The sequence below is a fragment of the Paenibacillus silagei genome (assembly GCF_017874735.1).
GTDB lineage: Bacteria > Bacillota > Bacilli > Paenibacillales > Paenibacillaceae > Paenibacillus_AQ > Paenibacillus_AQ silagei.
In genome coordinates this window covers 1-57505 of sequence record NZ_JAGGLV010000029.1, presented here as the reverse complement: position 1 = coordinate 57505, position 57505 = coordinate 1, and the positions used below count along the sequence as shown (strand labels likewise).

The following is a 57505-nucleotide window of genomic DNA, read 5'->3' as shown; positions in this document are numbered from 1 at the left end:
CAATACCGCAAGGCGGTGGAGACCGCAGTGACCGAGCTCAGCGCCATCGGCCGGCTCCAGGTCCTGGAGCGGCAGCATGTGCCGAATTTCATCTTCGGGGCCGAGGATACCGTAGTGGTCCTGGGGCAGGACGGTCTGGTCGCCAATACACTGAAATACCTTCAGGAGCAGCCGCTGATCGGAGTGAATCCTGATCCGCTGCGCTGGGATGGCGTGCTGCTGCCCTTTAGAGTCAAGGAAGTTCGGCAAGTGGTGACGGAGGTGCTGCGCGCCCAGCGCCAGGTCCGTGAGGTTACTCTGGCCAAGGTGGAGCTGAATGACGGGCAGAGCCTGTACGGGGTGAACGATCTGTTCATCGGCCGCCGGACCCATGTCTCAGCCCGGTATCAGCTGGAGCTGAACGGGCAGCTGGAGCAGCAATCCTCCAGCGGCATCATTGTCTCGACCGGCCTGGGCTCCACGGGCTGGCTCAAGAGTGTGCTCGCCGGAGCCGCAGGTATCGTCAGCCGTGCCGCACAAATGCAGGATGCAGCTGCTGAACAGACAGCCCAGGTGTCTGCGGAGATTGCCGCAGTCAGCGCGGGCAGCGGTCTGGCCTGGAATCATCCGGAGCTGTATTTCACTGTGCGGGAGCCTTTTCCAAGCCGGACGACCTCAGCAGAGCTGGTATTCGGGAGAATCAGCAGCAGTCTGCCGCTGCGCATCACTTCGCAGATGCCCGAGGACGGCGTGATCTTCAGCGATGGAGTGGAGAGCGATTATCTGGAGTTCAACTCCGGGGTGGAGGCGACGATTGGGCTCGCGGAGAAGACCGGCAGGCTGGTAGTCTAGACGAGGCGCGGACCGTTCATGGCGTGGCGGGTACGCCAAAAGGGTTCTCTCAGCTTCCGCTGCTGCGGTCTGAGAGAACCCTTTTTCGAAATATAAGAATGATATGCTCCCCGCTCTTCCTACTGGAAGCTTCGTCCCTGGTTCATTGGAGCGTTATAGGAGGAGCCTGCGGACATCGGTGTCTGCATTGGCGTATGCATCGGCTGGTGGTTAATTCCCGCGTTGATCGGGCTATGCAGTGAGTTCACCGGCTGGCTGTTTGAAGTGAAGGATGGGCTAAAGGAGGAGTTATACCCTCCCATTCCTGTATTGTGGCTCTGGCCCATTGGCTGGTTCTGTCCCATAGAATGCATTAGTCCCATCTGGTTCCCGGAATTGAAGCTTGGAATGCTTGTATGGGTATTGAAGCCGGAAGTCTGCGGGAACTGCTCCATCGATCTGACCGACTGCGAGATCTGCTGCAGCTGCTGCATCGCGGTCTGATGGCCCTGCAGCGCCTGCTGGATCATCTGAATGGCCTTGCTGTTATGCTGGCTAAGCTCCTGGAGCTTGGCGGCATCCTGCTGCTCCTGCTGAAGAAGCTGCTGGTAATTCTGCGTTCCCTGCTGGGTCTGTGCTATCAGCTGCTGAACGATTTGCTCGCATTCCCGGATCTGTGCAGATGAGTTGGTATTCAAAATAGTTGGCCTCCTTGAGATGGGTGTTTTGGTCATGCGGGCTTATTATCTCTGATGGCGCTGGCGAATATTCATGCTTCGGCGTGCAAGGGAGGCGGTTCCGCCCAGAACGGTTACAATATTGCAAACGTTGCGTCACTCCCGGCGGGACGAGTTGATAAGAATAGGTACAGGCTGCTCTGCAACTATTGCGGCAAATGAACGTCTATGTAGAAAAGACAATCCAGAATCATCCATAACCTGGAGGTGGGGCAACTATGAGTCAGCGTGAACAGGTAAGCCGGATTCAAACGTATTTTCCCAAAAGCATCGCACTAATACTGGTATTTGTAATGCTTTTGACCGCATGCTTCACAGGATCGGCTGCGGCGGCATCGTCTTCCTCAGATCTGATCATTGTGAACAAAAAAACGAACAAACTGGCGTATTACAGCGATGGCAAGCTGGTGAAGATTTTTCCGGTCGCTACCGGCAAAACGAAAAGCCTGACGCCTGAAGGCAGCTTCAAGATGGTGGTCAAAATCAAAAACAGACCCTACTACAAGGAGAAGATTCCCGGAGGCGATCCGGCTAATCCGCTGGGGGACCGCTGGCTGGGGCTGGAGGTCAATGACACTTACGGCACCACCTACGCCATTCACGGTAACAACAATGAATCTTCTATCGGTAAATATGTCAGCGCCGGATGCATCCGCATGCACAATGACGATATTCACTGGCTGTATCCGAAGATCGCGAAGAACACCCGGGTCATCATTACAACCTCCGGGCTAGAGATGGCGGCCATTGCCGAGAAGAACGGCTACCGTCTGGGATCTACGATGATTGCGGGAGCTTTTGTCAAGGGCGGGGAGAAGCTGCCGGTGAAGAATTCCTTCCTGCTGGAGGATTCGCGGGTATACATTCCACTGAGTGAATCCGTGAAGCTGCTGGGCGGAAGCCTGATGCAGGAGGCGGGAACCGGAGCGCTTATCATCACAATCGGCAAGAAGACAGCAGTTCACAAGCCGCTTAGCACGAAGGCCAAAGTGAACGGCAAAACCGTAGAGATGCTAGCCTCCAAAAGTGTAGACGGCCGCCTGTACATTCCGCTGGGCAGCTTAACGCCGTTGTTCGGCCTGCCGTTCACCTGGAATGCTAAAGAGGGAGCAGTGAAGCTGTAAAGTAGTAGTGGCTGCACAAGGCCAGATTATCCAACCAAGATGCCGCCGTATACTGCGGCTCCAGGAGCCAGCCAATCGATTATTGATGGGCTGGCTTCAGTGTTTAACCGAGTGGAGTAGAGTGACAGGATACATAGAGAATAGTAATATGAGAGAGATTTGTTATATTTTTGATCTGCCAGGGGAGGGACTGAAGATAAGAGTACGTATTATAGGCGGCTGCGGCAGCGGAAAGACGTATATCGCCCGGAAATTAGCTCAAAGTTACGGAATTCCGTGCTATGAAACGGATAATTTTGTCTGGGATCGCAGGGACAACACCAAGAACTCCCCGGAGGTACGGGATGCCAAGCTAGCGGAAGCTGTGGATGCGGAGTCGTGGATTATAGAGGGCGTACATTACCAGTGGGGAACAGAAAGCTTCCGGCAAGCGGATCTGATTTTTCTGATTCGGCCTAAGGCTTATGTACAGGATGCCCGGGTCATCAGCAGGTTCATGAAGACCAGGCTGGGGCTGGAGCAAGGGAATTATAAGCAGTCGTTCAAGTATCTCCTGGTGATGCTGCTGGAATGGAACCGCAGCTTCAGGAGAGAGGGGATTCCTGCGATCATGGCATTAACCGAACAGTATCAGGCTAAGCGGATCATCGTGCAGCAGAATCATGAGATTTTGCAGCATGTGGGCAGGTATGTGCAGGGGAAGAGTGTGCGGGAAACGAGTGATTGCCATGAATGATGAGACTACTTTTGCGTGAGGGGTGAAAGTATGGAGCCGTGGATCGAGGAAGAACTTAATTTATACGAATTTGTTGGCTTTTGGAAAAGAGTGCTGATTAATTTCATCGATTTCCTGATTCTTTTATTTCCAACCTATTTGCTAGAAAGGATTTCAGTTTCTGCTGCAGAATCGGCAGGGTCAGCGTTCCCGCTTTTTATACAGTTTGTACTGCTTATGGCGTTCAATGTATTTATGGTTGTCCGATACGGAGGGACGCCGGGCAGGCTGCTTATGGGGGCAAGAATCGTTGATGAGAATGGAAGATATCCTGTGCTCAGGCAGGCTTTGATTAGGGATAGTTTTATTATTGTGAACAGCTTCCTGGCAGTGATTGTAGGTCTGAATACCGAGGCGTTGTCCTCCATCCCAAGCAGTCTCGTGAACTGGAGTCCGCTTGCAGCGAATTTGAATGCTTTTATTGGCTGGGTAGTGGTCGTGGATTGCCTATTCATCGTATTTACCCCGCGCAAGCGGGCGCTGCATGATCTGATGGCCCGAACTTATGTGGTGAACAAAAAGGCGCTGGACCGTTATCAGACAGGGAAATTCATAGCATAAGGCAATGCGTATAATACCTGGAACAGGAGGTCTGCACCTGCAACCTTTGTTACAGCCCCTGCGTTATAGGGTACAGTTTAGACAAAAGAGGATGGTTCCCATAACGAAGGAGATGGCAGCATGACTACATTAATTAGAACAATCACAGGTATTCTTATCGTTGGGGCGATGCTCAGCCTTACAGCCTGTAATTCCGGCAAAACGGAACCATCGCCTAACAATACGGCTGTGGCTACAGCAACTGTGCAGCCAGGGGATAGCGCTTCATCGGCAGCAGAAGGTGCGCAGGTAAGCGAATCTGGTACAGATGACGGCGCTGCTGCGGACGCAGAGCCTGTAACTGCTGATCCTGAAGCCGCCGCCGGAGCCACATCAGAGTCTACGGTCACTGAAGCCGCAGGGGCTGCAGATACCGTGGCTCCCGCCACCCCGCAGGAACGGAGCAAGCAGCTGAAGGAGCTGCTGGAGCTTGCTAAGCAGGGCAAGGTGCCCGGCGTCGAATATGCTGCACACACCGGACTTATTGATGAGGTGGAAGCCGCGTGGGGAGAGCCGGACCTCAAGGAATCGGCAGGCAAGGGAGTCTATTCCACCTACTCCAAGAAGAGTGTGGTGTTTGGTTTTAACAAGGGTATGAAGATTTTTGATGTGCGCTCGAGCGCCCCGGACCTGCGTAACCTGACACTGAAGCAGATTGAAGAAGTCCTCGGCAAGCCGGATGCTACTACCGTGAATGGCGAGCATAACATCTATATTTATCAGGCCAACAAGCAGTATCAGCTCAAATTCATCATCTTGGAATCAACAGGAACGGTAGATCATATCTCGGTGTTCTCGGAGCAGGATACCATTAACAATATGGCTGGGTAGAATTGTGTAATCGTTGGCATGGGTTGAGGCAACTGTAATTATATGAGTAGTTAAAAGAGTCCCCTTACAGCGGCAACTGTAGGGGGACTTTTTGTGTATGTGGAAAACCGAATACAATGTGCCGGTGCGAAGCTGGACGGGCTGAATAGTTGTTACATCCTCCGCCTGCTATCGTGCAAGCAAGTTCTTGCTGATATAATTGACTTGTGGATTCATTAGCAGAAGAAGAAAAGAGGCACCGCCATGCATCTGGAGTTGAACGGAAGTGAATATAAGGTATCCGCCGGAGGATTAACGGTAGAGCTGCTGCCCAAGGAGTTCGCATTGCTGCAGTTTCTCTACCGTAATCGGGGGCGGACCTTCAGCCGCGAGCAGCTGCTGGATAAAGTGTGGCCGATGGAGTACCCGGTGGAGCGGACCGTTGACGATCATATCTACCGGCTGCGCAAGAAGCTGCGGTTACTGGGCGGGATTGACATTAAGACGATTCGCGGGTTCGGGTACAGTCTGGCAATTCCGGGCGGCCTTGCGGGCGTAGCGGTAAATCCGGCAACGAATGACCCGGAGCTGCGGGACACGATGCGTGAGGTGTTCATGAAGTTCCATGTCTATGGTCAGGGGAACTCCATGCTCACTCTTGCCCGCCAGCAGGACATCCTCGGCTACGAGCTGGACCCGCATTATTCTATGGTTGTTCATTTTGTGCAGGGAGATTTGGATTGGTTGGTCCACACGGACGAGATTCCGCTGAAGGACCGGCTCTTTTACCTCAATCTGTTCTACTTCTTCATTGGTGATCCCAGGGAGAAGGTGGCGTACGCCGAGCGCCTGATTGCGCGGAATCTGCTGAACCCGCCAGAACAAACCGAGCTTGAGATTCTGACGATGCTGGACATGTACACCCTTGCAGGTCAGCCGGAAAAAGCACTGGAACGTCTGAAGCGTTCCTACCAGGTGATCGCCGGACCCGGCTTCGAGAATTTCATCCCGGTCACGGTAATTACAGAGCTGTTCATCCATCTCTCAGCGGGAGCTTGCGATGAAGAGCTGGAACGGATGGATGAAGCCGTCAGCCGGATTTTGCAGGACAAGCCCTTTTTGCGGGAGATTGGCAACTACAAGGTAGTGAAGGGACTCTGGAAGCTGCGCCGTGAACAGTGGGCAGAGGGGGAGCGGCTCATCAATGAGGGATTGCAGGTGCTGGATATGTCGGGATTCGTGCCGCTGCGCTTCTATGCACTGTACAAGATTCATCATTTTTGCCGGATGTTCCTGACCGGAAGTGCCTTGGACCGAAAGTATAGTAGCCTGTTTGCGGCCGAGCTTGAAGCTTGTGGCCTGGACAGACTGGAACACACTCTGGAGCGCATCCTGCTGCCGCTGCTGGAGACCCCATGATAATTCTCTGACAATTCTCCGTTACTTTAGAATCATAGATGGAGCTTCATCTACGATCTTAGGTAACCTGGAGGAGTGTCAGATGGAACGATCAACCAAGCAGGGAAACAGTCTGCTTCATAACAAAACTTATATGCGGGTGTACAGCGCTTTTGCCACAGCGAGCTTCGGCGACTGGTTCGATGCACTGGCGATTCAGGTGCTGGTCGGTTACCGCTGGCAGGCCGGGCCGCTGATGCTGGCCCTCATTCCGGTAGCGCTGGCGCTGCCGAGTATTCTGCTCGGCTCGATTGCCGGGGTAGCCGCCGACCGGCTGAACAAGCTGAAGCTGATGCGCATCTGCGATCTGCTGACAGCGCTGCTGACCCTGCTGGTGCTGTTCGCCCCGAGTATGGTCTGGCTGCTGCCGCTGCTGGCGCTGCGCTCAGCGCTGTCTACACTGAATATGCCCGCCCAGCAGTCCTTGACCCGCAGTCTCGTGAGAGAGGACCAGTTGCTGCAAGCCTCGTCACTCAACGGACTGGTCAACCAAGGCTCCAAAATCGCCGGTCCGCTGCTCGGAGGTCTGGCGCTCGCCTTCCTTACGCCGCAGTGGTGCATCCTGCTCAATGCCTTGCTGCGCAGCTGTTCTTATCTGCTGCTGTTGTCCGTAAAAAACATCCATACGGAGGAAGAAGACAGCAAGCAGCCGGAAGCGCCGGCCAACAAGATACCGCTCCGCACCATGTGGCGGGAAGGCTGGAGCTTCATGCTCCGCAGCCGGCTGCTGCTGAATACGATGCTGTTCGGGCTTGCCGGGTCGCTGGTCATTCAAGTCGTCGACTTTCAATTCACCAGCCTGTTCCGGGTGTTCGCTCCAGACCGGGAAGCACTGCTCGGCTGGATGGTAGCTGCTACCGGAGCTGGAGCTGTGCTCATCATCCTAATCCTGAACAAGCTGAAATTGGAAGCCGGTTATGGCTGGAAGCTGGGATCTGGGTATGTCCTGATCGGCGGATCGATTGCGGCGCTGGGTCTGCTTCAACCGGGAGCATCTATGATTTGGGTGCTGCTGATCGGGTTTGTGCTGGGGATCGGCAACGGGGTATTCATGATTACTTTCAATTACTGTCTGCAAAAAGAAACCCCACCGCACATGACCGGCCGCATCTTCGGCATTCAGAACACCGTCCTCAGCACGGTACTCATTGTGGCACCTTTGCTGGGCGGCGTACTTGTGCAATATGCAGGTCCGGCCCGCATTTTTGTTAACATTGGCTTACTGCAGCTGCTCCTGGGTCTGATGGGTGTGGCATTCGGCCGGCAGCTCTGGCCGATGGCGAGGTCTACAGCGGAAGCTGCTCAGCCAGCGGTAGAGAGTAGCTAAGAAGGTTAACGGATCACTAATTTCTGTATGGACGATTAGGAGGAGTTATGACAACTTATATCTACATGGTAAGGCACGGAGACTCGCTCCGTACCGGGGTGGATGAATGGACACGCGGCCTTTCGCCCAAGGGGGAGGAAGATGCCCTGCAGGTCACGGAATGCCTGAAGGATGAAGGGATAGATGTGTTGTACAGCAGCCCGTATATCCGGGCGGTCGATACGATTGCGGATTTGGCGGATCAACTGGAGCAGGAAATCATTCTGATCGATGATCTGAGAGAAAAGGTCTGGATGGAGGGCAACCAGCAGCTATCCGACGAAGGCTTATACGATGAACTCCAGAAGATGTACACCGATCCCGATTATGCCCTGCCGGGCGGGGAATCGAACCGGGAGTGCCAGGCACGGGCAGTGAAGGTGCTGCAGAATATTCTGCGGACCCAGGAAGGGAAAAGAGTGGCCATCGGAACCCACGGCATGGTGATGTCCTTGATGATGGGCTATTTTGCCCCGGGATACGGTCTGGACTTCTTACTACAGACGACCAAGCCGGATATTTATGTCATGGAGTTCGAAGAAGATGAAGTGTCGGTCCGGCGGATGCCTCTGTAAGCTAAGGATATAATAATTGTAAATATTACAAAAAAATGGTAAATTAATATGATAGTCATTACGCTAAAAGGAAACAATACCTCAATAATCCCAAGAAGGCAGCCGACCAATGTGGTGGCTGCCTCTTTAGCTTTTCGTGATCAACTGGTCGCAAACGGATAATCAATAACGATGATTCCATCAACAAATGGACCTATGGATTGCAATAAATTTTGATGTAGCGGGTGTTGAATATATTCACGGCAAGCTTGCTGATTCTCAAAAGTAACTCTGATCCCCAGCGTGAACCCCTGGGTGTGCTCGATTTCCTCCGTCACGTTAATCCCCGCGCTAAGATCTACGATACCTGGAATTTCCCCCTTAAAGTTCTGCGCGCGCCTAACAGCGTCTTCTTGCTCTGCAATAGAAACATCAGGCTTGAATTTCAATAGCACCATATGCTCAAACATCTTAATCCCCCCAAAACTAATATCAACTTGTCCTAACCATTCTTGCTCTTCTCCTATGGAGGACATAGACTAGTGTACATGAGCCTAACGGGGTTAGGGAGATATCTGGTTATCGTAGGATTGGAAATCCTACGTTCAAGAATAGATAGGAGGCATGAGGAGATTATGGCGGACAGACTGGACCGTACGGGGAATTGTCTCGTTTTTTGCGCTTACGCCGTGAACGAATGACTCCTAAGCAAGCGGGTTTGCCGGAAACCGGACGCAGACGTACACCTGGACTTCGCCGAAGCGAGGTAGCCCAGCTGGCAGATGTAGGATTGGACTGGTACACCTACTTGGAACAAGGGCGTCCTATTAACGTATCCGCTGAGGTACTTGACCGAATATCAGAAGTGCTTCGGTTAGATGAAGCAGAACGCAGGCATCTGTACCATCTGGCTCGAAAGCAATTCCCCTTGATCAATACTCATCAACCCTCCAAGGTAACAGCGGAACTTCAACGTTTTTTGGATAGCCAAACCCTGTCACCTTCGAATATCATGGATGCGCATATGAATATCATTGCCTGGAATGAAGCCTACTGTGCAATGAATGGGGATCTCGCGGCTATGTCGGAGAGTGAACGGAATTTTGTCTGGATGACGTTTACTTCTGCCCGTTTCCGCTACGTTAAGGGAGAGCAATGGGAAATGCATGCCAGGCGAATCGTTGCTACTTTCCATGCCAGATATGCGCGACACGGCGAAGACCCTTGGTGGTCTGAGCAGTTCGAGGCACTGTCCAAGGTTAGCAGTGAGTTTCGTGAATTTTGGGACTCTCATGAGATTCTCGATGCCATAGATGCTCCGAAGACGCTGCATTGTCCGAATCTCGGGAAATTGAATTTCGATCTTGTATCGTTTCAGTATTTGAACGACTCAAATTTGACCGTATCCATCCATGTTCCTCATCAAGACGGCTCGGTGGAAAAAATGCAGCAGCTGTTAACCGATTATCGGGACCAGCGTTAAGGGCCCTAAGGGCAATTGGATAAGTTTGGTCGAAGCTAACATTCAGGGCTAGTTGTATTATGTACATTTAAAAACAGTCAAAAGGAAGGATTTGCTCTTCTAACTGTAGTTTGTACAACTAAATTTGCCTGAGTGGGCGAGATCCCCGATAATGAGCTATTTTAAATGTATGAAATACAACTAAACGTATATTCAGCCGTAAATCAAACGATTTAGTTGTACTAAATACACTTAAGCATTTCGCCTGCACCCTAATCAGGTCTGATGCTGTACTGAAGTAGAGTGGCTAGTCCTGTAGCCCATAGAATCGCACCGTATTTGCTGTCAGCTTGGCTTGGGCTTCGGCCACGGAATATCCATGCAGCGCCCCCCAGGCGGCAGCAACGTCATGGACCATAGCCGGATGGGTGGTGCGCCCGGCGAACGGTCCTTCAAACGGCCACGGGCCGTCCGTCTCTGCCATGACCAGCTCCGGCGGATAGCGGCGTGCCAGCTCCTGAATCTCCGGTTCGTAGAGGATGTCGGGAGTGAAGGAAATGTAGTAACCGCGGCTAATCATCCGGTCAACGGTAGCAGCAGGGCCCTTGAACCAGTGGAAATGGGCCTGCGTAAGGCCATGCTGCTCCAGCAGATCGCATACGGTCCACGCATCCTCATAGACGGCATGTAGTACTACAGGCTTGCCCAAACGTGCAGCCAGTCCAAGAAGTCTGTCCAGAAGCTGAATATAGGGTGCCATATCCCAAGCTTCGCCACGCTCCACAGCCTCGGTCCGGGAGTAGTAGGGAAGGCCGATTTCACCAATAGCGGCCATACTTCCAGCATGGTCTGTAATCCATTTCAGTAGCACGTTCAGTTCTTCCTCCGCAGGCAGCGGCTGCTCGGGATGGAAGCCGTAAGCCGGCTTCACCAGGCCGGGATATCCGGCTGCGAGCTCCCGGGTGCGCTTGCTGGAGGCGAGGTTCATGGAGACGGTGATCAGCGACTCTATGCCCTGCTCCGGCAGTCTCTCCAGCATGGAGGACAATACGTTGTCTTCATATTGGTCAAGATGAATATGGGCATCAATCATTTGCAAGTCTCTCCTTCCGGCAACGGATTATTTCTCCACAATGGCTTCACCCCGTTCATCCGGCTCAAAAGCAATAGACCCCAGCTCCATCCCCGTCTTGCCTGCCTTATATTCCAGCTTCAGGGTACCGACACTCTCGGTCATGCCGACCATTAAGCTGGTGTCCGCAAGCAGTTTGTTGTTCTCTACTGAGTAGTAGGTTACTGCGCCAATGGCCGCTTTGCTGCCGAAATACTTCAGGCCGTCCTCAGCACGGTCCTGTAGTCTGAGCGTCATCTTGGACGGCTTGAGTCCTGTAAGCTCAAGCTTCAGCAGGACATCGTTCTTATCCAGCGAAATACTGGAGGAGACAACAGCAGAGGCCGCTTTGTCCGCAGCAGGCACCGATATTTCCTTCCACTGTTCCGGCTTCACGACATGAACCTCCTGTGCAACCAGCGAGGTTCCGGTTCCCAGGGTGAACACAACCGTAGCCTCCGGTTTGCCGTCAGAATCTACATCAGCATAGAAGAGCTGAGGCGGATGCGAGTAGTCTCTGGATACGGTCCAGTTGAAGTGCTGCTTTTTCCCGTTCACTTCAAGAATGAATCCCTTGTAGGTATTGCCGTCCTTGAGCGCAGCGTACAGCCTCACCTTGGGATTATTCTCTGCAATGGCTAGTGGGGCTGCAGGTACTCTGACGGTTGTGCTAAGACTGCCCGGGGTAATGTTAACCCGGCTTCCTCCCGGATTCAGCTCTGTAACAGCTCCCGTAAGGGAGTCCAAAGTAGCTGCCGCGATGTATACACGGCCTGCCTTCAGCAGCACGGGGGCGTCCAGATCATCTTGATATCCCCCATCCGTTTGCAGATAAGTCACTTGTATGGAGGCGCTGCCGGGCGTAAGAATCGTCTTGTCCCAGCTTGTGGACAGGGTGAGCTGCTTGAGAGTGTTATTCCATTGCAGCTCTGTCGGGAAGTATTCCAACAGTGCGCGGGCAGGTACGTATAATGTGCCGCCGGAGTGGAAGGGGGGAGCCCCGGGAAGAACGGCTTGTCCGTCCACAACAAGGGATAGCGGGGCAGCAGCAGAATGGGCAATATCTATGGATGAACCCGCCGCATGGCCTGCGAGGAGCAGGGCGATAGCGGCAGCGGTAATTAATTTTTTCATAAGATAACCTCCGGAGTCTGGAAATTCCAATCTCTTGTATTATAAATGAAAAACTCCGCCTGCGGGTCACGTTCTGTTAACAAAGATAAGACAAGCCTGTTACAGCCCTAGCTTATACTGCCCATACTGCATTGTGCCTGGACAAATGCAATTTGCCATATCCTAATAGAAGACTTGCAGAAACCTCAAGCCTCCAGCGCTTGAAGGGCAAGTAACACAAGGTCTCTGACGGAGTCTTCGCTCAGCTCTCCCCCGGTCAGCAGCAGACGGTAGAAGATGGGGCCATAGACGAGATCAATACAACTCCCGATATCGAGTCCCTGCTTCAGTTCCCCCTGGGCAATCCCCCGTTCGAACAGCTTCCGGGCTTCCTCGCGGCGCGGGCCGAAATATCTGCTCCGGTACGCCTCTGCCAGTCCGGTATCGGATTGCCCTTCACCAATCAGCTCGGTGATGACTTTACCTTCCCGGCTGGTGAGAAAGTGCGCGAGCGTCCCCGCATGAATCAGAATGTCCTCCTTGGCGGAACCTGTATCCGGGATTGGCAGTCTGGCGTTAGCGGCGTACAAATATCCATCCATGACCACGGCCGCTTTATTCGGCCACCATTTATAGATCGTTGCCTTACTGACCTGGGCCTGCTCCGCGATCTTCTCTACGGTAACTGCGCCGAAGCCCGTCTCAAGCAATAATTCATATGAAGCGTTCAGAATAGCGTTCTTGGCCTCGGTATTGCGCGGGCGGCCTCTTTTTTTCTCCATGGTGATTCCTCCTGACAGTGCTAGTTCAACTATAATTGGAGTATACCATAAAACTGCCTATTTACAATACTGAACGTTTAGTATATTATTTGGTCATGGTTAATTAATGTACTTGACGTTCACTATTTAAAAACTGGAAGGTGGCGCTTCAAATGAAAGATGGAATTCCTGCGCAACAACAAACAGTATCCCTTGTTACTCAAAAGGCTGTCCCCGGCTGGATCACTTTTCTGCTCGCTGTATCCTGCGGACTGATCGTGGCGAATCTCTATTATACCCAGACACTGGTTGGGCCCATCGGGCATGCCATTCATCTGTCCGCCGGAGCGACAGGGCTAATCGTTACCCTGACGCAGATCGGTTACGTAGCCGGACTGCTGTTCATTGTCCCGCTTAGTGATATTATCGAGAACCGCCGGCTGACTGTGATGTCGCTGGTTCTGGTGGTGGCCGCCCTGGTGCTGTCCGTTCTGGCACCAAATGCACCGCTGTTCCTGGCCGCCTCCTTGCTGATCGGGCTGGGCTCGGTAGCCGCACAGGTCCTGGTGCCGTATGCCTCCTATCTGGCCACAGAGGAAGATCGCGGCCGCGTCGTCGGCAATGTGATGAGCGGCCTCTTGCTGGGCATTATGTTCGCCCGCCCGGTTGCCAGCTTCATGGCCGGACTCTGGGGCTGGCAGTCCATCTTCATCGTCTCGGCTGTCGTAACTGCGCTGCTGACGCTGCTACTAGCCCGTGTCCTGCCCGCCCGGAAGCCCGCTCCCGGCTTGAGATACGGACAATTGCTCCGCTCTCTGGGCACATTGCTTATGCATACGCCGGTGCTGCGGCGCCGCGCCTTATACCAGGCCAGCCTGTTCGGTGCCTTCAGTCTGTTCTGGACGACTGTTCCGCTGCACTTGTCCAGTGAGTATCACCTGTCCCAGCAAGGAATCGCCCTGTTTGCCCTGGCAGGTGTGGGCGGAGCCGTAGCTGCGCCGATTGCGGGCAGATTGGCTGACAAGGGCTGGACCCGGCTATTGACTGGTCTTGGCATTTCACTGGCCGTTCTCTCCTTTATCCTGGCTTACCTGCTGCGGGACACCTCCAATCTTACACTAGGCCTGCTGGTGCTGACGGCGATTTTGCTCGATATGAGCGTGTCCGGTAATCTGGTGCTGGGGCAGCGTGCGATCTATTCACTGGGCAATGAGACCCGGGGGCGGCTGAACGGCTTGTTCATGGCGATCTTCTTCATTGGAGGAGCCGTGGGATCATCACTCGGGGGCTGGGCGTATGCTTACGGCGGCTGGAGTCTGACAACTCTAATCGGGCTGGCATTGCCAGTGCTGGCGCTGATCTACTTTTTGACCGAGAAGAAGGAGCACGCTTGAGAAAAGCAGACATGGCGTTCAGCAATAATCCGCATAGCCAGTCATTCCTAAAAAAACTACAGTAGGCAGAGGAGCTTCGAACCTCTGTCTTTTTACGTCTGCATATGTAATGGATTTGATAGATAGAGCGTATTAGCTCATGTAAATCACTTGGCCAAGTAAATTCAGCCTGGAAGGGAGGGCTTAAGGAATGCAAGAGCGCGCATTGCTACCTTTGATACATGACAGGGTTTCATCCCATATAGAGACAGAGCTGGAGTTTTCAGCCGTTTTCGAAGTCTATTATAAACGGATATTCAACTATATCGCCTACCGGGTGAGCTGCCGTTACACCGCTGAGGATCTGGCCAGCCAGGTGTTCGAGAAGACGCTATCCAAGCTGCCCGCCTACTCCCCGGAGAAAGCACCGTTGGAAGTGTGGCTGTTCGCCATTGCCCGCAATATAGTGAATGATTATTACCGGAGCCGCGCGCGGCAGCGCTTCTTCTCACTGGACAGTGTCCGGGAGCTGGTGTCGGGCAAAAAAGAGCCGGAGACGCTCATCCTCGGCAGAGAGCGCAGCGATAGGCTACAGGATGCGCTGGACACGCTCAGCCCGAAGGAACGTAACCTCATCGCTCTGAAATTCGGGGCGGATCTGAAGAATACGGAGATTGCCCGGATTACCGGAATCTCGGAGAGCAATGTCGGAGTCATTCTCTATCGCAGCATGCGAAAACTGAAATCTGAAATAGGGAGTGTGGAAGAGCTATGAATAACAAGAAGAGCGCTGCACAGGCGGAAGGGTTTGAACTTCAGGAGCTTCACGAGCTGGGCGAATACCTGGCAAAGCAGGACTTCTCCCGAGAGTCCGATCCGGCGGCGGTTCTGCGCCAAGTGAGAAGCCGTTCCATTCAGAAACAACAGGAGGATGATAGAATGAAGAACAAACAACGAATCAGACGTCCGGTGATGATTGCAGCTTCTCTGCTGGTGGCAGCCGTGGTGAGCGTGTCTTTCGTCAGACCCTCGTTCGCACAGGAAATGCTGGAGCGTGTGCTGAATTCAGTCCATCTGGGACATATTGAGGTCGCTCAGATGGACGGGAGTCACCCTAAGGAGTTCCCGGATGCCTGGAAGGGCAAGATATTTGACCAGGAGGGGAATCCCGTCACTTCGTTTAACCCCATGCCGGAAGCCATCTTCAATGCTGCCGGGGAGGCCATCGTCAATTTCGACGGGGATAAGCTGATTACCCTGAGCGAGCAGGAGCAGCTTGACAAGGAAGCTTCAGAGCAGAAGTTTACCGTCAAGGAGGCAGTTAAGCTGGATCAATACGCTCTCTTCAAGGTGAAGCTGCCGGAATACCTGCCAGAGGGCTTTGCCTTTGACCACGGGGAGTTCTATAAGGACGAGGCGGGTGTAAGCGGGCAGATTGTTGAACTGTTCTTCGCTAGCAAAGATAAGGATAAGCGAATCTGGATGCAGCTGCGCTTGGCCAATGAGGAGAATGCCTTTTCAATGGCAACGGATGATAAGGTGGAGCAGGTGAAGATCAAGGGGACGGATGCGGTTCTGGTCAGTGACAGAAGCCTGGACTGGGAAGCGAACGGCGTGATGTACGGCCTTAGCACCCGCGGCCTTGACCGTGCAGAGGTCCTGAAGATTGCAGAATCCATTAACTGGTAATCTGCTGAGCAGCGGATAAGGGAACAGGTACGAGGCATGGGATGAATCAGAGCACCAGACTGCAACCCCGGAGCGTGGCGGGGATCGCGGGCTGGTGCTTTTTGCAATAGTGTTTCTACTATATAGAAGGAAATAAGAGGAACCATACATAGATTGTTAGATTCCCGGGAGGCGGGAGCGGATTCTCGTCTGGAATAACACTTCTCTTCATGCTTGTCATGCCCGTCTGCATATTGAGGCCAAGTCCTTCATAGACATGTACTAATCAATGCATTCAAAACAGGTTAAGGGGATGATGTCATGCGCCGGATAACATGGGCACTCGCGATCATTATGAGCGTGGCCTTAGTATTGGCGGGGTGCGGGAAGAAGGATGCCGCCTCTGTGGTCAAGGATCTGAATCAAGTGTCTGACAAGCTGGAGAGCAAGCAGGGAGCTTATCAGGGCTCAGGCACGATGACCTTGTACACCGGGGAGCAGCCGCAGGATTACAAGGTGGAGGTATGGTATAAGAATCCTTCGTATTACCGGATCAGCCTGTCGAACGTCCAGAAGGATGTGAAGCAGATTGTGCTGCGCAATGATGAGGGCGTATTCGTCCTTACCCCAAGCCTGGGCAAAAGCTTCCGCTTCCAGAGCGACTGGCCGGACAGCCAGGGTCAGGTGTATCTGTACCAGACGCTGCTGAAGGGAATTGTCTCCGACAACAACCGGCAGTTCGTGGAGGACGGGGATAATTATGTGTTCGAGGTCGCTGCGAACTATCAGAGCAGTGCGCTGGTCCGCCAGAAGATCTGGCTGAACAAAAAGACCTATGAGCCGAAGCAGGTGCAGGTATCGGATTCCGAAGCCAAGGTTGTGGTGAATGTGACCTTCGACAGCTTCAAGTTCGATCCGGAATTCACAGCAGATTCCTTCGATATGCAGAAGAATATGGCGGCCGGCAGCCCTTCCGAGAACACGATGGCGGAAGTGGACCAAGAAGGCAATCCGGTGGTCTCTGAAGATGGTGAACAGGCCGGTGAGCCGGTTACGGCCGAGCTGGGCGACTTCGGGATCATTGAGCCGGCTTACATTCCGGCCGGTGTGAAGCTGAAGGACACGAACAAAATTGAAGGCAGCAAGGACCATGCGGTGCTGATCCGCTATGACGGCGTCTACCAGTATACGATTATGGAAGCCCGTCCGCTGGACCGTGCGGTGTCGCTGGCTCCCGGAACATTGGTCGATCTGGGCTTCACGGCAGGCCTGCTTAGCGGGGATGAGCAGCAGACGCTGACCTGGATGAGCGAGGGTGTAGAGTACCGGATAACAAGCGCAAATCTGCCAGTTACGGAAATGATGCAAATAGCCGCTTCTATGGAGGAACAATCGGGTAAATAAAAAACAGTGGGCGGATACTGCGCAAGGTGGGAATCATTCCTCTACCCGCGGTATCCGTTTTTTGTCTACATCTGCTCACATTGACAGCGGCCTTCACGAGCATTACCATTGGCAGTAAGACTTCTGATCTGTGCGAATAAGGCAGAGATGTTTTACTACAATGTAAGAAGGTGACCTGAAGTGAAGGCAAGCTATCGGCCGACAGCAGCCGAGATTAACCTGGATGATTTGCGTGCCAACTACGAAGCTTTTCGCGGCGTATTGCCGCAGGAGACCAAGTTCATGGGATGCGTCAAAGGAAATGCGTATGGACATGGGGCAGTGGAAGTGACGCGGGAGCTGGAGCGGCTTGGAGCGGACTACGTCAGTGTTGCTTTTCTCGATGAGGCATTGGAGCTGCGTCAGGCGGGAATACTACTTCCTATCCTGGTGCTGGGCTATACTTCACCGGAAGGCATTGCCGTAGCCTGGGAGAACAACATTACCGTTACACTGTTCACACCGGAGGTACTGGAAGCGGTTAGCGCCCTTCCTGTTGAGAAGGAGCACCGGCTGAAGGTACACATCAAGATTGACAGCGGAATGGGCAGACTGGGATTATTGCCGGAGGATGCGCCCGCATTCATCGCTGAGGTGCATGCGGTGGAACAGGCGGAGCTGGAGGGCATGTTCACCCATTTTGCCAGAGCAGACGAACACAACAAAAGCTATACACTAATGCAGCACCGACGTTTCATGAGCGTGGTTGAAGCGCTTCGGGATATGGACATTACCATCCCGATCATACATACGGGCAATAGCGCTACGGCCATTGATACACCTCTACTATCCATTAACATGGTGCGTGTAGGCATAAGCTTGTACGGATTCTACCCCTCGGCTGAGGTGAACCGTGAGCTGGTGGCCTTGCACCCGGTAATGACGCTGAAGACGCAGGCTGTATATGTCAAAACCCTGCCGCCTGACTCAGGCATCAGCTACGGCACCCGGTACTTCACGGCAGGCGATGAGGTTATCGCTACGCTCCCCGTGGGGTACGCTGACGGATATTCCCGCATGCTAACAGGCAAAGCGGAGGTGCTAATACGCGGACGCCGCGTTCCTGTCGTCGGAACGATCTGCATGGACCAGTGTATGGTATCACTGAAATCTTTCGCTCTAGAAGCGGAACAAATCAAAGCAGGCGAAGAGGTTGTACTCATCGGCCGCCAGGGCACCGAGTCGATCACGGCAGATGAACTGGCGCTCCATTTAGGGACGATCCACTACGAAGTAATCTGTATGCTGGCTCACCGGGTACCGCGCGTGTATGTACGCCATGGTATGCTACCCAACCTCGTTAATCCCTTGCTGCAAGCCTAATACCCTGACCAGATACCTAGTACAGGAACTGAATATAAGGAACGTACCGTATAGAGCTTGTGACTTATAGTCTATACGAACCGCCATTTCTAGTTTATAATGGGATGCAGCATACTTGATATACTGGCGGCATATATTCCTTGTATAAAATTCCTTGTATATTGTAACACTGGAACACAAGGGCAGAAGGTTTGTGGGGGTGGAAGAGAAGGTGGCCAATTTGCAGAACACCAAAAGAATCATGATCAGCTTGCCCGATCATCTCTTGCAGGAAGTAGATGGGATCGTTCAACTGGAGAACTCTAACCGTAGTGAATTGATCAGGCAGGCCATGAAGCTGTACTTGAGCGATCGGAGGAAACGCACCATCCGCGAGTCCATGCAGCGGGGCTATATGGAAATGGCTAAGATTAATTTGACCATGGCATGCGAGGCCTTTCTCGCTGAGGAAGATGCAGACAGTACTCTTGGCCGCTTAGTAAGCGGGGTGTAACTATTGATTGTTAAACGCGGCGACGTTTTTTTTGCCGACCTTTCACCGGTTGTGGGTTCTGAGCAAGGTGGAGTAAGGCCGGTACTGATTATTCAGAACGATATTGGCAATCGTTTCAGCCCGACTGTGATTGTGGCAGCTATCACTGCCCAGATCCAGAAGGCCAAGCTGCCGACTCATGTGGAGATTGATGCGGCTGCACATGGCTTTGACCGGGATTCCGTGATTCTGCTGGAGCAGGTTCGTACCATTGACAAGCAACGCTTAACGGATAAAATCACCCACCTGGACGATGAGACCATGAAGCTGGTGGATGATTCGCTGCAAATCAGCCTGGGGCTGATTGATTTCTGAACCCTACGGGGATATAACATCAATCATCGTAACAAAAGGCAGGCCGGATCAACTCCGGTGCTGCCTTTTTTGATGCTTTGGGGTCCCCGCAAAGTACCTGAGTCATCGAAGCTAAAACCCCACCAAGTGGGGTTATTTGGCGCCTAACCGATATATACTTATTGATATACCCGAGGATAGATGAGTGTTGATGATGGGGGTTGTGCGAGGGCATAACTGCGTGCTATAATTGGACCGATCGGTCGGTCTAGAGGAGGGTTAACCATTAAGGGACGTTCAGATGGAGAAGAAACGAAAAGCCGGATTCTAGAGCATGCCACCAGTTTATTTGCGCAAAAGGGCTACGGCGCTGTAAGCATGAATGAGGTCTGCACAGCCGCGAAGGTCAGCAAGGGCAGTCTGTATCACCATTTTCCGGGCAAGGATGAATTGTTCCTGTACGTGGTGGAGGTAGATACCCAGAAGTGGCTTAATGAGTGGGAGGAGCTGCGGAGCGGGATTAGCGGAACGGAGGACCGTCTATACGCGCTGGGGGATCACTATGCAAAGGATATCCAGAATCCGCTGATTCATGCCCTGGAGGAATACGGCAGATCCCATACACTGTCGAAGGAGATCAGCGAGCGCCTTTCACATATTTTCGAATCGGTAACAGAGGCCTGCCGTGTGCTGCTGCAGGAGGGGATGGATTCCGGCTATTTGATCCGTGGTGATCTGGATAACTATGTAATCACACTCAGCGCTATGCTGGAGGGAATCAGCCGGGTCCATGAGATCACAGGTAAGACCGATACCCCGGAGACGATCAGGGCATACTACCGTGCGGGAATTCAGATCCTGCTTCAGGGGATTGGGTCCGGGAAGATTGAGCAATGAATAGAGATAACTGATGAATTGCAACTAGAGCATATAGCAAGGCTCTGGATATACGGAGGGAAACACCATGTCATTACTGTTAAAAAACCGGGGAGCGATGCTGCTCCTGATGTTGAATATCTTTTTGGCGTTCACGGGGATTGGTCTGGTTGTCCCTATTATGCCTACCTATATGAACGAGCTGGGCATTGGCGGGAGTGTGGTCGGACTGCTGGTGGCAGCCTTCTCGCTGACGCAGCTGCTGGTCTCGCCCTTCGCCGGAAGACTGTCGGATAAGATGGGCCGCAAAAAAATCATTGTTGGCGGGCTGGCCGTATTCGCCTTCTCGGAGCTTCTGTTCGGTCTGGCCAATGCCTCCTGGGTGCTGTTCGTATCCAGAATGCTTGGCGGTATCGGTGCCGCGATGATTATGCCTGCGGTTATGGCTTATGTGGCAGATACTACCTCCTCAGAGGAGCGGGCCCAAGGCATGGGCTTCATCAACGCAGCCATTACCACCGGCTTCATCATCGGTCCGGGAATCGGCGGCTATCTTGCGGAGCTTGGCATCCGCGTCCCCTTCTTCGTCGCTGCGGGTGCAGCCGCCATTGTTGCGGTTATCACCCTGTTAGTCCTGCCGGAATCGCGTTCAGCGGAGCTGCGGGAAGAAGCGAGAATGATGAAAGGCAATAAGGATAGTCTAATCATGCAGCTCATGCGCTCGTATCGTGAGCCTTATTTTTTCGGATTAATTATTGTATTCGTGCTGTCCTTCGGACTGGCCAATTATGAGACGGTATTCGGACTGTTCGTAGATCATAAATTCGCGTTCACTCCTAAGGATATTGCGTTTGTTCTGACCTTCGGCTCCATTGCCGGGGCGGTGGTGCAGATTACCGCCTTCAGCTGGATTCTGAACAAATTCGGGGAGAGCCGGGTCATTTCCGCCTGTCTGCTGATCGCGGGCCTGTCGATTCTCCTGACCCTGTTCGTGCATGGCTTCGTGGCGATTGTTTCTGTGACCTTTGTGGTTTTTCTGGCTATGGATATTCTTCGCCCGGCGGTCGGCACCCAGCTCTCCAAGATGGCAGATGATTCGCAGCAGGGCCTGGTAATGGGAATGAATTCCGCGTATACGAGTCTTGGCAATATTGCCGGCCCGATTGTGGCGGGGGTCCTGTTCGACCTGGATATCAATTTCCCTTATGCGGTGGCTGCGCTGGTCTTGTTCATCAGCTTCATGTTGTCGGTTGGCTATGCCCGGCGGAGAAGAAGCAAGCAGGTTACTGCGGTGCGCTAGTATCCGGGGCATGAATAGAATAAGGGACTTATGATTGCGGCTGCGCTATCCCGGTGGGGACGGTGCAGCCGCTTCTTCTTGTGTAAGGGACAAACTTTGGTCCTGCGGCAAACTGTGATAGTATTTCAGTAGAGAGTTATGAACTCAGACTGTGTATAGAAAGAGGGATCTACTTGAGCGTTGATACGAATCAGGCGGCGAAGGCGGCGGAAGATGCCGCTGCCCGTCAGGAGCAGGAACTGATACTTGCAGCTATCGCGAAGGAGCTGGGCATCAGTCTGAAGCAGGTAAGAACTACGGTGGGGCTGCTAGATGAGGGCAACACCATTCCGTTCATCGCCAGATACCGCAAGGAAATGACCGGGGAGCTGGACGAGAATGTCCTCCGCGATGTCGAAGAACGGCTCGGATATCTGCGTAACCTCGGTGACCGCAAGAAGGATGTAATCCGCAGCATCGAGGAGCAGGGCAAGCTAACTCCTGAGCTGCAGGCGAGCATCATGAAGGCGGTGAAGCTGCAGGAAGTGGAGGATCTGTACCGTCCGTTCAAGCAGAAGCGCAAGACACGGGCCAGTGTCGCCAAGGAACGGGGACTTGAACCGCTGGCGGATTGGGTGATGGAGCAGAGACGCCAAGGGGTTCCGCTGGAAGAGGCTGCGAAGTATATCAATGCGGACCAAGGTGTGGAGAGTGCTGAGCTGGCGCTGCAAGGGGCGATGGACATCATTGCCGAGAATATTGCCGATGACCCGGCCATCCGTTCCTGGGTGCGCCAGTATACAGCGAGTCAGGGGATTCTGGTCTCCGAAGCCAAGGATGCCCAGCAGGAAAGTGTGTACGAGAATTATTATGCGTACCGGGAGCCTGTGCACCGGATGCCACCGCACCGTATTCTCGCGATCAACCGCGGGGAGCGGGAGAATATCCTCAAGGTCGGCATCGAGGTGGTGCCGGACAAGATTCATGCTTTCATCATCCGCAAGCTGGTGAAGGGGCCTTCACCGGTCAAGGAGCTGCTGGAAGCGGTGACCGAGGATGCCTACAAGCGGCTGATTGCCCCTTCCGTTGAGCGCGAGGTGCGCGGGGAGATGACAGAGAAGGGGGAGACGCAGGCGATCTCCATCTTCTCGGGCAATCTGCGCAGCCTGCTGCTGCAGCCTCCGGTGAAGGGACGCCATGTTCTGGGCGTCGACCCGGCCTACCGTACCGGCTGCAAGCTGGCCGTAGTGGACGATACCGGCAAGCTGCTGGAGGTAGCGGTCACGTATCCGACGCCGCCGAACAACAAGAAGCGTGAGGCGGCGGCCAAGTTCAAGGAGCTGATCGCCAAATATGGCATCCAGCTCATCGTGATCGGCAACGGCACTGGCTCGCGGGAGACGGAGCAGTTCACGGCCGAGGTCATTGCCGAGGTCGGCGATCCTGATCTGGCCTACCTGATCGTTAACGAGGCAGGGGCCAGTGTGTATTCGGCCTCCAAGCTGGCGCAGGAGGAGTTCCCGGATCTGGATGTGGCGGAGCGCAGCGCCGCCTCCATCGCCCGCCGCGTGCAGGACCCGCTTGCGGAGCTGGTCAAGATTGATCCGAAGGCCATCGGTGTCGGGCAGTACCAGCACGATGTATCGCAGAAGCATCTGGAAGAGAGCCTGAGGGGCGTCGTGGAGTCGGCGGTTAACCATGTCGGCGTCGACGTGAATACCGCTTCGGCCTCGCTGCTCTCCTATGTGGCAGGAGTGAATACGACGATTGCCAAGAATATTGTGAAGTTCCGCGAGGAGAACGGCAAGTTCACTACGCGCAAGGCACTGCAGAAGGTGCCGCGCCTGGGCGCGAAATCCTACGAGCAGTGCATCGGGTTCCTGCGTATCCCCGGAGGGGACAATACGCTGGACCGCACGCCGATCCACCCGGAATCCTACGCGGTGGTCGACAAGTTGTTCCGCGAGCTGGGGCTGGATGTGAAGCAGCTCGGCAGCAAGGAGGTTGCAGAGCAGCTAAGTGCTCAGGATGCGGAGGAGCTAGCGGTGAAGCTTGCGGTGGGCGTGCCTACGCTGCGCGACATCCTGGAGAGTCTTCAGCGCCCGGGCCGCGACCCGCGTGAGGAGCTGCCGCTGCCCATCTTCCGCAAGGATGTGCTGAAGATGGAAGACCTGCTGCCCGGCATGGAGATGCAGGGCACGGTGCGCAACGTAATCGACTTCGGTGCCTTCGTCGACATCGGGATCAAGAACGACGGGCTGGTCCATATCTCCCAGCTTAGCGGCAGCTATGTGAAGCATCCGATGGACGTGGTCTCCGTCGGCGACAATGTCACCGTATGGGTACTCGGCGTGGATGTGAAGAAGGGCCGCGTCAGCCTGACGATGCGCCAGCCGCGCGAGGCGGCGGGCAGCGGGGAGTAGAAGTAGAGGACGTTACGGACTCAGAGGACCTTATTTCGCTGAAATCGGCGTTGTGCTGATCGTTTGCGGACTCAGGAGCCGTTAAGTCAGGCTTCGGAGCCTGTAAATAGGCCTGACAGCCTCCTTAGCGTCTTCTGAGTCCGTTTAGGGTGATGAAAGAGGCATTTTATTGCAAATAACGGCCTCCTGGTCCGCAAAGAACCGGAGAATGCAAATAAGCTGTGCTTTCCTTCAACAGGATTGCACAGTTTTTTATTGTATAGGAAACTATAGTATCCTGCTGCTGTGGAAAAGGTGAGTGTAAATTGCTTGAAATCGTATACAATTGGCTGGTACAGCGGCATATGGACCGAATGTATATGAAAAATAGTAATGTGTTTGCACGCAGGCCACGGCCTGAATGTATGTGAAAAACAGCATACATTTTGCTCGCAAGCAGGCACACGACCCGAATGTATGTGGAAAACAGCATACATTGTGCTCACATGCAGGCGCATGGTCCGAATGTATGCGGAAAACAGCATACATTTGCTGGCGCGCAGGCTTGTGGCCCGAATGTATGTGAAAAACAGCATACATTGTGCTCGCAAGTAGGCACACGGCCCGAATGTATGCGAAAAACAGCATACATCTGCTGGCGCGCAGGTAATCTCATTCACCCGTAAGGGTGATTTTGTTCTAGGATGGGTCTTATGAATTTGAGCTGGAGATTCAGTTCGCCAGTATAAAACAACTATAGTTATTCAAGAACGGAAGCCCCCTGCCAGGTGGTGTTATGATGGACAGAAACAGAAGGTGGAGGATGGTAATTGAGTAACAGAGTGATCCGGCAATTTGAAGAGAGGGATATGGCGGCGCTTGGCGCGATGTACGGGCAGGTGTCGGTGCAGGAGGATGTGCTGTTCTGGTGGGTGGGGGATGCGGACAATTGGGAGAATGTCTTCTGCGCTTTTGAAGAGGAACAGATGGTGGCCAAAGGCCAGCTGCAGCTCTTTAATGTGGTGCCACCGGGACGGGCAGCGGAGAGTAAACACAAGATTTTCGTGAATCTGAAGACATGGCCCGGACGGGAAAAGGATCTGGAGCTGCGTGACAGCGTCTACGCCCTTCTGCTGGAACGGGCCCAGGTGCTGAAGCGTACGCTGTCCCCGGAATATGGAACCCTCCTGTGCACAGGCAATTATGCGCCGGAGGAGAGCTGCCATGCTTATTTCGCAGAGCATCTTGGTTACCTGCCGGATAGCTGCTTGTATACGCTCCAGCGCGACCTTCGTGAACCCGTCCATGCGGTAGAGCTGGAGGAAGGCCTTGAATTGACCAATGCGCCTATGGATTCGCCGGAGCAGCGGGCGGCTTACCTGGATCTGGAGGCGGAGATCTGGCCGGAGACCCCGCTCGGAATGGAGCGTCTGCTGGAATATCAGGAGCATCCGCTCTGGACATGGATGGTTGTGCGGGATGCAGGCCGGGTGGCGGGCAGTCTGATGGTCTGGCAGGAAGAGGAGCTTGGCATCATTGAAGATGTATTTGTCTGCAAGCCCTGGAGAAGAAGGGGCATTGCCAAGGCGCTGCTGAATCATGCGTTAATGTATCTTCAGGAGAAGGGTCTGGAGCAGGCGCAGCTGGTCGCACTGACCACGAATGATTCCGCGCTGTCTCTGTACCGGTCAGCCGGGTTCCAGACCGGGCGTCAGGAGATCCGGTACTATAAGGAGTTGGACTAAGCGCTAACCAGCCAGCCGCAGGCCGCGCTAACCAGCCGATCCAGAGTGTGAGATCTTCAGTCCGCAACGGGTGGACTTACTGGTTCATGGATATTGTAAAATCAAGCATCACAAAGAGCGCACCGGCCGGGTATCCGGCGGTGCGCTCTTTGTGATGCATCTAGTTAGGTGGAGGCTGTTACTTTGTCACTCTGGAAGCAGCCGAGGTTGCCGAGCCTGGTGTAGCTTGGGCTACTGCGGTATAGCCTTCCGGTAGATAGGTGACGGCGGTGCCTGCCGAGATGACCTGCGGGTTCATGGAACCGGGCTTCGGTGAGGTGACCTTGAAGTAGATCACTGCGGTTTTGTCAGCACCGAACTCAATCCGTTCAATGACCAGGCCATACCCCGGGTTCGGCAGATTGGATACAGTCACCGTAGCTTTGTTCACACCAGCGGCGGCTTTGTCCAGCGTAACGGCGGCATCGTATGTGGTGGACGGGGCCGAAATGTTCTCATCCATCATAATCACTTCCTTCACGAATTTGGCGGCATCGTAGACCAGGACGGCAGCTTCTGCACGGGTAACCGCCTCATTCGGACGGAAGGTGTTATTCTTCTCCAGCGTGACCAGTCCGGTGTTGATCAGAATCTGCAGGCTGTTCATCTCCGCAGGGGATAGCTTGCCGCCGTCTGTAATGTTGGCATACATCTCCGTATAGGCGAAGTCCCCTTTGTTCTGAAGCGCCTGAAGCAGCAATTGTGCGAACTGTACCCGTGTCATCACAGCATTAGGGTCAACCGAGCGCTCCAGCGACAAGCCGCTTTCTTTGGCCTTCAGGAATGCGGAGGCATACCAGGCGGTATTTTTTACGTTGTCAAAATAATCGCTGGCCTTCTTGCCAGAGGGTTGCTGCGGAGCAAGCTTCAGGCCGCTCACCATGAACTGCACGCCTTGCGCATACGTAAGGCTGGACTTCGGCGCGAACTTGTCGCTGGTCACTCCGTTAAGGATGCCCTCCTGATGAAGGGCATTGATTTTGGCTTCGGCCGCATGGCCCTTCAGATCTGAGAAAGCGGAAGCCGGTGCCCCGATAGCTAAGGTTGCCGCCAGAATGCTACAGGCCAGCGAGATTTTGGCCGTGCGCATCCGGGTTAATGTATTCTTCAATGTACATCACCTCGTATCCTCTTAGATGGGATTTAGGAGCAAAAGGTTGCAGCCCGTCACTCCATAGATGGAATTATTATTCTCTAACCTCGCAGCACTGATTCTCCACACTCGAAAAAAATTCATCATGTGTCAATTTTCACCTACCGAAAGTCGAATCTTCGCCTGAATTCAGCTACTTTTGCAGCCAAAAAGGTCAATATACGATGATTAAAAGGTAATATACGGTGAGACAGGGTGCGGAAGAAAAATTATAATAATGATAACGCTTTCGTGAATAATGCGAAGCAGGAATAGCTTGTATTACCTGAGTGTTTTGTGACCTAATAGTTCCGAGTCTCCCGGCTAACAGAGCTTCGCTCTTAAGCATAGATCATTTATGAATTCCTACTAAGGGGGTAAGTCAAATGAGAAAAAAGAGTATTCTTGCCTTGATGCTGGCAGGCGCTTTGGCAGGACTATCACTCACAGGCTGCAGCAGTAAGGGGAACAGCCCGGATGCGGGGAACGACGGCAGCAACACGCCGGAGGGGAAGACGAAACTGAAGGCGATTATTGTGAAGCATTCACTAACCAAAGATGTCACGCAAATGAAATGGCTCGCTGAAATAGAAGAGAAGGCGAATGTCGAAATTGAATGGCAGCAAATCTCTGCGGACTGGGATCAGAAGAAAAGTGCCCTGTTTGCCAGCGGTGAAATTCCGGATTTGCTGTTCAATGCGACCTCTAACTCCGATTTTGTACAATTCAACGGGTTGTTCGAGGATCTGGGCCCGCTGATTGAGAAGGACGCTCCTAATATTCAAAAGATGTTCAGCGAGCACCCGGAATTGAAAACGCTTGCTACTCAAATTGACGGGAAGCTCTACGGCACTCCGCGTTATAAAGGGATCTGGCCCGGCTCCACCGCCTCAATGTTCATTAACAAAACCTGGCTCGACAATCTCGGCCTTCAGGTGCCTACGACTTGGGATGAGCTAGAGACTGTGCTGCTTGCCTTCCGCGAGGGAGACCCGAATCAGAACGGGGACAAGACGGATGAGATTCCGATGGACTTCAACCCGATCGGCTGGGATTTCACACCGAAGCTGCTGCTGGGCAGCCTTGGGCTGCCTCTGTCCAACGGGGCGAGCGACGGCTACTTCACCGAAGGGGCGCAGGTTAAGAATTTCTATGTAGATGAGCGGTTCAAGACACTCATGCAATTCCTGCAGAAGCTGTACAGCCAGAACCTGATCAGTAAGGAAGTGGTCACGCAGGATTACTCCAAATACCAGTCCGTTGCCCGCGGGAATGGAACTACAGCCAAGGTCGGATTCACCTGGGGCTGGGAGACGGGAGACCGCTTCGGCAATGAGCTGAAGGATCAATATGTTACCCTGCCGCAGCTGAAGCAGCATGCAGACTCTACGAATGAGCTGTACTGGAGCAATGACTACTACTACCAGAATTACGGCTCCAATGCGGTGTCGGTCAGTGCCCGCTCCAAGAACAAGGAAGCCGCGATGCGGTTCATTGATGCTTTTTATGAGCCGGAGGTTAGTCTGCAGGTCCTGTTCGGCGGGATGAATGACACAGATAAGGGAATCAAGGATAACGGGGACGGCACGTATGCGATTCTTCCTCCGGCGGATGCATCCCTCGACCCGGGCTCGTGGAAATGGACGAATTCGTTCGCGGATAATGGTCCGATGTACATTGCCGATGCGCTGAAGGACAAGGTGACGCTTGGCTCGGATATGCAGAATGTGCTGAAGGAGAAGGCTGTCTATGATGAGCTGTTGAATAAGGCGGACGAGAAGAGCAATGTCTACCCGCAGAACTTCATGAAGTACAGCACGGAGGACACCAACACCCTGGCAATGAATCAGGCGAACGTCAATAATATCACGGATCAAAAGTGGGCCAACTGGCTGACCACCAAGGTTGATATTGAGAAGGAGTGGGCTGCGTATGTCGCCTCCGTCAATAGCTCCGGCCTGGAGCAGAACCTGCAAATCCGCCAAAAGGCTTATGACGAATACCTCTCGACCTTGAAATAGTGGACTTGAATGGAAGGGGCGCTCCTAAATGAAACCAGCACAGACCACGGTGCCGCATCAGACGCTGCGCGAGAACGGGTGGCTTCGTAAGCAGGCCGGGCATTACCAGCTATGGCTGATGGTGCTTCCTGCGGTCATTTACATCGCCATTTTCTGTTATGGTCCGATGTATGGTATCCAGCTTGCTTTTCGTGAATTTGATTTCAGTAAAGGACTGACGGGCGGGGAATGGGCCGGGTTCAAATATTTCGAGCAGTATTTCAACAGCCCGATGTTCTGGCCTACGCTGCGAAATACGTTTATCATTGCGTTTTTCTCCATCCTGCTAGGCTTCCCGATGCCGATTCTGCTGGCGCTGGTGGTTAACTCGATCCGCAGCAACAGACGCAAGCGTATCCTGCAGACTACGGTGTATATGCCTTACTTCATTTCTACCGTTGTTCTGGTTGCGTTGCTGCAGATTATGCTGTCTCCTACCACCGGACTGATCGACGGCTTCCTGAAGGCCTTGCACCTGATCCCTGCGGATACGAATCTCATAGGTGACCCGGGCGCCTTCGTTCCGGTGTATGTCATCTCTGCCATCTGGCAGGCCTGCGGCTGGAACAGCATTATCTTCATCGCCGCCCTGTCCTCGGTGGATGCGCAGCAGTATGACGCCGCCCGGATTGACGGGGCTAACCGCTGGCAGACCGTCTGGCACGTGGAGCTTCCGGCCATCCTGCCGACGATTATTATTTTATTGATTATGAATATGGGCAGCATACTCAGTGTAGGCTTCGAGAAGACTTTTCTTATGCAAAATAGTCTTAACAAGCCCGTCTCGGAGGTCATCTCCACGTATGTCTTCAATGTGGGCGTGAAATCCAACCAGTTCAGCTTCGGTTCAGCGGTCGGACTATTCAATACCCTGATCAATTTCACGTTCCTGATGCTGGCGAATGCCCTGGCCAAAAAAACTTCAAAAATCAGTCTGATGTAGGGAGGAAATGGGATGTCAAACAGTCAAGCCGCTCATTCGCAAAAGATACAGCATTCGGGCGGTATCGCAGACAGGCTGTATACGCTGGTGGTTGCGGTTATAAGCATCGCAGCGTTCATCATGGTCGCGTACCCGCTGTATTTCATCATCATAGCTTCCGTCAGCAACTCCACCATGGTGAACCAGGGACAGGTTATTCTATGGCCTAAGGACATTAACCTGTACGGCTATGAGCAGATATTCAAGGACACCCGGATCTGGCAGGGGTATAAAAATACGATTATCTACACGGTGCTGGGCACGCTGCTCAATCTGCTGGTCACGCTACCTGCGGCGTATGCCTTGTCCCAGCGGAAATTCCGGGCACGCAGGTTCATTATGCCGCTGTTTGTGATCACGATGTATTTTGGCGGGGGCATGATTCCTACCTATCTGCTTATCCGTGACCTGAATCTGCTGAATACACCTTGGGTAATGATCGTGAACGGCGCCATTAGTGTATACAATCTGATTATTACAAGAACCTTCTTCGAGACTTCTATACCGGAGGAGCTGCACGAAGCGGCTACCCTGGATGGCTGCTCGCACTTCCGCTACTTCATCTCGGTGGTGGTTCCGCTGTCCAAGGCGGTGATCTCCGTCATCACGCTCTATTATATGGTGGGTCACTGGAACGACTTCTTCAACGCCTTGCTCTATATCAACACGGATAGCTTACAGCCGCTGCAGATCGTCCTGCGCAATATTCTATTATCCAATCAGGCGTTCGCGGGCGGAGCCGGATCAGGTGCCGGGGCCGGTGCGGGCAGCTATGCCCAGCAGTTCGCGGATCAGATCAAATATGCGGTCATTATCGTATCGACGGTGCCGGTGCTGATTATCTATCCGTTTATCCAGAAGTACTTCGAGAAGGGCGTAATGATCGGTGCGGTGAAGGGCTGAGCGTATAGCTGACGCTGCGTGCAGCATCCAGTGGGCCGGGAGGAGGGAACCTCAGTGAAAAAAAGTCTTGAACTGCTCGATTCCATCGGCGAACCCGTATCTCAGGATATGAAGGAAAAGCTTATGCATGGCAGCAGACAATTCCGCATGAGTGTGCATGTAACCAAGCTATCCTCGCTCAATAATCTGGTGCTGTATTCCCACTGGCATGAAGAGCTGGAGCTGCTGTTCATGATCAAGGGCACGGCCAAATTCCATGTGGGGCAGGAGAAATTGGTCGTCCAGAGCGGAGAGGCGGTTTTCATTCAGCCCAATATGCTGCATTCGGCGATCCGGGTGGATCAGGAGGAGATTATTTTCTGCGCGGTGCTGGTGCATTTCAATTTCCTTTCCAGCCTGGAGAGAGACCAGATTCAGCAGCAGTTTGTTTCCCCGCTTTTCCTCGACAACCGGCGTTATCCGCTGCTGATCGGGCGGGAGCTGGAGGAGAAGCTGCGGCTGATTCCACTGCTGGAGGAGGTGCGGGATCTCTATCAGCAAGAAGCGCATGGCTATGAGATGCTGATTAAGGCCAGGCTGTTCGAGGTACTGTACCGGCTGGAAAAGTGTGCGGCTGAGCATCCGCGGGCAGGACTGCCCGGGCAGTCCCGGGGCGGCAACAGCTCCATGCTGGCCAAAAAAACGCTGGCCTACGTCCAGCAGAACTACAGTAAGCGGATCACGCTCTCCGATATGGCGCAGCAGGTCAACATGAGCCCGTCTTACTTTTGCCGGTTCATGAAGAAGCAGTTCGACCTGTCCCCGATGGACTTCCTGAACGAATACCGGATCTCGGAGGCGGTCAGCCTGCTGGAGACCACGGATAAGAAGATCATGGAGATCTCCGGCATGACCGGCTTCAGCAATGTGAACCGGTTCACGGAGATGTTCAAGAAAACCTACGGCTGCCGCCCGATGGATTACCGGAACCGGCTGCGGCAGAGTAAGTAATAAAGCAAGAAGATGCTGTGCCCAACCCTAAGAGAATGTCAGATAAATTTTCTTTCAAAAACAGAAAGCAGCGATTTTTCCAATAACGGAAGAATCGCTGCTTTTGTAACGTTTAAAGTTCTTGAGAAATTTATCTACCTACAGATAGAGAATAGATATAGAAGCTTACTTCGCTGGAGCCGACGGCTCAAGCCAGCGCGAACCCATTACAGGCTCAGCCGTTGCAGTGTAGCCTGCGGGCAGGTATGTGGATACCGAGCCTTTGGTGATCACTTGCGGATACATTTTATCCGGGTCAGGCAGGGTTACCTTGAAGTAGATTACCGCCTTAGTGGCGCTGGTGAACTCGATACGCTCTACCGCGAGACCGTAGCCGGGGTTCGGCAGATTGTCAACGGTGATGGTGGCTTTGTTAACGCCTTCAGCGACTTTGTCCAGGACTACATCAGAGACGTAATTGTTAGCCGGAACCGGCTCCGGCTCAGAAGGCTCATTGCCCGGATTGTTCGGCGTAATCACCCGGTCGGCGAATTCAGCGGCATCATGGATCATGACCGCAGCTTCAGCGCGGGTAATCGCATCGGACGGACGGAATTTTCCGTTATCCAGTGTGAGCACCTTCGTGTTCAGCAGCACCTGCAGGCTGTAATTAACCTCTGGAGTAAGTTTATCGCCATCCTCGATCATGAAGAACATCTTGGTCACCGGGAAATTGCCCTTGCTCTGCAAGGCTTGGGTCAATAAATGGGCGAATTCTGCACGGGTCATCGGTGCATTCGGGTTGATATCCTTTGCCAGTGTCAGGCCGCTCTGCTTCGCAAGGGCGAAGGAGGAGGCGTACCAGGCATTATCTTTTACATTGTCAAAGAGCTGGCTGGCCTTAGTATTGCTATCGGTACCGGCTTTCGGTGCAAGCGCCAATCCTTTTACCAGGAACTGTACGGCTTGCGCATTCGTCACTTTGGCATTGGGAGCAAACAGGTCGTTCGTAATTCCGTTAATTACACCAGCGCTATGCAGTGTATTGATCTTGGTTTCGGCTGAATTTCCCTTGAGGTCCGAAAAGGCAAATGCGGACGCTCCGAAGGATAAGCTGGCAGCCAGGATTCCGCACGCGATGCTCATTTTTTTTGCGTGCTTCGTTAGATTAGTTGGTTTCATTGTGCATCACCTCTATATACTCAGATGGTTCTTTACGGCGAAAGGTTGCAGTTGTCCGGAAAATAATACGAAAAAACTTAGGACAACGGGGTAAACCGGGTGGTCCACAGGTAAAATTTATTTTGCGGATCGGTAAATCCTCTTTTATTCTGATCCAGGGCTGCGATTCTCTTCATCTCTTCGTCCGACAAGGAGAAATCAAACAGCTCCAGATTCTGTTTCAGCCTTGCAGGAGTAACGGACTTCGGAATTACAGCGATATCCCGCTCAAGGTTCCATCTCAGGATGACTTGCGCCGCAGTTTTATCATATTTGGCTGCCATTTCGGTGAGTACAGGGTGGGCAAGCATCTCCGAGTTACCGTGTCCAAAAGGGCTCCACGCGACATGCTGGATACCGTGCCCCCTCATATAATCATGAAGCGACCCTTGCTGGAGCAGCGGGTTCGTCTGAATTTGATTCACTGCGGGGACAATCGTCCCCTGCTTCATGACCTTGTCCAGATGCTCCGGCTCAAAATTGGATACCCCGATCGCCCGGATCTTGCCCTCCTTGTATAAAGACTCCAGGATGTGCCAGCTTTCCAGATAGTGCTTGGCGGGCCAGTGGATCAGGTAGAGGTCAACATAATCCGTTTGGAGTTTTTGAAGACTGGCTTCAAAGGCTTTACGGGTCTTTCGCCCCAGGTCTGTGCTCCATACTTTAGTCGTAATAAAGAGCTCGCTTCGAGGTACACCTGATTTCTGAATAGCCCTGGCTATCAGCTCCTCATTTCGGTAAGCTGCCGCCGTATCCAGATGCCGGTACCCGTTCTGAAGCGCCCATACTAGAGCGTCTTCATTATTGTCTTTGATGTTATACACACCCAGACCCACCTTCGGCATCTGGACTCCGTTATTCAAAACGAAATGTTCCATTTCGCATCTTCCTTTCCTTTTGAGTTCGTATAACCAGCCCTCTTGGTCAACGATTATAGCATAAGAAGGCAACGAATCATCATTGGGAAAGAAAATCGAGACGCATTATGTTTAAGTGTATTCTATACAACTAAATCGTCCAATGTAGCGCCTAATTTCCGTTTAGTTGTAAAACATACATTTAAAATACCCTCTGCGCCGGGATTCCGCTGATATCTGCAGATTTAGTTGTACCAAATACAGTTAGAAGAGGAAATCCTTCCTTTACACGGTATTTAAGTGTACAGAATACAACTATCCCAGAGTGTACGCGTTCAAAATCTGTGTAAGAAGCACTTAAGCAATTTAAACAAAAAGCAAAAAGAAGGGGAGGGGAAATTTGGAACTGGAGGAGCGGCAGCGGCCGGAAGTCCAAATGTTCACCGCAGCGACGACCATGCTTCGTGTTCAACTCCGAAGTGCGTCTTATCTGATAAGAGTAAATTGAACGCAAGCAATGCCAAACTTTTAACTTGTTCATTTTTTGAATAAGAAGCTATGATATTTTTCCTTTTATATCCCAAAAAATACTATATTATAGAAAATGTAATCTTTGTGAAACCGGTAGTATTTGAGAAGAATGGGATTGGAGAGAAGTTCATGCGTGTTGCGCTGGTGTGTTGTGCAGATTCCACAGAGCCTTGTGAGGATTGCAGGTTTAAAATGGTTCATTCTTTTTTTGCACAGGAGTACGGTTGTAAGGTATTGCATTTCAAGGAGCTGGAGGCGCTGGTCGATATTGTGAAGGAAGGCCTACAGCTGGATGGTGTAGTGATCAGCACCCCTGATTTCAACCCGGACTTCATTCACACGATGCAGTACCTGCAACAGATGCTTACGCTGAGAATATTCTTCATTGTAGAGGAGATCAGCGCGCAGGGTACCCCTGTCCCTTTTCCTTCCAATCATATGTACATCAGCAGCTTCGAGCGCTACGGCTTCCAGGAGGAATTGTTCAGCCGGTTGCGCTGCTGGTTCGACGAAGGACTGGACCCTCATACACACCACACCAGACAAATCAAGGATATCGCCCTTCATCTGCACTCCAAATCCCTGAAGGTCGGAGAATTCGTCATTGAGCTTACCTGTAAAGAGTTCGAACTCCTGGAGCTGCTGCTGGAATGCCAAGGCCAGTATATCCCCACCGAGCAGATTCTGCACCAGCTGTGGGACAGGTATACATCCCCTGAGATTGTGAGGCAGTACGTATACAAGCTGAGGCACAAAATCGAGATCATCTCCGGACGCAGCGACATCATCCTGTTTCGCCGGGGGATCGGATATTCGGTGAACCCATTGATCTGACAGAGTTCTGTCAGGTCTTTTTTTGTGCCCGGGAAACACATAGATTGTACTCTTCCGTCTCCTCCCATAAATCAACAATAACTGTAAATTAACGCAAGCTTAACAGCCGGGTTATGTCCCCTTCCGGGCTTAGGCGTTACGATGTCATTAATACGAATGGGGAGGCATATGGAGTGGCAACGATTCAGAACAGTATCTGGATTCAAGCAGACCGGATCACCGTATTTGAGCGGACGAATGATATTGCGCACTGGACAGATTTATTCACGGAATATAAGGAAACGCGGGTGCTGGAGCAAGGGGAGGCCTACATCCGGTTTGAGCTGACGACACATCCTGAGGGGAACCGGCCTTCGCGCACGTGGGAATCTGAACGCTGGCTGGACCGGCCGAACTTCCGGATTACGGCCAGACGCCTGGCGCCGCTGCTGCCGTTCAAGCATATGAATCTCGAATGGCTCTATGAGGAGCAGGACGAAGGGACGTATATGACCTGGATTCAGGAATTCGAGGTAGATCCGGCAAGCGGGCTGACCGGGGAGCAGGTAGAAGCGCATCTGAACCGCACGACCAAGGAGCAGATGACGGCGATCAAGCACAATATCGAGAAGCAAACGGTTCGGAGCTGAGGGCTTATATGGAGAATGTGACAAGAAAAAGAGTCGTGATCACTGGCATGGGGCTGCTTACCCCGCTGGGGAATACGCTGGAGCAGTTCTGGAGGAACAGCCTGCAGGGCAAGGTGGGATATGACCGCTTGCAGGTCTATGAGCATATGGCGTTGAAAAGCCGCGTTACCGGCACAATACCGCTGTTCGAGCATTTGGGCCGGACGGCTGATGAAGCGCAGCGGGCAGGCATGGGGCGGCCGGGTATTCTGGCGGTCAACGCCGCGATAAGGGCGGTTGCCGATGCGGGGCTTGTGTTCACGAAGGAGCTGCGGGAGCGTTCCGGGGTCTGCATCGCCAATGCAATTGCCGATACTCCGTTCTCGGAGCAGACCTTCCTGCGGATGACGGAGGGCGGGCAGGGGCCGATTGATCATGGACTCTGTCAGGAGGATTTGTACCGCAAAGGCATGTTCTCTTATATTGCCTTCGAAGTGGCGCATGAGTTCGGGCTTCAGGGAGAGGCACTGGTCATGTCCACAGGCTGCACGGGCGGCATTGATGCTGTCGGATATGGCTATGAGTCGATTATAGCCGGGGAACATGACGTCATGATCTGCGGCGCAGCGGAAGCACCGGTCAGCTCCATGACCATCTCCTCCTTCGATGCCATCGGTGCGTTGACCTCCAGGTTCAACGATGACCCGCAGCGGGCTTCGAGACCTTTTGAGAAGAACCGCAGCGGCTTCGTTCTCAGCGAGGGGTGTGCCGTCGTGGTGCTGGAGGAGCTGGAGCATGCGCTCCGGCGGCAGGCGCCGATCTATGGCGAGGTGACCGGATTCGCCAGTACGAATAACGCTTTTCATATGACCGATCTGCCACAGGATGGGGATGCGCTCAGTCTGACGATGAACGAGGCGCTGGGCAACGCGGGCCTGACAGCGGAGGACATTCAATATATCAACGCACATGGCAGCTCGACTCCGCAGAATGATGCTTTTGAGACCGCGGCTTATAAAAGAACGTTCGGAGAGCTCGCCTACTCCATCCCGATCAGCTCCACGAAATCCATGGTAGGTCATCCGCTCTCGGCAGCGAGTGCCATTGAAATTGTGCATTGCCTGCTGGCCTTGAACGAGGGCTATATCCCGCCAACCGCCAATCTGGACGAGCCGGACCCTGCCTGTGATCTGAATTATGTGCCGAAGCAAGCGATCCAGCGCGACCTGTACCATATTCTGACCAATGCCAGCGGATTCTCCGGGATTCACTCCGCGATGATTCTGGCAGCGAACGAATACAGTAATCGGGCAGGCAAGCTTCAGACTGAACAATGGATGTGCAGCCTATGAAGAATACAGTATTCGTAACCGGAGTAGGGATGGTGGGGCCGTGCGGAAATAGTGCCGGGGCCTTCTGGGAAGGACTTCTGAGCGGCCGTAATTATATGACTCCGCTCCAGCTTGAGGGTACGACTGGTACCGCGCCTCCCTTCGCCGGACAAGTCCGCGGGATGGAGCCGGAGCAGATCATATCGAAGCGTCTGCTCAAGAAATGCTCCCGCTTCTCTGTCATGTCGATTCTGGCTGCAAAGGATGCCATGGATGATGCGCATTGGGAGCTTGATCAGATGAGCCGCGAGCGGATCGGCATCTTCGTCGGCAACAACTCGGGCGGCTGGGAGAGTGCACGGAATGGCCTGCGTGTCCTCCATACCGAAGGGGCGCCCTTCATTGACCCAAATCTGGCCAGCAACTGGTTCCCTGCGGCGGCACAAGGGCATATGTCCCTGGCCTTCGACATCAAGGGCTACAGCAAGACGGTAATCGCCGACCGGAGCAGCGGGCTGCTCGCCATTGCCTATGCGGCCAGAGCCATCCGCAACGGGATTATCGATGCGGCGATCGTTGGCGGAGCCGAGACGCCGCTCGATCCGTGGGCGCTCTCCTTCTATAACACGGAGGGACTGCTGAATCTGAGTGCGGACCGCCCGCAGACGGCATACCGGCCGTTCGTGGAGGGGCGCAGCGGGCTGGCCCTGGCTGAAGGAGCCGCGTTCCTGTGCCTCGAATCGGAGCGCAGCCTCCAGAAGCGCGAGGCGTCCCGCCGGGTGCGGGCGAGCATCCAGGGCTTCGGCTTCACGAATGACGGCCAAGCCGCCGCTCCGCCTGAGGAGAGTATAGCGCAGTGTGCCAGAGCGATCCGGCTGGCAATCGGGCATTCGGAGACGCAGCCGGAGCGGATCGGCTATCTGTCGCTGGATGGGGCCGCCTCCGCCCGCGAAGACGGAATTGAATGCTCGGCCATTCAGGAGGTGTTCGGCAGTAGTACAGAAGCCAAGTGGGCGGGCTGCCCCAAGACCGTCTTCGGCAACACGATTGGAGCGGCAGGGGCGTTCGATGTGGCACTGAGCGTGCTGGCTATGAATCACGGGGAGCTGCCCGGCCTTCCGTATCTGGCAGAATCTGTTCAGGACAATGGCTTGAACTTCGTGCCGGGGATCAGCCGCCGGACCGCTGTGGAGTCTTCGCTGATTCTGTCCAGAGGGAGGGGGGGTGTCTCTTCGGCACTGGTTGTGAACGCTGAAGGCTTGTGAAGGATGAACATTAAGGCACATTAACTTAACCGGGAGGGTGTATCTAATGGTATTCGAGAAGGTAAAAGCAATCATTGAGGATATTGGCATTGAGGATGAGATTATCGAATCATCGCGGCTCTATGACGATTTGGCCCTGGATTCAACAGAGCTGGCGCTGGTCTCTACAGCACTTGCGAAGGCGTTTGGCATCTTCATTGAGAGTAGGGTGCTTAAGACGTATTCTGTAGCCCAAGTGATCGAAGCCGTTGCCTTGAAGGCATGATTAGAGGGATCGGCATGGATCTGGTCAGTATCAGCTTTGTCGAGCAGATGCTGGAGAAATGCGGTGAACTGTTCGTACAGCAGTATTATTCCATGGAAGAGAGGGAGCTGTTCGCCTGTAAAAAAAGACATGCCGAACACTTCCTGGCCGGCAGATTCGCCGCCAAAGAAGCGCTGCTGAAGGCCATCGGCACAGGAATGAACTGTGAGCTGGACTGGAATGAGCTGGAGTTCCTTAACCATCCCGGCGGCCAGCCCTATCTGGTCCGCAGCCGCAGCCTGGAGCCTTATGTACAGCAGCAGGATTCCATCCATGTAAGCATCAGTCATCACGGTGATTATGCTGCTGCATTCATCATTATTGAGAGCAGTCAATGACTGTGAGGAGGACGAGTCACATGAGCAACAACAAAATATTCACACTTTTGGCCATCAACATTCTACTCGTATTTTCAATTATGGTCAGCATCTTCCCCATCGCACCCCTGATCAGCAGTGATCTCGGCATGACCTCCGGTGAGATTGGAACGATAGCGGGGATTGCCTCGCTGGTGATGACCTTTCTGTCGATTCCCTCCGGCGTGTTCGCGGACCGCTACGGGCGGAAGAAGATTATTATCGCTTCCATGGCTCTGTCGGCCGTGGCCGTATTCATGGTAGCTGCATCCCACGGAGTCCTGCTGTTCACGGCGGGGTGGCTGCTGTTCGGCTTCGCCAGAGGCTTCGTGTCCACACCGATCTTCGCGGTGGTGATGGATGTGTGCAAGCCCGAGGAGCGGGGCAGAGCGATGGGCATTGTGTCCGGGGCCATCGGTGCCGGGTCGGTGCTGGGGTATGTGCTTAGCGGCCTGCTGAGCAATTATTTCGGCTGGCATACCTCCTTCGCGGTGCTGGCTTCACTGCTGCTGCTGTCCACGCTGGTTACCACGGTGCTGCTGAGGGAGACTGGGGTCAAGAATACAAGCAGAAGCATCGGGCAAGCCTTCAAAAGCTCCTTCAAATGGCTGGGCGTCCGTGAAATCCTGCTGGCGGGTATTGTCGGAACCCTGTGCTTCATGGTGGGGGTCTTCACCACCTTCCTGGTGCCGTTCGCGGCTAAGGAACAGGATATCTCCCTGGTGCTGCTCAGCCTGCTCTTCATTCCGTATGAAGCAGTAGCCTCGTTCGGAGCAGTCTTCGTTGGCTGGATCTCAGACAAGGTAGGCAGACATGCACCGCTGATCTGGGCCCAGTCGATCTGTGTAGGAGCGCTTGTGCTGCTGTATGCACTTGACTTCAATCCTTGGCTGCTAACCTTCGGATATGCCCTGATCGGACTTACGGAAGGGCCAATTATTACCCTGGTCAATACGATTATTACGGATAAGGTCATTAAGATTAATCCGATGGAGATGGGCGCGGCCTTGGGAACCTTCCGGACCCTTCAGGGGGTCGGGATTGCGTTGGGGTCCACGCTTGGCGGGTTCTTCTACAGCAGAATCGGAACGCATCCCAGCTATCTGGTGGCCGCCGGGCTGATGGTGCTGACGCTGCTGATCTCACTGAGCCTTGGCAAGAAGGAACAAGCTGGCGTCACCGAATATAAATCTGCGGGATAAGGGGTGCAGTATGAACCAGGTCTACACGAAAACAGTGGTCCATATGGATGAAGTGCCGGTGGTTCATTCCAGAGGAGGACAGATGCGCGTACTGGCGAGTCCGGCGACAGTCGGGTCCACCCAGCTGATCATGGGCCATGTCCTGCTCCAGCCGGGAGAAGAGATCAAGGAGCATCTTCATGATTACGGCGAAGAGAATGTCTACGTCGTCCGGGGCCGGGGAACGGCGTTCATCGAGGATATCCCGCACGCCATCCGGGAGAATAGCCTGTTCATTGCGCGGAGGGGTGAGCGGCACCGGGTAGTCAATGAGGGTCCGGGCATGCTGGAGCTGGTCTTCGCTACAGCGCCGCTGGCCCCCAGGCCGGAGATCGGGCACAGAGAGGTCTGACCTCCCTTCTAGGCAATACCAATTCTAAGCAAAGTGGTGAGAAGACAAACGTGAAGAGTGATCTTGTGATTGTAGATACCCATGCCCATTTCGCCGTCAAGGAGAATAAGAGCCTGGAGCTTAGCCTGGCCGCGGCCGGGACCGTCCCGGATTACAAGAAGCAGAAGGGCTTCGATGACCTGCAATATCTGAAAAAGATGGTGGGCGCTGGCGGAGACGGCTTCGTGGACGAGAACAATATGCTGGAGGATTACCTTGCTTGTATGGACGAGAATCAGATCGCCATGAGCTGGGTTCATCAGCTGAGCTTCGAGGATGTCTACGGCTATGAGGTGCTGTCCAATGAGAAAATCGCCGAGGCGGTCCGCGCCCACCCCGACAAGCTGCGCGGCTTCGCCAGCGTCAATCCCTATAAGGGGAAGGAGGCGCTGGCGGAGCTGGATTATGCCATTAAGACGCTGGGCATGCAGGGCTTCAAGCTGAACCCCAATGATTACGGGGGCTTCGTCCTGAACGACCGTGAACTGCTGTATCCGCTGTATGAGCGGTGCAGCGAGCTGGGCGTTCCGGTCAGCGTGCATACCGGGATTACGCCGGGCAGTATTTTTCGGATGAAGCATAACTACCCGATACTGCTCGATGATGTTGCTGTGGATTTTCCCGACCTGACCCTGATTGTGGAGCATATGGGCCATCCCTGGAATGACCTGTGCTATTACATGGTCGGCAGACACGACAATATGTATGTGACGATAACGGCGGTAGCCAATATCCTGATTCACAATAATCCGAAGGTGTTCCGGATGGAGCTGGCCAAAATGATCTCGGTCTGCGGCAGCCACAAGATCCTCTGGGGCTCGGACTGGACGGTTACCCCGAACATCGCCGAGGTGCTGAATTACATGCAAAAGGTAGTGATCCCGCTGCCCATGAAGCTGATGATGGGGGTGAAGGAGATCAAACGGGAGGATGTTCAGAACATCCTGGGACGCAACGCACTCAGAATCATGAAGTAGGTGAGGACATGGCAGTTCAGTTCATAGATTTAAGTGTGCCTATGGAGCAGAATCCGGGCGAGCTGGCCCCGTACGGGTTCGAGCAGACCGGCCATCAGGAGGGGGCGGACCGCTTCGCCCGCCAATTCGACGGGAGCCGGAAGGACTTCCCGGGCGAAGAGTTCCTGAATATGGAGATGATCACCGCGTCCACTCATACCGGAACCCACTTCGATGCCCCCCTGCACTTCGGCTCCAGGAGTGAGGGAGCGCCGGCAGCGTCCATTGACGAGGTGCCGCTGGAGTGGTGCTTCGGCGACGGTGTGGTACTGGATTTCACCCATATCCAGGCGGGCAGGGCTATAGAGAAGCAGGATATAGTGCAGGAGCTTGAGCGGATCGAATATACGCTTAAGCCGCTGGATATTGTGCTGATCCGTACAGGTGCGGACCGGCACTGGGGGACCTCCAAGTATCTCACGGATTATCCGGGGATGAGCAGGGAGGCTACGGCATTCCTGACCGGCCAAGGCATCAGGCTGATGGGCATCGACAGCTACGGGTTCGACCGTCCGTTCAAGCATATGATCAGTGATTATAAGCGGACCGGGGATAACGCCTATCTGTTCCCCGCTCACTTCTGGGGCAGAGAACAGACGTATTGCCACATGGAGCGCCTGGCGAATCTGGAGCAGATTCCGGTACCGTACGGGTTCAAGGTGGCTTGCTTTCCGATCAAGATCAGGCAGGCCGGTGCGGCCTGGGTACGGGCAGTAGCGATTGTTGAGTAGGCTAAAGAGTAGGTCATTACAGTCTAAGTGAAACGAATCACATAATCCAAGAGGAGGAATTAGGGATGAATTATGAATTTGAGCTTAAGGTTACGGGTGTTAAGGGGCATTGCCGGGCAGGGCATAAGGAAGGGGATGTCATGAAGGTCTCCCCGCTGAACGCAGGCAATCTCTGCGGAACGGCCTTTCATGCGGTCTTCCCGATGCTGCTGGCGCTGAACATGGATGCGAAGCTGCCGTGGGACCCGGAGGGCAATATTGTACACTCGGCTTGCCCGGATATGCGCAACCAGATGACTATGGAAATCCGCCGCATCCCGGTGGAGCCGTCCGAAGATTCTCCATATGCAGGCCGGATGCTGCAATCCAAATGAAGGGAGACCGCTCCATATGAATAATGCGAAGCCATACGTTGAAATGTTCAAGGAGAGAGATTCGATCTGCGTCTCGCATTATCCGGTGCCTGTCTCACAGCACACAGAGCCTGAGGTCCGGTCGCTGATGGAGCTGGATCAGGTGAATACCAAGGATACTCCGGTGGCGCTGTATCTGCATATTCCCTTTTGCGATGCGACCTGCTCGTTCTGCCCGTTCAACCGTTATCTGAAGCGGCAGGATCAGGTGGACCGCTACCTGGCCGCTGTCCGGCAGGAGATGGACAGCTATGCGGCTACGCCGTTCGGCAGCAGTATTACGGTCTCCTCCATTAATCTGGGCGGCGGGACACCCTCCTGCCTGTCCTCGGAGGAGCTGACCGGACTCCTGCAATACATGAAGCAGTCCTTCCGCGTCGAAGAGGAGGCCATGATCTTCATCGAAGGCAACCCCCGGAATTTCACGGCGGACAAGCTGGAGACCTTGGCTTTGCAGGGATTGAACCGGATCAGTGTGGGCGTGCAGACCTTCCAGGAGGAGCTTGCCGGAATACTGGGACTGTATCACAGTGTCGAGGATTCGTTCGCGTTAGTGAAGAATGCGCGTAACAGCGGCATTGAGAATGTGGGTATTGATCTGATGTACAATCTGCCGGGTCAGACGCTGGATCAATGGCGGGCGGATATTCTCACCTCCATCGAGCAGGAGATTGACCATATCTGTGTGATTTCCTTCTGTGTGGTGCCGCATACGCAGATTGCTTCGCGTATAGCGGAAGGGAAGATTCCGGGGATCGGGGATGTCTACCGGGAGATCGAGCTGTATACCATCGCCAAGGAGATGCTGCTGGAAGCCGGGTATGAGCAGTACAGCGTCATTGATTTCGCCAAGCCGGGCAAGACGGACCGGCACGCCACCCTGTACTTCTCGGAGCAGGCGCATATGATCGGGATCGGCGCGGCTGCTTTTGGCATCATCAACGGCTACATGTATATCAACAGCGGCAATCTGAATGAATATATGACCCGCGTGCAGGACGGGCTGCTGCCGGTCAATTGCGGGGAGAAGGCGGATGAGCGGGAGCTGGCGCATGGGGCCATGGCCAAAGGGCTGCGGATGCTATCTGTTAACCGTGCCGGGTTCGTGAAGATGTTCGGGCAGGAGCCGGAGCAGCTGTTCCCGGAGACGATAGAGCGTCTGGTGCAGGACGGTCTGCTGATTCAGGATGCCGAAGGGATTCGGCTGACAGGCGACGGCATTATATGGGGCAACAATGTGAGTAAGCAATTTTTCTCCGCGAAATATGCGGATTACGGGCTGCAGCACCGGATGAAGCTGGCTAAGGGACGCCCGGTACAATCGGTTCAATCATAAGGAGGGTATAGCTGATGAGCGATATGTTGATGAGAGTTAATCCGCAGGTAGGGGCCGCTTTTGATAGCATGTGCAAGTCGATTGAGGATACGGGGACGCTTGAGCCTAAGGTGCGGGAATTGATCCGGCTGGCTTGCGTAGTTACAGACCGTTCTACCTACGGCATCCGGCTGCATGCGCTGAAGGCTTATGAGCTGGGTGCGAGCGCGGAGGAAGTGACAGAGACCGTGATGAATTGTCTGCCGGTGGCAGGGATTGAGGCGGTCTCCTCGGGCCTTGCTGCGGCATTGTCGGCTGTGGAAGCCAAGCGGGGTGTTCATCATGGCAGTTAAAACGTCCAACGAGCGCTTTTATAATATCTATCCTCACAGAGATCCTATCTGCGTATCCCACTACCCCAATCCTGTGACCGAGGTTCCCCCGGCTGATATTTACGGAACAATGGGCCTTGGTGACCAGCCTCCGGCGCATAATGTCGGCGCAGTCTATGTCCATGTTCCCTTCTGCGCCTCTGTCTGTATCTTCTGCCCCTTCAACAAGATGGCCTATCAGGAAAAGCAGGTGGAGCAGTACATGGAGGCCGTCAAGGCCGAAATCGGCATCTATGCTTCTTCCCCGTATGGTTCGCAGTCCACGATCAGCGCGGTGACGTTCGGGGGAGGGACGCCTTCAGCTCTGTCGGCTGAACGGATGGTGGAGATGCTGAAGAGTGTCCAGGCGAATTACCGGGTGACGCCGGATGCGCAGATCTCTTTCGAGGGCAGTCCGGCAACCTTGACGCTGGAGAAAATGCAGGCCATCCGCGCCCAGGGGGCGAACCGGATCAGCATTGGCATCCAGACCTTCAATGACAAGATGGGGCATCATCTGCGGATGAGCCATGATTCCCGGCGGGCTTTCGAGGTGCTGGAGGAAGCGAAGGAGGCGGGCTTCGAGAATATTGGTATCGATCTGATGTACAACCTGCCCGAGCAGACCATGGAGGAATGGCTAGAGGATGTCCGTACGGCGGTACGTCTGGGCATTGACCATATCACGGTATTCTCTCTGTGTGTAGTACCCTTCACAGCACTGTTCAAAATGATCAAGGAAGGCAAGATTCCCCCTACCGGCAGTGTCGAGCTGGAAGTGGATATGTACCTGGAAGCCAAGCGGCTGCTGCAGGAAGAGGGTTATGTCCAGTACAGCGTGTGGGATTTCGCCAAGCCGGGCTTCGAGGACCGGCATGTCCTCTTGTACTATACCCAGCAGAAGGATCTGTTCGCGCACGGCCCGGCCGCCTTCGGTTATGTCAATAAGCTGATGTATATCAACCAGGGAGATATCCAGGAGTACAGTGACCGGCTCCAGCAGCAGTTCCTGTCCGTCTTCATCGCCAGCCAGGCGGATGATCTGGAAGCGATGCACGGGATGATGGCCAAAGGCCTGCGGATGCTGTCCGTGAAGCGGAAGGATTTCACCGGCATGTTCGGATTCCAGCCTGAGGAGGTCTTCGGTACGACGATCGATGAGCTGGTAGCCAAAGGCCTGCTGGAAACGGATGAGCATGAGATCCGCCTGTCCGCGAGAGGTATTGTCTGGGGCAACAACGTCTGCAAGGAGTTCTTCTCGGAAGCGAACCAGCAGACCTTCGAGAGCCGTGTGAAGCTGGCACGCGGACAAAAGCCGGCTGAGGCTGCCGGAGAGGAGCTGAAGGGATGAAGCTGTCTGTCGGCACGAACTTTGATGACCGGTTGCCTATCCTGCTGAAGGATTCGCATGTGGATGTTTTCTATGGCAAGCTGTCCTCTGATCTGGTGGGCGGCGGAAGACCAACCTTTGCACTGCCAACCATAGACCGGGCGAGGGTGGAGGAGCATGTGAAGCTGCTGCATGCCTACGGGTTCAAGTTCAATTATCTGCTGAACGCTACCTGTCTGGATAACCTGGAGACCACGAAGGATTTCCATTACCGCCTGCGCGAGCTGCTGGAATGGATCGGCACGCTGCAGCCGGAATATGTGACGGTATCGCTCCCGATGCTGATTGATATGGTGCGCACCGCGCTGCCGGATGTGAAGATCAGCCTGTCTACCTTTGCTAATGTGAATACGCTCAGACAAGCCCGGTATTTCGAGGAAAAGGGCGTCAGCGAGATTACCCTGCCCGAGAGCCGGAACCGTGACTTCGCCTTCCTGGAGAGCCTGAGCAAGAATACCCGCCTCGACTATCAGCTCATTGCGACTAATGACTGTATGCTGGATTGCCCGATGCGCCAGAATCATGCGAACTTTCAGAGCCATGCCTCGCAGTGTAACCATGTGACGGACGGCTTCGCGCTGGATTACTATATGCTGCGCTGTACGGAGCGTAAGCTCCAGCACCCGGAGGAGCTGCTGAAGTCGCAGTGGATTCGCCCGGAGGACATGTATATCTATGAAGAGCTGGGCTACCACAAGTTCAAGCTGACCGAGCGGATGAAGACCACGGAGAAGATTGCCGCGACTGCGCAGTCCTACTCCGAGCGGAAGTATGAGGGGAACCTGCTTAGCCTGCTTAATTCGCGGATGGCCGAGGCTGACTTTGAAATGCCGAACTTCTCGAAGAACATCAAGGAGGATTTCGCACCGTCCGACAAAATGAGACAGGTATACCGCCTGCTGTTCAGCTTCCAGGCCAGCATCGACAACAAGAGTATGGAAGGCTTCCTGGAGGGCTTCTGCTCGAAGCGCTGCGACCGGATGGACTGTGACAAGTGCGGCTACTGTGCTGAATGGGCCAGCCGGACCGTGTCCATGGCGAAGCCCGGGGATGAAGCGCTGAAGGAATTCGAGCAGCTGTTCGCGGCGCTCGCTTCGGGAAGCTTCTTCGAGTCAGCGGCCGGGGCGAAGGCGGTCTGGAGCGCGGAGGGCGAGAGTCTTCTGGGTGCGGTCATTGGGCGCAAGCCCGAGTTCATCCGCGATATGGCCGGGCCTGAGATCCGGAAGAAGGCCGAGGAGCTGGCGGCTGCCCGGGGAAGTGCCCAGGTCTTACGGCAGGATGTTGCCAAGGCCAATGTACTGTGCACCCCGGCAGACTTCCGGATGTTCGCGCTTAGCGATCTGCGGGCACTGGGCTTCGATACGGCTGAGCTGGACTTAGAGGAGGCAGCCGGATGAAGAAGATCATCGGGCTTGCCGGGTCCATGAAGAAGCATCACAGCTCCAGCGAATATCTGCTCTCCGTTGCGCTTGAAGCCGCAGCGGAGCAGGGGGTGCAGACGGAGCTGCTGCGGCTGAATCATTACAACATTCTGCCCTGTGACGGCTGCGGCAACTGCATGAACGGCAAGCACTGCCACCTGCTGAAGGACCCGGAGGACCAGTTGACGGAGCTGTACGACAAGCTGAAGGAGGCGGACGGGTTCGTCTTCGCCTCCCCGGTCTATGCGCTCTCGCTTCCGGCCGTCTGGAAGAACTGGATCGACCGCTGCGAGCCGTGCAGCGACGAGGATCTGGACTTCGAGTACTACAATTACGACCGGGTGGCCGGAGTGAAGGGCAAAGCGTTCAAGGGCAAGGTCGCCGGACAGATTGTTGTCGCAGCGGGACCGGGGCATGAATGGGCGCTGGCCTCGCTGATGCCCTGCTTCACGGCGATCAAGCTGTCGATGATTGCCAGCGCGGGCATCAGCCTGATTGAATATGACGGCCAGCCGGGTATCCGCAAGCGCTCCTGGAGCAAGCCGATTGAAGAAGCGGAAGAGGCGAAGATGATGGCCCGGGCGGTCGGGATGCGGGTAGCCTCCTCCTTGGGCTTCTCTTACTTCGACCTTCCCGGGCAGTCGGGGGCAGGGCGAGAGCAGGGAAGCGGGGGGCAGGATGCTATGGAGCGGAGCCAGGACCCTATGGTGCCGAGCCAGGACCGCGGGGTGCAGGCTGAAGTCTGGTCTGCCTTCACTGTGCAGGACGTCCGGGATGAGGAGGTTACGCTCGGTGAACTGGCTTCGATTCAGCCGCGCATCTTCGTTATCGGCGATCAGCAGGCCAGCCTCCGCTGCGGGCCGCTGCTGGAACAGCTGGAGCAGCAGTTCGGCGGGAGCGCAGACTGTGCGCTGATTGCAAGAGTGGGGCAACTGCCCCACTTCATCACGCATGAATTCGTGAAGGAGAAGACGAGCCAGACCGTTCCCGGCTTCATGCTCTACTATGACTGGGAGGATAAGCTGGCCTCACGCTGCACCCTGGCGCCTGGACAGCCGGCTATTCTGGTAGGCAGAAGCCCCGGGGAGTGGCGGTTGTTTGCAGTCGATGAATCAGACGGCCGGGATATAGACCGGGTCGTGGACTATCTGGAGGAAGCTGTCGTATGAGCGGCCCGGCCGGGAAGTTCAAGGGAGGATGCACACTACATGCTGAAGACTAAGGGGATACCTTTATTTTATAGCCGGCAGGGCGCCGGGGAGGCCGTGCTGTGTCTGCACGGCAACCGGGACTCTTCGCTCGTCTTCGGGGACCTGGCCCGGGCACTGGAGCCTCATTACCAGGTGATCCGAGCGGACCTGCGCGGACACGGCCAATCGGAATACGCCGGTCCGGCCTTCACCCTGGAGGACATGGTTGATGATATTCTCAGGCTGCTGGATGAGCAGGGGCTGAAGCAGGTCTCGATCATCGGGCATTCCCTGGGCAGCACGCTTGCACTGCTGCTATCCGCCCGTGAGCCGGACCGGGTGAAGAAGCTGGTGCTGATGGGGGCCGCCGCCACCTTCGCGGTTCCGTTCAAGCGGCCGGAGCACGGGGAAGAGATCACGCCGGATGCTGTGCGGCAGACGAATGCGGCGGCGGTCCCGTATTTTTTCACCGAGGGCCATGAGGAGGTTCAGCATCAGATTCTGGAGGGCTGGTCCCGGCTGCCTGCCGCGACCCACCGTCTGATGATTCAGATCAAGCATCCCGATCTCCGGCCGATCCTTCAGGGCATCCGGCAGAGATCGCTGATTATAAGCGGGGAAGAGGACCGGATTACGCCGCTGCACAAGGCCCTGGAGCTGAACCGGTACCTGCCGGACTCCCGGATGCATTCGGTTCCAGGCGCTGGACACTTTATGTTTCTTGAAGCGGGCGAAGACGTAGCTGCTGCCGCGCTCACTTTTCTTAAGGGGGAGTGAGCATGGGCAGAGTGCTGCTGATCTCGGCGAATACGGAGAAGCGGCCCCCTGTATTCCCGCTGGGTCTTAGCTATATTCACGCCAGTCTTGTCGCTTCCGGCTGGGAGGCAGGCATGCTGGACATGACTCAGCTGGAGTACACCCGGGAGGCCGTTACGAATTACCTTAACGCCTATGCGCCCGATTACATCGGCTTGTCGATCCGTAACCTGGATAATTGCTGCATGCAATATCCCCGGAGCTTCGTGGATCAGGTCTGCTTGATGGTGGATTGGGTGCGGGAATGGAATAGCAGGGCCGGAATCATTCTGGGCGGGGCGGGCTTCTCGCTCCTGCCCCGGCAGTGGCTGCAGGAGACGGGAGCCGATTACGGCATTGTCGGTGACGGCTGTGACAGCATCGTGGAGCTGCTTAGCCAGCTGGAAGCGGGGCAGGTGCCATCCGCAGTAAGCGGGCTCATGTTCAGGACAAGGGCCGGGGAATGGAATTACTGGTCGCCGTATGCGCCTGAACAGCTGGATCAGGAGTATTTTCCCAGCCGCAGCGGGTTTCTGCACAGCTATGATGTGGACCGTAGGGTCCGTCATAATGTATTGACCAAAAGGGGCTGTGCGCTAAGCTGTACCTATTGTGCTTACCCGTCACTGGAGGGCCGGGCCGTCCGCCTGCGGTCGCCTAAGGGGGTTGCCGATGAGATTGAGCAGATGGTGGTGCAGTATGACATCGGCTCATTTGATTTCGTGGACAGTGTGTTCAACTATCCCCTGGAGCATGCCGAAGAAATCTGCCGGGAGCTGATCGGGCGGACACTTCCGTTATCCTGGGGCTGCTTCCTGAATCCGCGGTTCTTTACGGCAGAATTCGCCGGGCTGCTTAGGCAGGCCGGGTGTACGGAGGTGGAGTTCGGCATTGATTCAGGCAGCGATATCTGTCTCAGGTCGTTCAAGAAGAACTTCCGGCAGGCCGAGATCCGGACAGTGGTCCAGCTCTGCCGCGATCAGGCGCTGGACTTCAGCTTCTGCCTGCTGATCGGGGGGCCGGAGGAGACACCGGAGACCCTGCACGAGACGCTGGAGCTGATGGAGGAGCTTGCGGTGCAGCGCATCTTCGGCTTGTTCGGCATCCGTATTCTGCCGTCCACCGATATGTACAGCTATGCAGGTTCGCCGGAGCCGGATGAGCTGCTTCATCCGAAATTCTTCATGTCCCCGAAGCTGAGCCTGGAGCAGGCGAACAGTATCTGTGCGCCGTACCGGGAGCGCAACCCGGACTGGATGTTCATTTGAATGAGGAAGAGCGGGTGGAGTGAAGCATGAGAATACTGGTGGTGTCTACGAATACGCTGCTGAAGCCGCTGCCGGTCCTGCCTGTCGGGGCGGGGATGGTCTACTCGGCCCTCACGGCTGCCGGATTTAAGGCACGCTTTCTGGATCTGGCTTTTGTGGCTGAGCCGCTGGAGGCGCTCCGCGAGGAGCTGCGGGTTAACGGAGCAGATCTGATCTGCCTCTCGGTGCGCAACATCGATAATCAGGTGATCCAGCAGCCGGAGAGCTATCTCGCTTTTATACAGCAAGTCATGCAGGTATGCCGTACCTGCAGTTCAGCCAAGGTACTGCTTGGCGGGGCTGCAATGCTGGTAATGCCGGGCGAACTGGTGAAGGAGCTGGGGGCGGATTACGGCATCAAAGGGAGCGGGGGCGAAGCGGAAGCGGTGCGGCTGGCCCGTGAGATCGAGCGGGGGCAGGCCCCGGAGACAGGCACGGTACGTAATGCAGATCCCGCCTATCATCCGGTGTACAGCCGTATTCCGCCGAAGCCGCTGTTCGCTCCGCAGTATTTTATCCCGAACCCCCGCATCAAAAAAGCCTCGATGGGCTACCAGGCCTCCAGAGGCTGCAGCCGGCACTGCATCTATTGCTCGGAGGGCTACATGAATGCCGGTGCCTGCCGGATTCCTGCGGAGCAGTTCAGTGAAGATATGAAGATCCTGGAGAATGACTATCAGGTGCATAACATCACTTTTGTAGACGGGGTGTTCAATCATGAGGTGGAGGAGACGGTGGAGTTCTGTAAGCTGATCGGCTGCACAAGCCCCTCGCTGGAATGGAGCTGCGCCTTGACCCCGGCTCATGTTACGGAGGAATTGATCCGCTCGCTGAAGGAGAACGGCTGCCGCTTCGTGGACATCGGGGCCGACTCAGGTTCACAGCAGATGCTCCGGCGGATGGGCAAGCAGTTCACCCCGGAGCAGTTGGTTAAGCTGGGACACCTGCTGGAACACTATCAGCTTCCCTACTCGGTATCGCTGCTGTTCGGCGGGCCGGGAGAGGATGCGGAGACGGTGCAAGAGACGGTCCAGGTGGTCAATCAGATGAACCCTGTGTATATTCTGGCCAGCCAAGGCATTCGTGTCTACCCTCACACCGCACTCTACCATATCGCTCTACAGGAGCAGGTGATCCGGGCTGAGGATAACTTGCTTTTTCCAGCCTACTACCAGTCCAAGGACTACAGCGCTGACCTGCTCACCGATGCTCTGTCCGCATCACGCCACATCTATAAAGATATGCTTATGAATTCAATTGGAGGAAGGACTTGATAGAATGAACAAACCTGTGTACCCGTTCCGGGAGATCGGGATAGGGCACTATCCCATGGGGAACACACCGGTGTCGCCAGAGGACAGCAAACGGCTGCCGTCACTCATGAACTTGAATCAAGCCGCGGCAAGCTCCAAACTGGTCTATGTACATATTCCCTTCTGTGACTCGATCTGCCCGTTCTGCCCGTACCCCAAGGCGTTCAACGAGCAGGGAGCCCGCAAGGATTATCTGGCTGCACTGTTCCGCGAGCTGGAGATGTATGGGATGACGCCGCAGATCCGCAATTGCTCAGTGGAGGCGCTATATATCGGCGGCGGGACGCCAAGCGTGCTGGACGAGGAAGAGATTACCGCATTATTCGAGCAGCTACAGGCTACACTTCCTATGCATAATATCGAAGAGATCACATTCGAGGGCAATCCCGCCTCGTTCACCGCTGCCAAGCTGAAGCTGCTTCAGGCGCTTGGGGTGAACCGGATCAGTCTAGGGGTGCAGACGTTCAACGATGAGCTGGGCAGACGTCTTGGGCTGCTTCAGACCGGGGAGGATTCCCTGCGGGCGATTCAGGATTCCAGAGAGGCGGGCATCGCGAACGTCAGCCTGGACCTGATGTACAATCTGCCGGGCCAGACGATGCAGGAATGGCTTGAGGATCTGGCGAAGGTAGTGGAGCTGGACATCGGTCATGTCACGCTGTTTCCGCTGAAGATTATTCCCGGCTTCGGTCTGGCGAAGCGCATTGCCAGCGGCGAGCTTCCGGCCTGCGGCGGACTTGAGCTGGAGCAGCAGATGTATATAGAGGCTTGCCGTTATCTGGAGTCGCAGGGCTATTCGGTGGAATCGACTTATGATTTCGTCCGGCCGGGAGGCCATCATGTGTATAGCCGCAAGCATTTTGACGATTACCTGGACTTGCTCTCTGTGGGACTGGGGGCGTTCGGCGATGTGGGCGGGTATGCCTACCAGAATGTGAAATTACTCCCTGAATATGTGAAAAAGATTACATCCGGCGACCTGCCCATTGCTTTAGGCTACGAAGTGAAGGCAGAGGATCTGCCCAACCAGTTCCTGGCGATGGGCTTGCGCCGTACAGCGATTGACCGCCAGCAGTTCCGCCGCAAATTCGGCGTTTTCCCGGAGGAGCATTTCCCCGAGCTGTTTGACAAGTTCGTGAAGGAAGGGCTGGTGGAGATCCGCGAGGACACGATTGCGCTCACGCGTTTCCACGGGTTGTTCTGGGGCAACAATGTATGTAAGGAGTTCTGCGAGGAGCAGATCAAGATGGCTTTTCCAAAATGATGGAGGGGTACTGAGATGAATAGTAAAGTAACCAAAAACGTCTTCTATGAGGATCTTCAGGAGGCCGGGAGGTTCGGGGAACTGGAGCAGCGTCTCATGGGCGAGTCGAACCTGCCGGGACCCCGGGCGAATCTGGGCGCGGCTTCCACCTTCGCGGATGCTTTCGCATCGGACTGGGTGGCCAGCGAAGCCTGGGAGCTGCTTGTGGAGTGGACCGGCAAGACGGAGGCGGAAGCGCCGACGGATGATCCCCGCGAGTTCCTGCCGTTCTGCGCGCTCCAGGCGATGGGCAGCTATTACCGCTATGCGGAGCCTGCCCGCCAGGAGACCATTCTGGAGCGCTGCCGGGCGGCGATGAATGACGCCCGCTGGCGGATGCGCGAGGCGGCAGCGATGGCGCTGCAGCGCATCGGGGAGCAGGACTTCGGCGCGCTCCGAACCTTGTTCGATGGCATGAAAGACACGGCTAACGCGCTGGAGCAGCGGGCCTTCGTTGCTGCCCTGGCCCACCCGCCGATGCTGAAGGAGCAGGCCAATGTCCTGTATGCGCTGGAGCTGTCTGAGGAGATCCTGGACCAGATTGCCGCCGGACAGACCCGCTACGGCGCGGAAGAATTCCGCGTTCTCTCCAAAGGTTTGGAGTACGCACTCAGCGTCTTTGTGGAACGCGCCCCCGAGCAAGGCTTCCGCATGCTCGCCAAGTTCGCAGTAACGGATGACAAGCGGATGCAGAAGATCGTGAAGTCCAACCTCGGCAAAGCCCGCCTGGCGAAGAAATTCAGCCAGGATGTGGAGCGCATTCAGGTGTTGATGAATGCTTAGATGGGGGAGCGGGGGCGGGATGAGGCGCTTCGTGGGGGATTGGAGGGGCGGCGGCGTAAGGCTCTTGAGAAATACGCTTGTTGAGGGAGCGAACCCGTCTGGTTACCCAACTCTGCTGCTCCATGCTCCTTCGCGGACCTGAGGGCCGTTATTTTTAAACAAACCTTGTTTTTTGCGGCTAGGCGGACTGTAGTGCGCTTATTGTCTCTCTGCGAGGCGTTTTCAGGTGGCATATCCATCAATAAGCGCCCTGTAGTCCGCGAATGCTGGAAAAGTTGGATTTTTCGGAAATAAGGGCCTCTGAGTCCACTTGGAAGAGTGGAAGAGAGCACCACGCTGAGGTCCTAGTCAAGTAAAGGAAACAGAGATAGCCGGCCTGCATTCATAAGTATGCGGTCCGGCTTATTTTGTAGTGTGTTGTGTTTATGTATTTGTTAATTTGGATGCAGTCGCACTCTACGTGTGTAGAGTGCGTGGATTGAACTCAGAATTACTCTGTTTCGATAAATATCTTAAACCACTCTTATCCCGATACGTCTTCTTTGTGTTGCCCACTGTTTTCCAAAGCCGCAGCAAGCCGAGGCAACGCTATACCTAATTTTTTCGCTTCCCGCACAACTTCATGTATCGCAAAGCCTGCTCTGCTATTGTTGTATTCCATGAAAAGCCGTGCTAAGCTGCCCTTTGCAAAAACCAGCTTGTTAAACAGCGTGCCGAGAAGTGCCGGCGGGATCTTAGTCAGCAGCAGAGAAGTCGCATCAGCTTTTCCGCCTCTGGCTTTTATTACCGGAATCATCTCCCTCATACTCCTGCCAACATTTGCGAAGGAGTCGCTATGATCCAAGACTGCCGCAAAACTTCCCAGTCTCAACACCTCGGCTTCCATTGCCGCATTCATGGCGAAGTGATTCCAGAGCCAGTTCTGCATATCCTTGATCCAACGAATTTTAAAATGGGCACTTTCCAATAGCACTTTGACCTTGTTGTTAATAGCTTCAGTGCCTGCCCGTGGCTGCTCCAGAAACAGCATTTTTAAAAAGCCGCCTCTAAGCCTGTTGTCCTCAATGCCACCGCCGCCTCCCGGGAATCCAAAGACCACATTGTTCATAGACAGGGGCGAGATCGATGATTTCAAATCCTGCCAAAGGTTATTGAAGATGAGGATAGGCGTGCTCCCGGCAACTGCCGATAATAGTTGTGCTGCTGCCGGAAGCTGCTCCGTGTTGACACTCACAATAATGAGGTCATAACCGGGACTGATTTTCTCATGCAATGTAACGTTCCAGTTTTCTTTGACGAGCTGCTTCCCCTTTCGTGCGTCCCACATTTCAAGCTCGATGCTGCTGCCGAAGGTTTCTTTTCTCCCTTGTCTAACGTAGAACTCCACTGTATGTCCTGCCTGTTCCATCGCCCAAGCATACTGGACCGATATGACACCTCTGCCGAAAAATAAAATTCTCATATTAGCCTCCTGAGCCTATATATTAATCCTTGTTGATTATCCAACAACGTGTTGTATAATTTATTGTATAGAAGCGCTATAGGACCATCAACCATCAGATTTTTAAAATTTGTCGTGTAATCGGTGTACAGAAACTGGAGGCCAATAATGAATAAGCAACCTGAAATTACGGATAAAACAAGACAAACCTTCATCAATGTATTCTGCGATTTATATAGCCAGAAACCCATTGAAAAAATAACCATCCAAGAGATCGCAAAGCGATCAGGATATAACCGCAGCACCTTTTATCAATACTTTACGGATATCTATGAGTTGTTGGACAATGTTGAAGAGCGTGTTTTTAGATCCATTAAAGAGGAAATGGCAAGCAGAGAATTCTCCACACATACCTTCCAAGACGCACTTCAATGTCTGGAGAACGCAGAGGAAATTTCAATCCTGAAAGCCCTCTTGGGCGACTATGGTTCTGTTCGTTTTATTGAACGTCTGAAAAGAGAAATTCCTTTTGAGCGATTAATTGTCGACCTTCCGGCAAATGAAGCTTTAGCACCCTATATCATTGAGTTTTACATATCCACACTAATGTCGATGTTTCGCCTGTGGATACGGAATGACAAGGATCTGTCGTCGGAAGAATTGGTCAAGCTGATAGATACCCTATTTACTAATGGGATTGGGACGACGGTGATTCCTTAATATGTTAAAATACAACAATGATATGATGAGGAGGATTGTCCTTGCTTAAGTACATAGAACGGCATACGAAGGAAGGGAAGAATCATGAATTTAAAATGAACGGTTTTAGGAATTGCAGTCCTGGTTATACTTTTCTGTTCTCTGGCCTTAACACCTTTTAGTAAAAACTTAAGAATTAATACTGCAAAAATGTTAATATCAACTCGGCTTCAAAATGAAACTTGGATTCTTGTTGGAAAAGAAAAAAGGGATGAATTAATCAAAGAATTTGTAGAGAAGTACGGCACACCCTGATACCTTGCTTTAATTTTTCCAAATCTAATGAGTGAGGAGATTGAAAAATGACTGATCAAACAGTGGCTAGTAGATTAGCAACATTAGGAATCGTTCTCCCCCATGCAAGCGAACCGGCAGCTAAGTATGCAAACTTCGTAAAAGTAAACGGGTTATTGTTCGTTTCAGGCAAAGGACCTGCTGGTACGCCTAAAGGTAAGTTAGGTCAGGAGTATACCACCGCAGAAGGTTATCAGTTTGCCCGGCAAACGGGGATTGAGATTTTGGCTGTACTACAAACAGCTTTAGATACACTGGATAAAGTGAAACGAGTGGTTAAAATTCAGGGTTTTGTGAATGCGGTCGCTCATTTTGAAGAACATCATAAAGTGTTAAATGGCTGTTCTGATCTGATGCTGGATGTTTTCGGAGAAAAAGGTATCCATGCCCGTTCAGTCTTTGGAGCTGTTTCGGTTAGAGACAATCTTCCAATTATTATTGATTCTATATTTGAGGTTGAGGAGTAAATAATCAACTTATTTATGAATCCAGGAGTGATCACTTGATTATTATGATTAACGGAGCATTTGGCTCTGGTAAGACTACGACTGCTCAAAGGCTTCAACCCTTAATTCCAAATAGCATGATTTATGATCCTGAGGAAGTTGGATATATGTTAAGAAAGATCATTACAGAAGATGAAGAGGAACTAACTGATGATTTTCAGGATATAGAATTATGGAGAATACTTGCTGTAAAGACAGCTCAAGAATTATTGAAGAAGTACAAGAAACATCTTATTGTTCCTATGACAATATACAAAGCTGTGAATTTCGAATACATTTACAACGGTTTTAAAAGTATGGATCGAGAAGTTTTTCATTTTTGTCTCTTAGCATCCGAAAACACAATTAAAAAACGTATTGAAAAACGCGGGAACACTTATGATGCCTGGTACCAGCAGCATACAAAAGCAAGTATAACTACATTTAACCCTCAGTTGACAGAATTCTCCCATCTTCTTTAAGTGGGGGATGAATGGAAACGGTCTAATCTACATGGATTCTAACCGCCTAAGATGCT

At 53.9% G+C, this 57505-nt stretch carries 57 protein-coding genes (1 of these 57 cut by a window edge); 48 read left to right on the top strand and 9 right to left on the bottom strand.

The window, feature by feature from the left end; all coding sequences use genetic code 11:
* Positions 1 to 831 carry the 3' portion of an NAD(+)/NADH kinase gene (locus J2Z70_RS28755; protein ID WP_209878791.1) on the top strand. 153 nt of this gene lie to the left of the window's left edge, so 831 of the gene's 984 nt are visible here — the last part of the coding sequence; its start codon lies beyond the left edge, outside the window; it ends in the stop codon at positions 829 to 831.
* A 119-nt stretch (positions 832 to 950) separates the two neighbouring features.
* Here J2Z70_RS28755 and J2Z70_RS33950 read toward each other — a convergent pair whose 3' ends face one another.
* Complete coding sequence (locus J2Z70_RS33950; protein ID WP_209878789.1) at positions 951 to 1508, bottom strand: hypothetical protein; 558 nt, start codon at positions 1506 to 1508, stop codon at positions 951 to 953.
* A 257-nt stretch (positions 1509 to 1765) separates the two neighbouring features.
* Between J2Z70_RS33950 and J2Z70_RS33785 the strand changes: the two genes are divergently transcribed.
* The 7 genes from J2Z70_RS33785 to J2Z70_RS28715 all read left to right on the top strand — a co-directional run bounded on the left by J2Z70_RS33785 (position 1766) and on the right by J2Z70_RS28715 (position 8255).
* On the top strand, positions 1766 to 2671 hold the full coding sequence (locus J2Z70_RS33785) for a L,D-transpeptidase family protein (RefSeq protein WP_051477844.1): 906 nt from the start codon (positions 1766 to 1768) through the stop codon (positions 2669 to 2671).
* A gap of 148 nt (positions 2672 to 2819) precedes the next feature.
* Entirely contained in the window at positions 2820 to 3407 is a 588-nt protein-coding gene (locus tag J2Z70_RS28740; protein WP_245368593.1) for a P-loop NTPase family protein, read from the top strand.
* Between the two features lie 30 nt (positions 3408 to 3437).
* On the top strand, positions 3438 to 4007 hold the full coding sequence (locus J2Z70_RS28735) for an RDD family protein (RefSeq protein ID WP_209878787.1): 570 nt from the start codon (positions 3438 to 3440) through the stop codon (positions 4005 to 4007).
* Between the two features lie 120 nt (positions 4008 to 4127).
* Complete coding sequence (locus tag J2Z70_RS28730) at positions 4128 to 4877, top strand: DUF4309 domain-containing protein (RefSeq protein WP_209878785.1); 750 nt, start codon at positions 4128 to 4130, stop codon at positions 4875 to 4877.
* A 243-nt stretch (positions 4878 to 5120) separates the two neighbouring features.
* A complete protein-coding gene (locus tag J2Z70_RS33780; protein WP_209878783.1) occupies positions 5121 to 6275 on the top strand; it encodes a winged helix-turn-helix domain-containing protein in 1155 nt (384 codons plus the stop codon).
* An 82-nt stretch (positions 6276 to 6357) separates the two neighbouring features.
* Positions 6358 to 7641, top strand: a complete 1284-nt coding sequence (locus J2Z70_RS28720) for an MFS transporter (protein ID WP_209878781.1) — start codon at positions 6358 to 6360, stop codon at positions 7639 to 7641.
* Positions 7642 to 7688: 47 nt separating this feature from the next.
* Positions 7689 to 8255: a histidine phosphatase family protein gene (locus J2Z70_RS28715; RefSeq protein WP_209878778.1), complete on the top strand. Its 567-nt coding sequence runs from the start codon at positions 7689 to 7691 to the stop codon at positions 8253 to 8255.
* Positions 8256 to 8395: 140 nt separating this feature from the next.
* Here J2Z70_RS28715 and J2Z70_RS28710 read toward each other — a convergent pair whose 3' ends face one another.
* Entirely contained in the window at positions 8396 to 8704 is a 309-nt protein-coding gene (locus J2Z70_RS28710) for a Dabb family protein (protein ID WP_209878776.1), read from the bottom strand.
* A gap of 227 nt (positions 8705 to 8931) precedes the next feature.
* On the opposite strand from J2Z70_RS28710, the gene J2Z70_RS28705 reads away from it, so the two are divergent.
* A complete protein-coding gene (locus J2Z70_RS28705) occupies positions 8932 to 9717 on the top strand; it encodes a helix-turn-helix transcriptional regulator (protein WP_209878774.1) in 786 nt (261 codons plus the stop codon).
* A gap of 286 nt (positions 9718 to 10003) precedes the next feature.
* Here the strand turns inward: J2Z70_RS28705 and J2Z70_RS28700 are convergent, their stop codons facing one another.
* From J2Z70_RS28700 to J2Z70_RS28690, 3 genes are all read right to left on the bottom strand, one after another.
* Positions 10004 to 10789: a TatD family hydrolase gene (locus J2Z70_RS28700; RefSeq protein ID WP_209878772.1), complete on the bottom strand. Its 786-nt coding sequence runs from the start codon at positions 10787 to 10789 to the stop codon at positions 10004 to 10006.
* Positions 10790 to 10816: 27 nt separating this feature from the next.
* On the bottom strand, positions 10817 to 11941 hold the full coding sequence (locus tag J2Z70_RS28695; protein ID WP_209878770.1) for a stalk domain-containing protein: 1125 nt from the start codon (positions 11939 to 11941) through the stop codon (positions 10817 to 10819).
* A gap of 185 nt (positions 11942 to 12126) precedes the next feature.
* A complete protein-coding gene (locus J2Z70_RS28690; RefSeq protein WP_209878768.1) occupies positions 12127 to 12702 on the bottom strand; it encodes a TetR/AcrR family transcriptional regulator in 576 nt (191 codons plus the stop codon).
* 152 nt (positions 12703 to 12854) lie between these two features.
* On the opposite strand from J2Z70_RS28690, the gene J2Z70_RS28685 reads away from it, so the two are divergent.
* From J2Z70_RS28685 to J2Z70_RS28635, 11 genes are all read left to right on the top strand, one after another.
* Positions 12855 to 14075 (top strand): MFS transporter, encoded by a 1221-nt coding sequence (locus J2Z70_RS28685; RefSeq protein ID WP_209878766.1) that lies wholly within the window; start codon positions 12855 to 12857, stop codon positions 14073 to 14075.
* Between the two features lie 214 nt (positions 14076 to 14289).
* Positions 14290 to 14829: a sigma-70 family RNA polymerase sigma factor gene (locus tag J2Z70_RS28680; protein WP_245368592.1), complete on the top strand. Its 540-nt coding sequence runs from the start codon at positions 14290 to 14292 to the stop codon at positions 14827 to 14829.
* Positions 14826 to 15743 carry a DUF4367 domain-containing protein gene (locus J2Z70_RS28675; protein WP_209878762.1) on the top strand — a complete coding sequence of 306 codons (918 nt, stop codon included), beginning with the start codon at positions 14826 to 14828 and terminating at the stop codon, positions 15741 to 15743. Before J2Z70_RS28680 ends, J2Z70_RS28675 begins: the two co-directional genes overlap by 4 nt.
* A gap of 300 nt (positions 15744 to 16043) precedes the next feature.
* Complete coding sequence (locus tag J2Z70_RS28670; protein ID WP_209878761.1) at positions 16044 to 17126, top strand: LolA family protein; 1083 nt, start codon at positions 16044 to 16046, stop codon at positions 17124 to 17126.
* Positions 17127 to 17306: 180 nt separating this feature from the next.
* Positions 17307 to 18488 (top strand): alanine racemase, encoded by a 1182-nt coding sequence (gene alr, locus J2Z70_RS28665; protein WP_209878759.1) that lies wholly within the window; start codon positions 17307 to 17309, stop codon positions 18486 to 18488.
* A gap of 211 nt (positions 18489 to 18699) precedes the next feature.
* Positions 18700 to 18981 (top strand): CopG family ribbon-helix-helix protein, encoded by a 282-nt coding sequence (locus tag J2Z70_RS28660; RefSeq protein ID WP_036697455.1) that lies wholly within the window; start codon positions 18700 to 18702, stop codon positions 18979 to 18981.
* A gap of 3 nt (positions 18982 to 18984) precedes the next feature.
* Positions 18985 to 19335, top strand: a complete 351-nt coding sequence (locus J2Z70_RS28655) for a type II toxin-antitoxin system PemK/MazF family toxin (RefSeq protein ID WP_036697332.1) — start codon at positions 18985 to 18987, stop codon at positions 19333 to 19335.
* A 216-nt stretch (positions 19336 to 19551) separates the two neighbouring features.
* Positions 19552 to 20211, top strand: a complete 660-nt coding sequence (locus J2Z70_RS28650; RefSeq protein WP_281068283.1) for a TetR/AcrR family transcriptional regulator — start codon at positions 19552 to 19554, stop codon at positions 20209 to 20211.
* 67 nt (positions 20212 to 20278) lie between these two features.
* The gene (locus J2Z70_RS28645) at positions 20279 to 21490 is read left to right on the top strand and encodes an MFS transporter (protein ID WP_209878755.1); all 1212 of its coding nucleotides are present in this window, start codon (positions 20279 to 20281) and stop codon (positions 21488 to 21490) included.
* 239 nt (positions 21491 to 21729) lie between these two features.
* Entirely contained in the window at positions 21730 to 23892 is a 2163-nt protein-coding gene (locus J2Z70_RS28640) for a Tex family protein (RefSeq protein WP_209878832.1), read from the top strand.
* An 809-nt stretch (positions 23893 to 24701) separates the two neighbouring features.
* Positions 24702 to 25616 carry a GNAT family N-acetyltransferase gene (locus tag J2Z70_RS28635; RefSeq protein WP_245368591.1) on the top strand — a complete coding sequence of 305 codons (915 nt, stop codon included), beginning with the start codon at positions 24702 to 24704 and terminating at the stop codon, positions 25614 to 25616.
* Between the two features lie 178 nt (positions 25617 to 25794).
* On the opposite strand, the gene J2Z70_RS28630 is transcribed toward J2Z70_RS28635, so the two are convergent.
* Positions 25795 to 26766 carry an S-layer homology domain-containing protein gene (locus tag J2Z70_RS28630; protein ID WP_209878753.1) on the bottom strand — a complete coding sequence of 324 codons (972 nt, stop codon included), beginning with the start codon at positions 26764 to 26766 and terminating at the stop codon, positions 25795 to 25797.
* Between the two features lie 407 nt (positions 26767 to 27173).
* On the opposite strand from J2Z70_RS28630, the gene J2Z70_RS28625 reads away from it, so the two are divergent.
* Genes J2Z70_RS28625 through J2Z70_RS28610 form a run of 4 tightly spaced genes read left to right on the top strand, consistent with a single transcriptional unit; the run spans position 27174 to position 31722 of the window.
* On the top strand, positions 27174 to 28808 hold the full coding sequence (locus tag J2Z70_RS28625; protein WP_209878751.1) for a type 2 periplasmic-binding domain-containing protein: 1635 nt from the start codon (positions 27174 to 27176) through the stop codon (positions 28806 to 28808).
* Positions 28809 to 28836: 28 nt separating this feature from the next.
* Entirely contained in the window at positions 28837 to 29790 is a 954-nt protein-coding gene (locus J2Z70_RS28620; RefSeq protein ID WP_209878748.1) for an ABC transporter permease, read from the top strand.
* A gap of 12 nt (positions 29791 to 29802) precedes the next feature.
* Positions 29803 to 30732 carry a carbohydrate ABC transporter permease gene (locus J2Z70_RS28615; protein WP_051477850.1) on the top strand — a complete coding sequence of 310 codons (930 nt, stop codon included), beginning with the start codon at positions 29803 to 29805 and terminating at the stop codon, positions 30730 to 30732.
* Positions 30733 to 30786: 54 nt separating this feature from the next.
* Positions 30787 to 31722, top strand: a complete 936-nt coding sequence (locus J2Z70_RS28610) for a helix-turn-helix domain-containing protein (protein WP_209878746.1) — start codon at positions 30787 to 30789, stop codon at positions 31720 to 31722.
* A gap of 165 nt (positions 31723 to 31887) precedes the next feature.
* Here the strand turns inward: J2Z70_RS28610 and J2Z70_RS28605 are convergent, their stop codons facing one another.
* A complete protein-coding gene (locus J2Z70_RS28605) occupies positions 31888 to 32883 on the bottom strand; it encodes an S-layer homology domain-containing protein (protein ID WP_209878744.1) in 996 nt (331 codons plus the stop codon).
* 77 nt (positions 32884 to 32960) lie between these two features.
* Positions 32961 to 33800: an aldo/keto reductase gene (locus J2Z70_RS28600; RefSeq protein ID WP_209878742.1), complete on the bottom strand. Its 840-nt coding sequence runs from the start codon at positions 33798 to 33800 to the stop codon at positions 32961 to 32963.
* Positions 33801 to 34544: 744 nt separating this feature from the next.
* Here J2Z70_RS28600 and J2Z70_RS28595 point away from each other — a divergent pair.
* From J2Z70_RS28595 to J2Z70_RS28495, 21 genes are all read left to right on the top strand, one after another.
* A complete protein-coding gene (locus J2Z70_RS28595; RefSeq protein WP_209878740.1) occupies positions 34545 to 35144 on the top strand; it encodes a winged helix-turn-helix domain-containing protein in 600 nt (199 codons plus the stop codon).
* 173 nt (positions 35145 to 35317) lie between these two features.
* Positions 35318 to 35773: an SRPBCC family protein gene (locus tag J2Z70_RS28590; protein ID WP_209878738.1), complete on the top strand. Its 456-nt coding sequence runs from the start codon at positions 35318 to 35320 to the stop codon at positions 35771 to 35773.
* 17 nt (positions 35774 to 35790) lie between these two features.
* Entirely contained in the window at positions 35791 to 37104 is a 1314-nt protein-coding gene (locus J2Z70_RS28585) for a beta-ketoacyl-[acyl-carrier-protein] synthase family protein (protein ID WP_209878736.1), read from the top strand.
* Positions 37101 to 38348 carry a beta-ketoacyl-[acyl-carrier-protein] synthase family protein gene (locus J2Z70_RS28580; protein WP_209878734.1) on the top strand — a complete coding sequence of 416 codons (1248 nt, stop codon included), beginning with the start codon at positions 37101 to 37103 and terminating at the stop codon, positions 38346 to 38348. The genes J2Z70_RS28585 and J2Z70_RS28580 overlap by 4 nt, the downstream gene beginning before the upstream one ends.
* Before the next feature lie 46 nt (positions 38349 to 38394).
* The gene (locus J2Z70_RS28575) at positions 38395 to 38613 is read left to right on the top strand and encodes a phosphopantetheine-binding protein (protein ID WP_036723283.1); all 219 of its coding nucleotides are present in this window, start codon (positions 38395 to 38397) and stop codon (positions 38611 to 38613) included.
* Positions 38610 to 38990 (top strand): holo-ACP synthase, encoded by a 381-nt coding sequence (acpS, locus tag J2Z70_RS28570; protein ID WP_036723284.1) that lies wholly within the window; start codon positions 38610 to 38612, stop codon positions 38988 to 38990. Before J2Z70_RS28575 ends, acpS begins: the two co-directional genes overlap by 4 nt.
* A 20-nt stretch (positions 38991 to 39010) precedes the next feature.
* On the top strand, positions 39011 to 40210 hold the full coding sequence (locus tag J2Z70_RS28565; RefSeq protein WP_209878731.1) for an MFS transporter: 1200 nt from the start codon (positions 39011 to 39013) through the stop codon (positions 40208 to 40210).
* Positions 40161 to 40601 carry a cupin domain-containing protein gene (locus tag J2Z70_RS28560; protein WP_209878729.1) on the top strand — a complete coding sequence of 147 codons (441 nt, stop codon included), beginning with the start codon at positions 40161 to 40163 and terminating at the stop codon, positions 40599 to 40601. Before J2Z70_RS28565 ends, J2Z70_RS28560 begins: the two co-directional genes overlap by 50 nt.
* 50 nt (positions 40602 to 40651) lie before the next feature.
* Positions 40652 to 41617, top strand: coding sequence for an amidohydrolase family protein (locus tag J2Z70_RS28555; protein WP_051477854.1), 966 nt, complete (start codon positions 40652 to 40654; stop codon positions 41615 to 41617).
* A gap of 8 nt (positions 41618 to 41625) precedes the next feature.
* Positions 41626 to 42387: a cyclase family protein gene (locus J2Z70_RS28550; protein ID WP_209878726.1), complete on the top strand. Its 762-nt coding sequence runs from the start codon at positions 41626 to 41628 to the stop codon at positions 42385 to 42387.
* A gap of 65 nt (positions 42388 to 42452) precedes the next feature.
* Positions 42453 to 42761: a TIGR04076 family protein gene (locus J2Z70_RS28545; protein ID WP_209878724.1), complete on the top strand. Its 309-nt coding sequence runs from the start codon at positions 42453 to 42455 to the stop codon at positions 42759 to 42761.
* Between the two features lie 16 nt (positions 42762 to 42777).
* Positions 42778 to 44136, top strand: a complete 1359-nt coding sequence (gene hemW / locus J2Z70_RS28540; protein ID WP_209878722.1) for a radical SAM family heme chaperone HemW — start codon at positions 42778 to 42780, stop codon at positions 44134 to 44136.
* 14 nt (positions 44137 to 44150) lie between these two features.
* Complete coding sequence (locus tag J2Z70_RS28535; protein WP_209878720.1) at positions 44151 to 44468, top strand: carboxymuconolactone decarboxylase family protein; 318 nt, start codon at positions 44151 to 44153, stop codon at positions 44466 to 44468.
* Entirely contained in the window at positions 44458 to 45837 is a 1380-nt protein-coding gene (gene hemW / locus J2Z70_RS28530; protein ID WP_209878718.1) for a radical SAM family heme chaperone HemW, read from the top strand. The genes J2Z70_RS28535 and hemW (J2Z70_RS28530) overlap by 11 nt, the downstream gene beginning before the upstream one ends.
* Positions 45834 to 47273: a U32 family peptidase gene (locus J2Z70_RS28525; RefSeq protein ID WP_209878716.1), complete on the top strand. Its 1440-nt coding sequence runs from the start codon at positions 45834 to 45836 to the stop codon at positions 47271 to 47273. The genes hemW (J2Z70_RS28530) and J2Z70_RS28525 overlap by 4 nt, the downstream gene beginning before the upstream one ends.
* A complete protein-coding gene (locus tag J2Z70_RS28520; RefSeq protein ID WP_209878714.1) occupies positions 47270 to 48466 on the top strand; it encodes a flavodoxin family protein in 1197 nt (398 codons plus the stop codon). The genes J2Z70_RS28525 and J2Z70_RS28520 overlap by 4 nt, the downstream gene beginning before the upstream one ends.
* 39 nt (positions 48467 to 48505) lie before the next feature.
* Complete coding sequence (locus J2Z70_RS28515; protein WP_209878712.1) at positions 48506 to 49264, top strand: alpha/beta fold hydrolase; 759 nt, start codon at positions 48506 to 48508, stop codon at positions 49262 to 49264.
* A gap of 2 nt (positions 49265 to 49266) precedes the next feature.
* A complete protein-coding gene (locus tag J2Z70_RS28510; RefSeq protein WP_209878710.1) occupies positions 49267 to 50550 on the top strand; it encodes a B12-binding domain-containing radical SAM protein in 1284 nt (427 codons plus the stop codon).
* Positions 50551 to 50576: 26 nt separating this feature from the next.
* On the top strand, positions 50577 to 51863 hold the full coding sequence (locus J2Z70_RS28505) for a B12-binding domain-containing radical SAM protein (protein WP_209878708.1): 1287 nt from the start codon (positions 50577 to 50579) through the stop codon (positions 51861 to 51863).
* Between the two features lie 4 nt (positions 51864 to 51867).
* Positions 51868 to 53166 (top strand): radical SAM family heme chaperone HemW, encoded by a 1299-nt coding sequence (gene hemW / locus J2Z70_RS28500; protein ID WP_209878706.1) that lies wholly within the window; start codon positions 51868 to 51870, stop codon positions 53164 to 53166.
* A 15-nt stretch (positions 53167 to 53181) separates the two neighbouring features.
* A complete protein-coding gene (locus J2Z70_RS28495) occupies positions 53182 to 53988 on the top strand; it encodes a HEAT repeat domain-containing protein (protein ID WP_209878704.1) in 807 nt (268 codons plus the stop codon).
* Between the two features lie 523 nt (positions 53989 to 54511).
* Here J2Z70_RS28495 and J2Z70_RS28490 read toward each other — a convergent pair.
* A complete protein-coding gene (locus J2Z70_RS28490; protein WP_209878702.1) occupies positions 54512 to 55450 on the bottom strand; it encodes a ketopantoate reductase family protein in 939 nt (312 codons plus the stop codon).
* A gap of 147 nt (positions 55451 to 55597) precedes the next feature.
* On the opposite strand from J2Z70_RS28490, the gene J2Z70_RS28485 reads away from it, so the two are divergent.
* The 3 genes from J2Z70_RS28485 (at position 55598) to J2Z70_RS28475 (ending at position 57449) form a co-directional block, all read left to right on the top strand.
* Positions 55598 to 56149 (top strand): TetR/AcrR family transcriptional regulator, encoded by a 552-nt coding sequence (locus J2Z70_RS28485; protein WP_209878700.1) that lies wholly within the window; start codon positions 55598 to 55600, stop codon positions 56147 to 56149.
* A gap of 341 nt (positions 56150 to 56490) precedes the next feature.
* Positions 56491 to 56949 (top strand): RidA family protein, encoded by a 459-nt coding sequence (locus J2Z70_RS28480; RefSeq protein ID WP_209878698.1) that lies wholly within the window; start codon positions 56491 to 56493, stop codon positions 56947 to 56949.
* Positions 56950 to 56993: 44 nt separating this feature from the next.
* Positions 56994 to 57449: an AAA family ATPase gene (locus J2Z70_RS28475; RefSeq protein WP_245368598.1), complete on the top strand. Its 456-nt coding sequence runs from the start codon at positions 56994 to 56996 to the stop codon at positions 57447 to 57449.
* Positions 57450 to 57505: the final 56 nt, after the last annotated feature.

Coding starts and splice junctions, on each gene's coding strand:
- J2Z70_RS33780 (WP_209878783.1), top strand. CDS start 5,121: ATGCATCTGGAGTTGAACGGAAGTGAATATAAGGTATCCGCCGGAGGA.
- J2Z70_RS28695 (WP_209878770.1), bottom strand. CDS start 11,941: ATGAAAAAATTAATTACCGCTGCCGCTATCGCCCTGCTCCTCGCAGGC.
- J2Z70_RS28735 (WP_209878787.1), top strand. CDS start 3,438: ATGGAGCCGTGGATCGAGGAAGAACTTAATTTATACGAATTTGTTGGC.
- J2Z70_RS28545 (WP_209878724.1), top strand. CDS start 42,453: ATGAATTATGAATTTGAGCTTAAGGTTACGGGTGTTAAGGGGCATTGC.
- J2Z70_RS28670 (WP_209878761.1), top strand. CDS start 16,044: ATGCGCCGGATAACATGGGCACTCGCGATCATTATGAGCGTGGCCTTA.
- J2Z70_RS28730 (WP_209878785.1), top strand. CDS start 4,128: ATGACTACATTAATTAGAACAATCACAGGTATTCTTATCGTTGGGGCG.
- J2Z70_RS28565 (WP_209878731.1), top strand. CDS start 39,011: ATGAGCAACAACAAAATATTCACACTTTTGGCCATCAACATTCTACTC.
- J2Z70_RS28505 (WP_209878708.1), top strand. CDS start 50,577: ATGAGAATACTGGTGGTGTCTACGAATACGCTGCTGAAGCCGCTGCCG.
- J2Z70_RS28600 (WP_209878742.1), bottom strand. CDS start 33,800: ATGGAACATTTCGTTTTGAATAACGGAGTCCAGATGCCGAAGGTGGGT.
- J2Z70_RS28625 (WP_209878751.1), top strand. CDS start 27,174: ATGAGAAAAAAGAGTATTCTTGCCTTGATGCTGGCAGGCGCTTTGGCA.
- J2Z70_RS28550 (WP_209878726.1), top strand. CDS start 41,626: ATGGCAGTTCAGTTCATAGATTTAAGTGTGCCTATGGAGCAGAATCCG.
- J2Z70_RS28535 (WP_209878720.1), top strand. CDS start 44,151: ATGAGCGATATGTTGATGAGAGTTAATCCGCAGGTAGGGGCCGCTTTT.
- J2Z70_RS28705 (WP_209878774.1), top strand. CDS start 8,932: ATGACTCCTAAGCAAGCGGGTTTGCCGGAAACCGGACGCAGACGTACA.
- J2Z70_RS28510 (WP_209878710.1), top strand. CDS start 49,267: ATGGGCAGAGTGCTGCTGATCTCGGCGAATACGGAGAAGCGGCCCCCT.
- J2Z70_RS28710 (WP_209878776.1), bottom strand. CDS start 8,704: ATGTTTGAGCATATGGTGCTATTGAAATTCAAGCCTGATGTTTCTATT.
- J2Z70_RS28700 (WP_209878772.1), bottom strand. CDS start 10,789: ATGATTGATGCCCATATTCATCTTGACCAATATGAAGACAACGTATTG.
- J2Z70_RS28575 (WP_036723283.1), top strand. CDS start 38,395: ATGGTATTCGAGAAGGTAAAAGCAATCATTGAGGATATTGGCATTGAG.
- J2Z70_RS28605 (WP_209878744.1), bottom strand. CDS start 32,883: ATGAAACCAACTAATCTAACGAAGCACGCAAAAAAAATGAGCATCGCG.
- J2Z70_RS28485 (WP_209878700.1), top strand. CDS start 55,598: ATGAATAAGCAACCTGAAATTACGGATAAAACAAGACAAACCTTCATC.
- acpS (WP_036723284.1), top strand. CDS start 38,610: ATGATTAGAGGGATCGGCATGGATCTGGTCAGTATCAGCTTTGTCGAG.
- J2Z70_RS28720 (WP_209878781.1), top strand. CDS start 6,358: ATGGAACGATCAACCAAGCAGGGAAACAGTCTGCTTCATAACAAAACT.
- J2Z70_RS28685 (WP_209878766.1), top strand. CDS start 12,855: ATGAAAGATGGAATTCCTGCGCAACAACAAACAGTATCCCTTGTTACT.
- J2Z70_RS28690 (WP_209878768.1), bottom strand. CDS start 12,702: ATGGAGAAAAAAAGAGGCCGCCCGCGCAATACCGAGGCCAAGAACGCT.
- J2Z70_RS28715 (WP_209878778.1), top strand. CDS start 7,689: ATGACAACTTATATCTACATGGTAAGGCACGGAGACTCGCTCCGTACC.
- hemW (WP_209878718.1), top strand. CDS start 44,458: ATGGCAGTTAAAACGTCCAACGAGCGCTTTTATAATATCTATCCTCAC.
- J2Z70_RS28645 (WP_209878755.1), top strand. CDS start 20,279: ATGTCATTACTGTTAAAAAACCGGGGAGCGATGCTGCTCCTGATGTTG.
- J2Z70_RS28495 (WP_209878704.1), top strand. CDS start 53,182: ATGAATAGTAAAGTAACCAAAAACGTCTTCTATGAGGATCTTCAGGAG.
- J2Z70_RS28475 (WP_245368598.1), top strand. CDS start 56,994: ATGATTAACGGAGCATTTGGCTCTGGTAAGACTACGACTGCTCAAAGG.
- J2Z70_RS28580 (WP_209878734.1), top strand. CDS start 37,101: ATGAAGAATACAGTATTCGTAACCGGAGTAGGGATGGTGGGGCCGTGC.
- J2Z70_RS28615 (WP_051477850.1), top strand. CDS start 29,803: ATGTCAAACAGTCAAGCCGCTCATTCGCAAAAGATACAGCATTCGGGC.
- hemW (WP_209878706.1), top strand. CDS start 51,868: ATGAACAAACCTGTGTACCCGTTCCGGGAGATCGGGATAGGGCACTAT.
- J2Z70_RS28520 (WP_209878714.1), top strand. CDS start 47,270: ATGAAGAAGATCATCGGGCTTGCCGGGTCCATGAAGAAGCATCACAGC.
- J2Z70_RS28490 (WP_209878702.1), bottom strand. CDS start 55,450: ATGAGAATTTTATTTTTCGGCAGAGGTGTCATATCGGTCCAGTATGCT.
- J2Z70_RS28740 (WP_245368593.1), top strand. CDS start 2,820: ATGAGAGAGATTTGTTATATTTTTGATCTGCCAGGGGAGGGACTGAAG.
- J2Z70_RS28620 (WP_209878748.1), top strand. CDS start 28,837: ATGAAACCAGCACAGACCACGGTGCCGCATCAGACGCTGCGCGAGAAC.
- J2Z70_RS33785 (WP_051477844.1), top strand. CDS start 1,766: ATGAGTCAGCGTGAACAGGTAAGCCGGATTCAAACGTATTTTCCCAAA.
- hemW (WP_209878722.1), top strand. CDS start 42,778: ATGAATAATGCGAAGCCATACGTTGAAATGTTCAAGGAGAGAGATTCG.
- J2Z70_RS28515 (WP_209878712.1), top strand. CDS start 48,506: ATGCTGAAGACTAAGGGGATACCTTTATTTTATAGCCGGCAGGGCGCC.
- J2Z70_RS28675 (WP_209878762.1), top strand. CDS start 14,826: ATGAATAACAAGAAGAGCGCTGCACAGGCGGAAGGGTTTGAACTTCAG.
- J2Z70_RS28525 (WP_209878716.1), top strand. CDS start 45,834: ATGAAGCTGTCTGTCGGCACGAACTTTGATGACCGGTTGCCTATCCTG.
- J2Z70_RS28480 (WP_209878698.1), top strand. CDS start 56,491: ATGACTGATCAAACAGTGGCTAGTAGATTAGCAACATTAGGAATCGTT.